We start from the raw sequence: 57120 nt of genomic DNA, 5'->3' as shown, positions 1-57120 counted from the left end.
GGTCCTGGTCCTGGTCGTGAGTCTGCCGTTCGTGCTTTGAACGCATGTGGATACAAAATCGCGAACATCACTGATGTGACGCCGATTCCACATAACGGCTGTCGTCCACCTAAGAAGCGTCGCGTATAAGGAGGCTTGAGAAATGGCACGTTATATTGGTCCTAAGTGTAAGCTAGCACGTCGTGAAGGAACTGATTTGTTCCTAAAAAGCGGTGTTCGCTCACTAGACACAAAATGTAAAATGGAAACCAAACCAGGTGTACACGGTGCTGGTCGCGGTCGTCTGTCAGACTACGGTCTACAGCTACGTGAAAAGCAAAAAGTACGTCGCCTGTACGGTATCCTAGAAAAGCAATTCCGCAGTTACTACAAAGAAGCCGCACGCCGTAAAGGCGCGACTGGTGAGAATTTGTTGCAATTGTTAGAAGGGCGTTTGGATAACGTCGTATATCGCATGGGCTTCGGCTCAACTCGTGCGGAAGCACGTCAGCTTGTCTCTCACAAATCTATCGTTGTGAACGGCCAAACTGTAAATATCCCGTCTTACCAAGTTAAGAGCGGTGATGTAGTAGCGATTCGCGAAAAATCCAAAACTCAGGATCGCATTAAAACTGCTCTTCAGTTGTCATCACAACGTGCCGATTGCGCATGGATTGATGTCAATGCGGGCAAGATGGAAGGAACTTATAAATCAGTTCCTGAGCGCGCTGATCTCTCTGCTGAGATCAACGAAAACCTGATCGTGGAACTTTACTCTAAATAATAGAGGAAATTAAGGGGCAGCTATGCAGCGTGCAGTTAATGAATTTTTGACACCTCGTCACATCCAGGTGGACGAAGTAAACAATACCCATGCCAAGGTAACACTTGAGCCGCTAGAGCGCGGTTTCGGTCACACTCTGGGCAACGCATTACGTCGTATCCTGCTGTCTTCTATGCCAGGCGCAGCGATCGTGGAATGTGAGATCGATGGCGTTTTGCATGAGTACAGCGCTATTGATGGTGTTCAGGAAGATGTGATTGAGATCCTACTGAACCTCAAAGGTGTTGCGGTCAAATTGCATGAACGTGACGAAGCTTCTCTAACCTTGACCAAAGTTGGTCCTGGTATAGTGACAGCTGCCGATATTCAACTGGATCACGGTGTTGAGATTGCAAACCCAGGTCATGTTCTAGCTCATTTGGGCGAAGGCACTGAACTGAAAATGAGCCTGAAGGTATCTTCTGGTCGCGGCTACGAAACTGTTGAAGCTCGTAACCAAAACGATGAAGAAACTAAGGCGATTGGTAAATTGCAGCTTGATGCTACCTACAGCCCAGTTAAGCGTGTTTCATACAGCGTCGATAGCGCTCGTGTAGAACAACGCACTGACTTGGATAAGCTGGTCATTGATCTTGAGACCAATGGCACAATTGATCCAGAAGAAGCGATCCGTCGTTCCGCGACTATCTTGCAACAGCAGTTAGCAATTTTCGTAAATCTAGAAAACGACGAAGTCGTAGAACAGATTCGCGAAGAAGAAGAGATCGATCCGATTCTACTTCGTCCAGTGGACGACTTAGAACTGACCGTTCGCTCTGCTAACTGTCTGAAAGCAGAAAATATTTACTACATCGGTGATCTGATTCAGCGCACTGAAGTTGAGCTGTTGAAGACTCCTAACTTAGGTAAAAAGTCTCTGACTGAAATTAAAGACGTTCTTGCGTCACGCGGCCTGTCGTTGGGTATGCATCTGGAAAACTGGCCACCTGCCAGTCTCCGGAACGACGACAAAGTGCTAGCGTAAGCGGTTCGTTCAGTTAGTTAAGGAATTAAACCATGCGTCATCGTAAAAGTGGTCGTCACTTCAATCGTACAAGCGCACACCGTCAAGCTATGTTCAAAAACATGGCGGTGAGCTTGTTCGAACATGAAATCATCAAGACTACTCTGCCAAAGGCAAAAGAGCTGCGTCGCGTAGCTGAGCCACTGATCACACTTGCAAAAGTGGATTCAGTTGCTAACCGCCGTTTGGCCTTTGCTCGTACTCGTAGCAAAGAAGTAGTTGGTAAGTTGTTCACTGACTTGGGTCCTCGTTACCAAGCTCGCCCAGGTGGCTACATTCGTATTTTGAAATGTGGCTTCCGTGCGGGTGATAACGCCCCAATGGCTTATGTTGAATTAGTAGATCGTCCAGTTGCTACTGCAGCTGACGACGTAGTTACTGAAGACTAAGTCGGTCAGTATCAGTTTACTGATGCGAAAAAACCCGCGATTTTTATCGCGGGTTTTTTTATGGGCGCTCATTAATATTTAGAGCGCGAGCATTCCCGGGGGGATGGCCTGCGAACTATTTATCGCCTTTTAAGAAATTTGCTATTGCTCTTATTGCTCCGCGTGATTCCGGCATATAGCTGCCGTGAATTTGAAATACATGCCACATGTCGGCAAATTCCTGTAAAACAACTTCATTCCCAGCCTGCTTGATTGCATAGGCAACTCGACGGGCGTCATCAAGTAGTATTTCATCTGTTCCTACTTGAATTAGTGTGCGCGGATAGTCCGTGAAATCGCTGAACAGCGGCGATATTTGCGGGTGGCTTAGTGATTCTTCACCGGCGTATATTTTCGCCGATGTATTTAACCACTCAGCGCTGAGCATCGGATCGATGGCCGCGCAACGCTCTATGCTGTCACCGCTGCAAGTTAAGTCTGCCCAAGGAGACAGCAAGACTAACGCCGCGGGTTCGGCGTATTCGCCAGCGCGAATCGCTTGCATAAGTGCGAGGGTCAGGCCGCCACCGGCCGAGTCGCCCATAACAACGATGTTTTGATGCTCTGCCAACAACGCTATATATGCTTCTAGGGCATCTTCCACTGCGGCTGGGAATAATGACTCAGGTGCTAAGCGATAATCGATTAAGTAGCCTTTATGTTCAGTCTGACGCGATATTCGAGCGACCATTTCCCGATGACTAACCGGTGAGCCAATAGTGTAGGCTCCGCCGTGTAAATATAGAATTGCGCCGCTGTCCATCGCAGGTGTGTAACTACGTGCTGGAATATTGCCTAAGTGGCACTCTTCTTCTTTAACACCGTTAGGCATTGGAATAACGCGCTGTAATGCATCTAAGCGTTTGCGTTGAGAGGCAATGGACACTTTAGGTCCTAATTGGCGTTTCACCACTTGGCTGACAAATAGGCGAGTCGCCCGTGCTAAAAAGGAGGGCATATAAGATTACCAAATAGGAAAAAAAGCGGGCCGTTGGGGGCCCGCAAAGTAGCAGGACTGGGCGCGCATCCTTGCGCAACGATCATGAAGATGGCCTGAGCCAATACCTGATAATCTACTCCCATACTGCGTAAGTTTGGGCACAGAGCTGTAAAGATTGGTCATGTACAGGTAAGCAATTACAGCGACCTCTCTGTTCATAGCAGAACCATACTCAGCCAAGGTACGTAGGTGATGATGATGACCGTGGCTAAAAGAATAAAGAAGAAGGGCAGCGTCGCTCGATAAAGCGTCATAACCGGCTTATTAAAGCGGAAGCTGGCAATAAACAAATTCATACCTACCGGAGGTGTGAAATAGCCCAACTGCATATTCGCCAAGAATAAAATTCCAAGATGGATCGGGTGGATACCATACTGCACAGCGATTGGCAGTATGATCGGAATCATAATGACGATGGCTGAAAAGATATCTAGCATCATACCTAAGATTAACAAGAACACCGTCAACAATAACAAAAAGGTAAAACCATCACTGACGTGCGCTTGGATATAACCAAAGATGGTCTCAGGTACTCCGGCATCAATCATGTAGTTAGTCGATGCGAGTGACACACCTAATATCAATAAGATAGCGCCAACGAGCTTCATCGAGTCGCGCATAACACCGGGTAAATTGCTAAAGCTGATTTCGCGACGAATCACGACAGTGACGATCAGTACGTATAACGCTGTAATGGCAGCGGCTTCAGATACTGCGAAGAAACCACCGTAAATACCACCAAGTACGACGAACGGTAGAGGAATTTCCCATGCGCTATCTTTAATAGCAGCCCAAGCTTCGGCACTATCAAAAGGTTCGGCTTCTTTCTTGATGTGACGACCCTGCCAAGCGCTGTAAAGCGATAGTGCGACTAGCATAAGCAAGCCGGGTAGGAGACCCGCTAGAAACAAATCATCAATACTGACTGGGGTGTCTAACGCCATTTGCTGGGCAATAACACCATACAGAATCAAAGGTAACGATGGCGCGAACAACAAGCCAAGACTCCCTGACGTCGTGACTAGGCCTAGATTGAATTGTTCTTTGTAGCCTGCTTTATTTAGAGCCGGTACCAACAATGCGCCCAGTGCCACAATGGTCACGCCTGAAGCGCCTGTAAATGCAGTAAACATAGCGCACGCTACAAGAGCAACGATAGCTAGGCCTCCAGGCATCCAACCAAGAAATGCATCGGTAATTCGTACGAGGCGTTTAGGCGCTTGGCTTTCACCGAGCATATACCCTGCAAAGGTAAATAGTGGAATGGCTATCAATACTGGCATTTCGGCAATGCGATAGATTTCCACAGCCATAACTTGCAGGTCGACATCACTCTGCCAAAAGCCCCACAAAGCACTTGCAGCAATCACAGTAAATAACGGTGCACCGGCGATGGCGAGCAAGAACAAAATGAGAGGAATAATAACGCTCATGCCTGCTCCTCCAAGCCATTAATCGCCGTATCTAGGCTCTGCGCGATAAAGCGCAGGCCCATCAAAGCAAAACTAAAAGGAATAATGGCTTGTAGCGGCCAAGCGGGAATTTGGGCAAACGCGATATCGCCAAAGTCACGTGATACTGCGAGGAATGCATAGCTATGCCAAGCAATAATGCCGCAAATAACTGCAGCAAAGCTGAGCGTCACTACCGTCATTAGACGTTTGGTTTTAGGTCCGGCTAAGCGATTAATAAGATCTATAGCAATGTGCTCACGCGTGCGAGTTGCCAACAGAGCTCCAAGCAGCCCCAGCCATAGCACTAAAACTCGTAACAAGGGCGGAATCCAGCTGACACCGCCGCCAAACAACGAGCGGGCGAGAATATCGAATCCCGCCAGTAAAATCATCGCGAGTAGGAGTAGCACTAGTAGGCTGTCTTCTGCTCGATGCACCCAAGTTACGAGTTTTTTCATTATTTGGCCTGACGCAATTCTATGAGGCGCTGTTGCAGCTTTTTGTACAAATCGACGGGGTAAACGTTCTTATCGGCAAGTGCGGCAACTGCGCCTTTGGCCAATGCTTGCCATGCAGTTTTGTCGGCTTCGGTCAGCTCTACGAATTCGATACCATTTTGTGCCAACGCTTGGCGTGCACCAGCTTCATCAATCTCGTTTTGCGCATCCATTTTAGCGAAGGTTGCAGCCATAACGCGTTTTACGGTTGCCTGATCGGCAGTGCTAATTTTCTTAAAGGCAGAGTCATCGACGACCATCATGCCGATCAAAAATACCAGAGGATAATCAGTGGCGTAATCGAGTTTGGTATGCCACTGCAAAGCAATCGAAGTCGAAGGATTAACGGCAACCGTATCAATTAAACCGGTTTGTAAGCTGGTATACACATCCGAAACAGGCAGCGCGATGGGGGATACGCCACCGTTTTCGAAGGTTGTTTGGCTGATCATATCGCCTTCCGGCACCCAAACTTTGCGATCTTGCACATCGCTTGACGTGCGGATGGCTTTATTTGACATCAGGTAAGCGAATCCGCCTTCCGATATGCCGAGTACCACATAACCATTTTTCGCTAGATCTTGAATAATGTACGGATCGAACTCTTCACGAATTGCACGTACTTCTTCTAAATTGCGGAAGGTGAATGGCAGGCTATAGAGCTGAGTAGACGAGGCGATTTGCGCGAATGCGCCAGAGGCAACAGCACCGCCTTGCAGTTGGCGGATCTGCATTTTACGCAGTACGCTCTTGTCGCTGCCTTGTACGCCGCCTGGGAAATATTTAACGTTTACACGACCTTCCGTTTCGGTCTTGATTTCAGCGGCGGCTTCACGGAATAGCTTCATCCAGCTAGTACCATCAGGCGCCAGTGTTGCAATTTTTAACGTTGCAGCTTGTGCGCTAGTGGCCAGTAAACTTAAGACTAATAGAACGGGTGTTAGTAATTTCATTGTGGTCTCACTCAAAGTAATCAGCGGATTCAGCCAGCAAAATATGCGCTTGGCGTTGTGCTAAACGATTGATCAAGGTTAGGCCTTCAAAATGGGGATCGGTACTGAGAGTTTCTTGCAGCAAACGATCATGCAGTTCTTGTTCGAACATCAAACGAGCGTATTGTTTCGCAAACAGTACCTTGGCCATCAAATTGTGACCATCGGTTAATTCAATCGCGCGTTCAAAGTGCGCTCGACCTGCTTCTGGTTTTCCACCTAATGATGGCGGGAGTTGGGTTTCTAATACGCCTAAATAGACTTGTACTGTGGCATTGTCATAGGCCGGATCATGGCTTGCGACCCAAGTCATCAAGGTAGTTACTTTTGATAACTGCGCAATGGCATTCCAGTCGTCGGTGTTTGCTTGAATCCAACCCGCCCAAGCGGACGCGAAGGCATAAAAAACGGCAATGTCGTCGCTATCGTAGTCTGAATACAAAGCGTTATTGAGCGCATCAGCAGGGCCGTCCACGAGGCGACAAGCGTCATCATCGTATTCGCAAAGAGCGCGACGAGCATAGGTCATAGCCTTCTCGGCCATTGATTTAGCTTGCTCTTCATCTTGGGCAAATACACCGGCATATGCACCATACAAACGTGAGGCGGCTAGCAAGAAGTCTTCATCATCGGGATAGGTCAGAACCAAGGCGTCGAGTAAAAGTAGGTAGGCGGGTGCGCCAGCGGCTACTACGGCAGGATCATCTTGGTTCATCATGGAACGAGAGAGATTATTCGGCAGTCTGCCGACAGAGCAGGCGGCCATTAATAGGCACAACCCTATGGTCAAAATCGATTTCATGTCAGGCACTATTGAGATTTGGAGCACGGATTGTACACCGGTTAGGGTGACGGTTTCACTAAACCCAGACACTTGTCGCTTAGGTGTCTGGGGATAGGTCGGGTCATTGATCGAATCAGGCATTAATTCCCTAAGGTTAAGCCAGATCTTGTAAAGCGATGTGATCGTCAGATGAGGCAATGCTGTAGTCGATTCCGATACCACGCAGAATCTCCCATACCGATTGATTTGGGCTGTATTCGGCGATGGTTTTTTTCGCCATAAATTGCGCGATTTCTTGGATCGATTTGATCAAAGCGTAGTCGGCAGAGCTGCTATTGAGGCCATCAATAAAGTTATGGTCGATCTTAACAAAGTCAACGGGCAAGGCTTTGAGATAACGGAATGATGATTGCCCAGTACCAAAATCGGCAAGCACGAATTTACAGCCGAGACTGCGCATTTCGTGCATGAAATCGGCGGCGTCGTCGAGATCTTTAATGGCTGATGTTTCATTCAGTTCAAAGCAGAGCTTATTAACGGGTACGTCTTTTTCTCGCGCTTGCTCAAAGATGTAAGCTAACAGACTTTCATCGTTGATCGCGTGGCCCGATAGGCGCAGAACGAAACGCTGAATCGTTGCCGCCGTTTCTGGGTTATCGGCCAGCCATTGCACCATCTGCTCAATAATCCAACGGTCTAGCATGTACATGCGGTTGTAGTTTTCTGCAGCTTGTAGATACTCTAGCGGCGGAATTTGAGCGCCATTTTCGTCTTCGATGCTGATAACCACTTCGTACTGAATATGTCCTTTATGGCGTTCTTGAATTGCTTTAATAGGAACGCACAGCACGGATAGTTGCTCGTTTTCGAGGGCTTGGTTGAGTTTATTGCCCCACTGCATGAAGGCATCTTGGCGTTGGCGCGAAGCATCATCAAATTCGTAGCGCACGATACGGCTACCGCCACGATCTTTGGCTAGCATGCAAGCCGATTCGGCCTGTTCAAATAGCAGTGCCGCTTCAGTCGTGTCGGCATTTAATTCGGCAAGGCCCATGCTGACGTGAACGCGGAAGGTACTTTCGCCTGTCGGTATATCGAACTGCTCAATCGTCTTACGCAAAAGTCGCGTGCTGGCTTCTGCCTGTTCAATATCATGGCGCGGGAACAATACCGCGAATTCATTACTGCCAATGCGCGCGCAAATGGCGTCGCCATCATGATCTTCAATAAGTGTGGCAATGGCTTGAAGACATATGTCACCGCCTTCCACTCCGTAGTTTTTATTAATCAACTTAAACTGATCAATATCAATCATGCACAAAGTCTGTGGCACGCCGCTATGCAGATGTTGTTGCAGTTGTTCTTGTAGTAGATACAAGAAATGCTGACGGTTTGTTAGGCCGGTAAGGGCATCAATATTGGCCTGTTCGGATAGATCTTTATAGATCTGCTGCACTAGGCTATCAACGCTTTGATCAACCGCTGATTCTTCAGCTTCGTATAAGCGCTTAATAGAACCGTCTTCGAGCGCTATCGCAAGTTCGTTGAAGGTGAAATCTACGATTTTCATACCACTATGATTAACGCAGGCGAAGCGCGACATATCGGCCGCAATCCAAGCAATTGATACAGTTTGATTGTTACTAATGATGAGCAGGCGATCGCCCATTTGCAGGTTTCGTGCGCGACGTGCGCCTTTACCTTGTAGCTGCTGATCTTCTTGTTCTTCAATGAATTCTGGCAGATCAACGGTTTCTCGTACTTCGCCGTGACTGAGATGCTCTTCTGCGGCTTCTAGTATCGCTTTATGCCATGTGTCATGGCGTGGCAGTGGACCGTTCAGTTGATCTAGCTCTTGGCGGGCGAGATCCATCATGGGGGCGAACTTGAGCATGAGCTCGCGACGCCCAGTGTTGTTGCTATTAAATAGTACTAAGGTTTGGCGATAGAGTTTCACCGCGCCTTTAAAGCGAACGCTATCTGGGCCCTCGCGCAGCAGCAGTAAGCACAGCATCTGTTGCCAGCCTTCACGCAGCCACTCAACGACACAATTGGGCAAAGTGCGGCCAGAGATATCACGACCAATCAAGGCGTCGATACGACGACGCGCCATGGCTAAGCGATACTCACCTTCGGCTGTTTGTGCGACGCGCTCGGCGTTCTTGCGGGCCTTACGTTCAGCACTGCCAACCATGGTTTGCAATGATTCTAATAACTCATCCAATTGTTGGGGGTTATTTTGAATATCGTCCGTCAGCGGGGTGATTAATTCTTCTAAGGTCGCCTGAATCTTGCCTTGGCCAGTGGTGGTCAAATGTCCTAAGCGTGCCAACAAGTTCAGCACTAAGCGCCCTGGGTGATCTTGATTGAACAATAAGGTGGCATCATTCAGCATCAGGTGCAGTAACGGCCAGCCCAATTGCGAGATCGACGGTTTAATAAAGTCTGCGATTTGCGGATTATCGAGCAAGTCTCGAGTGACGTGTTCAATCGTATCAATTGCGTGGCGCGTATCTTCGGGCAGGCTTACGTCTTGGCGAGCAAGTTCGTGCTCTAATTCTTCGAGTACGTGGCTGTCTGGCAAGGCATTAACTTGCGACATCACCGCAACCAAATCAGTAATTTGTTCTGGCGCAGCTTCGGGTAAGGCCGGAGCTTCGCTTTCTGGTTGTGAGCGTTGATAGCGCAATGATAATAAGTGTTGAATGTTTTCGTAGGCTTGGCGTGCTTCTTCGTGATGACGTTGGAAGTCGGCCATTGATGGCTTATTGCTGGCACTATCGGTGTTGCCTGCGCTGTACTGGTTTGTTGGCGCTTGTGGTTCTTTTACGAAATTTGCAGTGCCTGCAGTCGGCTGCTCCGTTTGAGCATAACTTGCCGTCGTTGCCGCCTGCGGACGTTCATCTTGCTTAGGTTTACGATAGCGGAATGTCAGTGGGATATTAATTTGGCGAATGACATTTTGATAAGTCGACGTCAGTAAGGTTAACGCCGCGTGCTCGAACGTATCGAACGCAAGCTCACGCGCTTCATGCGGTAAGCCAATGGTTTCAACGCTGTCGCGAAAGGCTTCGGTTACCGTATTTGGTCCGATGGGGTTAAAGCAGTTTTCGACAGGGGCGCTAGAAATTGTATCGAGTAGCTGTCTAAGCTCGAAGCTTTCTTTGTTTAAATGCGATTGCAGATGTGATGCGGTTACTTTTGCTAATAACCAATCTTCAAAATCGCTTTGGTGTACCAGTGATAATGCAATCGAACCTTCATAGTCTTCTGATTCGTCAGAAATTTTAGCTTCACCATCAATCCAGCGTTTTAATTGATGAGTTAAAATCTGTGAAAAACGCTGAAAGAATTTGTCACCTTGCGCTTTAACTTGTTTTTCTAGCTTCAGCCATTGTTGCTGCTCGGCCGTATTGCGAGCTTGATTGGCCTGATCGAAGGTGCCTTCTAAAAATTCTGGGAGCCACTGGCGCGGTAATCTTTCGATGAGGCGAGATGCTTCGCTGACAAATAGCTTTTTAAATGTTTCGCGCTGTTCGTTAGTGATACCGCCGCCGGCACGACTGGATTGATTAACTTCTTGTAGCTGCAAGAAGAGTTGGTCGTCGGGCTCGTGCAATTTAATGCCAACGACTTGATTGCGTTGAAATACCCACTCCACAGCAATATTGACTGGGTTTGCCAGTGAAAGTTGTAATTGATGCACACCCGCGGTGCCTTTCAGGCTGCCGTGCTGCCAATTAAGTTTCATGCCGCTGTGCGAAAAATCCGTCACGATACAGTCGAACTTGCGTCCATCGCTAAGCGTTAATAGTGCATTTAGCTGGCTGGTGAATCTTGGGTGTTCACGTAAATCCGCGGCCATTGTACTGTCCATAGGTTCTTTAACCGTCTGCTAAACGGTTGTGGTGAGTTGCTCAGGGGCTGCTACGATTGTTTGGTGTCTCGGAGCTATTGCCTTGTTTTGTATAACCTCTCGTCACATTGGTGACCAAGCTTTTTATTTTTGTCATTCCTGAGCGTAAGCTACCTTCGAATATACCACTGCGATAGCTGCACGCCTAGGGAGTGGCGGTATCAATGGCTATGTTCGCGTGTGGCGAAATGATGAGTTGAAAACTTTATGCTTCTATAGTTATATAGCAGTCTGTTTCAATAGTTGCACACCTAGCTGCGGCGTCATGTCGCATACCCAGCCTGCGTCGGTTTGAGATACTGGCGCTCGTGGTTTCGGAGGTTGATCTATGTCGATATTTAAAACGTCTTCTAACAAAGCCTCTATGTGGTCCTCCGCGCTAATTCGCGAGTTAGCTTTGTTGCTCCTTATCAAGTTAGCCCTTATCTGGGGCATTTATACTCTGTATTTTTCCGACGCGGTTGAGCAAGGCCGTGTTGATGAGGTTATGGCTGAACAGTGGGGATTGCCTGTCAGCCCAGCCGCTACCGATTCTAATATGAAGGAGAAACACCCATGATCAGTGAAAGTTTGGTGGATTTGTCGCGGCTGCAATTCGCGATAACCGCGCTATACCACTTTCTGTTTGTTCCATTAACGCTGGGGTTAGCTTTTATTCTGGCGATTATGGAATCTGTGTATGTCATGACAGGCAAACAGATTTATCAGGATATGGTGAAATTCTGGGGCAAGTTATTCGGTATTAACTTTGCGCTTGGGGTGACCACTGGCTTGACGATGGAGTTTCAGTTCGGGACCAACTGGGCCTACTACTCGCATTACGTTGGCGATATCTTTGGCGCGCCATTGGCAATCGAAGGGCTTATGGCCTTTTTCTTAGAATCGACATTTATCGGTTTATTCTTCTTTGGTTGGGATAGGTTAACCAAGGTGCAGCATTTAGCGGTGACTTGGTTGGTGGCTATCGGTTCGAATATGTCAGCTTTGTGGATCTTGATCGCCAATGGCTGGATGCAGAACCCTGTTGGTGCAGAATTCAATTATGAAACCATGCGCATGGAAATGATGAGCTTTTCAGAGGTTATTTTTAATCCCGTAGCGCAGGTTAAATTTGTGCATACCGTGTCTGCAGGTTATGTCACGGGTTCTATGTTTGTACTGGCAATATCCGCATTTTACATGCTGAAAAAACGCGACTTACCCTTTGCTCGTCGATCATTTGCAATCGCGTCAAGTTTCGGCTTGGCGTCTATTTTTTCGGTCATTATTTTAGGTGACGAGTCAGGTTACGAAATTGGTGATGTGCAGAAAACCAAACTTGCAGCCATTGAAGCCGAATGGGAAACCCAGGAGCCCCCAGCCGCGTTTACCTTGATTGGTTTACCAAATCAAGAAACCCAAGAAACCGACTACGCCATTAAAATTCCTGCCATGCTTGGTTTAATTGCCACTCGCTCAGTGACTGAAGAAATTACCGGCATTAAAGACTTGATGGTTGAGCACGAAGAGCGCATTCGTAATGGCATAATGGCCTACGCATTACTGTTGAAATTAAAGGCAGGGGATGTTTCGGCGACCACCAGAGCGGAATTTGAAGCTGTAAAAGATGATTTAGGTTATGGCTTGCTTTTGAAGAAATACACCAATGATGTCGTCGATGCGACAGAAGAACAAATTAAGCAAGCAGCCGCAGATACGATCCCAGGTGTTGCACCTATGTTCTTTACCTTCCGCATCATGGTGGGTTTAGGTTTCTTGATGCTCACTTTGATCGGCTTATCCTTTTATTTCAGCGCCCGTCATACCGCCGAAAAGCAAAAGTGGTTACTGCGTGCTCTCATTGTTTGCTTACCAGCCCCTTGGATTGCTAGTGAAATGGGATGGTTTGTTGCCGAGTTTGGTCGTCAACCTTGGTCCATTGGTGAAATATTACCAACGCACTTATCTGTATCGACCCGCAGCGTGACGGATCTTTATATGAGCATTGGCGCATTTATTGGTTTCTACTCACTGCTGCTCGTAGCAGAAATGTACTTAATGATTCGCTTTGCGCGTTTAGGACCTTCGAGTTTACATACTGGTCGCTATCATTTTGAACAGCCAAATAATCACACTACTACTCACGCACCAGCGTAAGGATATTCACCATGGATTATGAAACATTAAAACTCGCTTGGTGGGTGTTGATCGGTGTTCTGCTGATTGGCTTTGCGGTAACTGATGGCTTTGATATGGGCGTGGGTGCCTTATTACGCATTATTGGTAAAACCGACAATGAACGCCGCGTTATGATGAATACCATTGGCCCGCACTGGGATGGTAATCAGGTGTGGTTTATTACGGCTGGTGGTGCCATTTTTGCGGCATGGCCAATTGTATATGCCACGGCATTTTCAGGTTTTTATTGGGCGTTACTTTTGGTGCTATTTGCCTTATTTTTTCGTCCGGTAGGGTTTGAATATCGCTCTAAAATTGATGATCCACGCTGGCGTGGAGCTTGGGATTGGGGCTTAACCGTTGGTGGAGCCGTTCCTGCTTTAGTCTTTGGCGTCGCATTTGGTAATTTACTGGTGGGCGTTCCTTTTGGTTTGGATGAGTTTATGCGCTCCACCTACACCGGATCGTTTTGGGCATTATTGAATCCATTTGCCTTGTTGACGGGTGTCATCAGTTTATTGATGTTGGCGATGCATGGCGGGACTTATTTGCAAATGCGTACCGATGGCGCTTTGCACGAGCGTGCGCGGAAAACCTCTTTGTATTTAGCTGTTGTGGTTGCTGTAGCATTTGCCGTTGCTGGTTTTTGGGTCGCTAATCTTGATGGTTATGTCATTAGCGCTATTAACGATGTGACCAAGGCAGTAACGCCGTTGCAAAAAGAAGTGATGCTGCAGTCGGGTGGGTGGTTGGAAAATTATGGTCGTTATCCTTGGATGATGAGTGCGCCCGCGATGGGGTTTATTGGTTTATTGTTTACGGCCTTATTTTCAATTGCCAATCGAGGGGCACTAGCCTTTGTTTCTAGCTCTTTTGCTCTAACCGGAATTATTTGCACTGCCGGTTTTAGCTTGTTCCCATTTATTATGCCGTCGAGCACATTCCCCGCTCAAAGCTTGACCGTGTGGGATGTTGTTTCGAGTGAATTAACGCTGAATATTATGTTCTGGGTGGCTATGTTTTTCGTCCCTATTATTTTGAGTTACACCGCATGGGGTTACTACAAAATGCGTGGTCGTTTAACTACCGATTTTATTGAAAGCAATAAATACAGTACTTACTAGTATTTGGGTGTTGTTAATTTAAGGAATTATTTATGTGGTATTTCGCTTGGATTTTAGGCGTATTGTTGGCTTGTTCATTCGGCATTATTAATGCGCTGTGGTTAGAAGTGAGTGAAAACTTAGATCGTGATGCTGATGTCCCAGAGTGAAAAAGTAGAGGCGGCGGTAAGCGCGGATGGCGATCACAAAACGCCGATTAATTACCGCGCTTATGGTCCTCTTTATAACGTTTGGGCGAGAGCGCTGTCATTAGTGACCGCGCTTGGATTGTCTGGTGCATTGCTGGTTATGCCTCATTTAGTGGCTGTCGATACCATGAGTTTAAAACATGGTCCGCTATCTTTGGCTATGTGGGGCATTAGTGCCGGTTTTGTGCATGGCATTGGTTATATTCCTGAAATGCGTATATGGCGTTTTACATTAGGCCCTGTGATTGCTTGGCCGATTATGATGTGGACAGCCTACAGCTGGTTTTCTGGCTACTTAAACTGAATATATGATAAGTGAGATTGCGTAATGACGATGAAAAAAGAAGATTTTTTAGCCGCCGCTCAAGCATCGATTTCACCGATTACCGCGAATGATGCTGAAGCCTTATTAGCATCTGGTGCTATTGTTTTAGATGTGCGTGAACCGGCGGAATATGATGTTGGACATTTACCGACAGCAGTTAATGTTCCGCGTGGCGTATTAGAATTTCGCGTCGGTGACCATCCCGCTTTAACTGATACTTCAGCGACAATTTTGTTGTACTGCAAAAATGGCGGTCGTAGCGCTTTGGCGGCACATACGCTCAAACAGATGGGATTCGATAACGTACGTATGCTGGTTGGCGGTTTTGATGGATGGACAGGTACTGTTCATAAAATTGAAGTTGACCCTAGTGTTTATCAGTAGCATTTGTCTATGAGGTTCCATGTGCGCAAGTTAGTGATTATGTACTTATGTTTTTTCGGTGTATCCCTGCATGCCGGAGATATTGAATCGTTAACATTAGAGGCTCGTTCTCAAAGTAAAATGCTAGGGCAGTCGTTAATGGCCGTTTTGAAAACGAGCCTGCAAAACGATGGTCCTGAAGCGGCAATTACCGTATGTAATTTGAATGCGCCAGACATTGCCGGAAGTTTAAGTCAAGGTGATTGGCGTGTTGGCCGTACCTCATTAAAAATACGCAATAGTGATAATGCTCCCGATGCCTGGGAAAAGCAGACGCTAAACGAATTCAATGATCGAATTCAGGCGGGTGAAAACCCTATGATGGTTGAAGCCAGTACGGTTATTGACGGCGAATTTCGTTATATGAAAGCTATCCCTACTGCGGAAATGTGTGTCACTTGTCACGGCTCTAATGTGGCAGCCTCAGTGGCTAGCAAAATACACGAACTGTATCCTGCCGATCAGGCCGTTGGCTTCAATGTCGGCGATCTTCGTGGAGCCTTTACTTTGCGAAAAACCTTACAGGAATAATCTGATGGCTGATCACGTAATTAAAATCGAATGGCAAGCGCAGGGCGAGTTCTCGCACGAAGGCTTTGAACGTCGCCACAGTATTCAATTTCAATCCGATGTCAGCATTGCTGCTGGTGGCGCAGGTAACGAATACGGTGCCGATCCAGAGCAAATGTTGGCGGCGGCGATGGCCAGTTGTCATATGCAAACATTTCTAGCTTTGGCTGCTAAAAAACGTTTAAAGGTAGAGAGCTATAGCGACACTGCAGAGGCTGAATTAAGCCAACGCGATGACGGTAAATTTTGGGTTAGTCGTATTACGCTAAATCCCAAAGCTACGTTTAGCGGCGATAAAATTCCGGACACTGAGGCTATCCGTGCTATGCACGATAAGGCGCATGAACATTGTTTTATTGCTAATTCGACCTCGAGTGAAGTGGTCGTGAATATCGCCTAATCTGCACACATCATGCATTGATGCGCGGTTGGAATCGCTTCTAGTCGCGCAGGGTTGATGCTTTCTCCACAGGTATCGCATTCACCGTAGGTACCGTTTTCTAGTTTATCGAGTGCATGATCAATATCTTGTAGTTCGTGGTGCCACTCATCACCTAGCGCCAACAACACATCGTCATTTTCACGCTCGGTAGCTTGCTCAGCAAAATCTGCGGACAAGGGGGCATCTCGGTGGCTAGCATCGCGCTCGACCTTATTCGCACGTTCAAGCAACACTTTTTGGCGTGCCACTAAACGGTCGCGGATTGCTTCAGTATTCATACTCTCTCCTTTTTATTGCTTCTCTCAGCATAGCTGAGGGCTTAACTATCACCTTGATCTGAATCACTGCGTGGAACTAGTCTTATATTTTGTGCATCCGAAAAGTGCAGTCTATCGTATATCTATTACCGGTAGAAAAAACGCGTATTCCCGTAACGGAAACCTACCAAAGGTAGAGCACCATCCATGGATTTAGAAATTGAATTGCGACTCTTAACTGAGACGGCGCAAGGGCGAGAAGACGCTTTTGCCAAATTATATGAGCGTACTAACAGGCGTTTGTACGCGGTAGCACTTAACTTACTGCGTCAGCCTGATAGGGCAGAAGAGGCCGTACAAGAAGCTTATGTGCGCATTTGGTACAACGCTGGTGAATATCACCAAGAGCGTGGCTCGGTACTTACTTGGATGAGCAGTATCGTCAGATATCGCTGCTTAGACATGCTGCGTAGCCGCAAGTTACGGGAAGATAAGCAGGATGAATTTGAGGGTGACGAGTCGTTACCAGAGACTGAGCAAACCAATTTATTGGATGATTTAGTGTTAAAGGAAGATGCACCGCAGTTGGGTGCCTGTATGCAGACGTTGGACGAGGGAGAGCAGCACGCCATTCACTTGGCCTATTTCCGCGGACTAACGCATAGTGAGATTACTGAGCAGCTGGGATCGCCGCTGGGTTCGGTTAAAAGCTGGATTCGTCGAGGTTTGCAGCGCCTAAAGAGGTGTCTGGAATCATGAACTACCTGACTGAAGAACGGAAGGATGCGCTAGCGGCAGAGTATGTGCTGGGTACGTTACATGGCGCTGCGAGATCACGCTTTCAACGCTTGATGCGAGAGCACGCTGAAATTCGTGAACGCGTTTATTACTGGGAGCGCACCTTAGCACCAATGACCGAGAGGTTATTAGATGCCGTTCCGTCACCACAATTGCTGCGTAAAATACAATTACGCCTTGGGCATTTGCCTGAAGCAGCAAATGATACGGAAGATGCTATTGAGCATGCGGCAGAAGAAGCCGCAGCAAATACCAACTGGGGTTGGTTAGCGGCGTTATCAACGGCTGCTATGCTAGTGCTCGCGGTGCTTTTGGTGATGCCTGGCAAGCAGGGTGCCGTACCTTTAGCACAGCAGATTGCGATTATCCAAAATGCTCAACAGCAGCCGTTATGGTTGCTGGAATTAAGTGATGATGTGCTGCATGTGCAAGCGACTGCAGCGGTTGAGCAAAGTGCCGATCATGACTATGAGTTATGGATAGTGGCGGCAGACGGACGTGCGCCTATCTCATTGGGTGTTGTTCCTGAATCTGGGGTGCTCGATGTGCCGCGTCACGATGCTTTCGATAATCTACAGATTGCCGCGTTAGCAATTAGCTTGGAGCAACCGGGTGGTTCTGTCACCGGCCTGCCGGGGCAGGTTCTGTACACCGCGACGCTGACAACCTTGTGACGCAATTATAAGGGCACAAAAAAGCCGGCACTAAGCCGGCTTTTTTGTGCCTACAATGCTGTCTTACTGACGAACACCTTCGATATACAGATCAATTTCAACCTGAGTTGATGCTGGGCCTAAATTATAGTCGATACCATAGTCTTTTAGAGTCAGCGTGGTTGAGCCTTCAAAGCCGGCACGATATCCGCCCCATGGATCACTACCTTCGCCGATGCGAGTGACCGGAAAGCTAATGCTTTTGGTGACGCCATGCAGGGTGAAGTCGCCGGTAATGATACCAGTGCCTTCGCCGGTTGTTTTAAAGCCAGTGCTTTTAAATGAGGCTTGTGGGAATTTACCGGTATCTAAAAAATCACTGCCGCGAAGATGCTTGTCGCGCTCGGCATGGTTTGAATCAATGCTGGTAGTATCAATGGTCACATTAATAGCAGATTTTTCTGGCGCAGCTGCATCATATTCAAACGTGCCTTCGAAGGTGTTGAAACGGCCGACCAACCAGCTGTATCCAAGATGTTTGATCTTAAAATTGACCGAAGCATGTGCGCCTTGGTGATCGACAGTATAAGTGGCTGCTTGGGTTAATGGAGCCGCTAATGTCGCCGCGCTGAATGCCAACGTTAATAGTAGTTTTTTCATGTTTTATCCTCTTGCAGTTAAATGCTTTTCGTTAGTTTTTTAATTAATTTGAGCCTGATTCGGGTCTAACCATGCGCACCAATGTTTTATCTTTGTCGATAAAGTGATGTTTTAAAGCAGCTAAGCCATGCAGCGTCGCTAAGGCAATGAGCGACCAAGCCAGCCATTCGTGAATCTCACCCGCTAAATCCGCTTGCTCATTGCCCGTGAGTGTTGCGGGAACATCGAACAAGCCAAACACGCTGATGGCTAGGCCATCCGCCGTGGAGATTAAATAGCCGCTGATGAACAAGGCTACCATCAAGGTATATAAACCTAAGTGCGCAATGTGGGCCGCTTTATTTTCTAACGGTTTTTCCGACAAAGGTTTTGGTGTTGGGTTCAGTAAACGCCAGCACACACGAGTAAGCCACAGCAATGCGATTAATATACCGGCACTCTTATGTAGGTCGAGGGAGCCTTTGTACCAAGCGTCGTAATAGGTTAGTTCAACCATGTAGAGGCCTAATCCAAACATAGCAAAGATGGCTAGAGCCATAGTCCAATGGAGTAGGATGGCTATCCAGCCATAACCAAGCGGGGTGTTCTTTAAATTGCCTGACATTCGAAATCGCCTCCGCGGCTGGTCAGTTGCTTATAAGTCCTCACATTAGACCTTTCTGCCTGTGATAAATAGGTACAAAAACAGACAACTATTGTGCAAATATGCACAATGTGTCTTCTGAACTGGTTGGATGCGGAGATAAGTATGGATTCAGGGTATCGCTGGGATGACTTGAGAGTGGCCTACCAAGTTGCAGAATCAGGTAGTTTGAGCCGAGCGGGTAAGCAGTTGGGTATTAATCATACAACGGTGTTACGAGCGGTTAATCGCTTAGAACAGCAACTCAATTTGCGCCTCTTTATTCGCCATCAGCGCGGTTATCAGTTAACGGATGCAGGACATTTGATGCTAGAGAAAATGCGCCCGATCGTCGCGGATATGCAGTTGCTGTTTAATACGCTGTCGTCGATTGAAAGTTCGCCCTCAGGGACGTTACGTATTTCGACCGTATCGGATTTTTCCGCTTTCTTTGCGCCGCTGCTTCATGGTTTTCGGCAGCAATATCCGCAAATTCGTGTGCAAATTGTTGCCACTGATGATGTCTTGTCTCTTGCCAGTGGAGATATTCATGTTGCCATTCGTATTGGTCAAGAACCGCGTGAGCCAGACATTATTGCCAAGCGTTTAATATCCGTAAAGTTGCAATATTATGCAGCCCAAAGCTATATCGATAACTATGGTGTACCTCGATCATTGGCAGACGTAAATCGTCATTTGTGGGTCATGCCTAGCGGCGAGAAAATGCGTCTCGCGGGTATTGATCAGGTATTTGAGCGGTTGGATTTTCAACAAGTGGCATATCAGAGTAATAGTTTTAACGATATAGAGTCAGCTATTCGCGAAGGTATGGGGATAGGCCCATTAAGCATGGTGCGTAAGCCACTAGGCTCAGAAGATGGATTGCAGGTAGTTGATTTTGGTTTGCGCACAGGCTCGGCTGATATGTGGTTCGTATATCATAAGGACTTACGTCAAAGCACACGTATTCGAGCTTTGCAGGATTTCCTGATAGCGCATTTACCTGCGGTTTAGAGAGTAATATTAGGGTTTTGAGCCTTCAATATGACTACTGCATGAAGGCTCAAAGTAAAACGAATTACAGCAGTGGGCTGGCAAATCCCATTTGGCTTGATAAGCAAGACCAGCGCTGGCCAATTTGAAATAAATTACTGCTGCCTAAGCGTTTCATAAAGGAATCGAAGGTTGGATTTTCATAGGCTTGTGGTTGTTCTAACAGTCGCTCGACAGCCGCTTCTACGAGCTCATCTAAGTCGTTAGCAAATGGCTCGCCAATCAAGGTATGAATAATCACGTTGGATAGCGCCATATCTAAAGGAATTAAAGGCTGGCCAATGCGATGAATACAGGCTTCGTTTACTTCTTCTAATAAGCGATGAGCTAAGTAGGCTTCATCCATTAGCGCAGCTAAACCGACTTCACTATTGATTGCTTGCGGTGGTGTTGTGAAAAACTCTGCGGCAATACGAATCACAGGTTCAACGGCATGGCTCAATCCCGTTAGCTGAGCGGCATCACGTAGGTCGGTCAGCATGGCCGGTACGTTACTGATATAGCGCACGACAAATTCACATAAACGCTGTGCCGCATCATTTTCCGGTAGCTGTACAACACGCGCTACCTGATCCAATCGTTGACCTAATACTTGTTGTAAATGATGGCTGGTTTTTTCTTCGGCTATGGCGTTGTGAATCAGTACTTCGATACGTTCCATGGTCACAATTCGACCCTCTTCGGTGGCTAATCATTACGACATTGAATTCTAGTGACTGACAACTGACGGTGTAAAAATCTAATAAAATCAAATGTTTACAAGTCAGTTTCTGCCTCTTGGAAAAAAGTATAGTAAAGATTGACGCCTACGCTAGGTGATTTACATAAATTTTTTCGGGTGCCGCCAGAGTGTCAAAAAACCGTGCAGCATAAACAGAGCGCGAGCGGCTAAAAAGCCGTAAAAAGCGAGCCATAACCCGTAATTAGATAAGGGTAATAGAAGCCACCATAAAGGTAAGAACACCAGCAATGCTGCGGCTAGCATGGCGTTACGCATCAATGCTGTTTGTGCGGCGCCAATAAAAATACCATCGAGCCAATAACTGGCAACACCGACCAAGGGCAATAGAAATAAGAAATCTTGATACGCCTCTAAACGCGGAACTAGGTCGGGGTTGTTGGTGAGAGCGGTTAATAGCGTTGGGCCAAAACTGAAAAAGCCAATCGACAGCAAAGCAGCCATCGTCATCATATTCGTGCCGGACAACCATAAAATGCGTTTTACTAAGTCTGCGCGAGCACGGCCTAGGGCTTGTCCAACTAAGCTTTCTGTAGCATGGGCAAAGCCATCGAGAGCATTGGAAATGAGGAGTAACAAGGTGATAAACACCGCATTCACGGCGAGAATTTCTTCTCCTTGTCGGGCTCCTTGGGCGGTAAAAAAAGCGAACACACTGAGTAAGCAAAGAGTACGGATAAATAGTTGATGATTAATGTGTATAAAGGGAGCAATCACTCGCCAGTGAGGACGTTTTAGCCAGAAGACAGGGGAGCTGAGCGACAGGGAATTATTCTTATTACTATTCTGATAGTAATGCCAAACACAGATTGCGCCAATGATACTGGCGCTGTAATCACCAATCACGCTACCCCATGCGACGCCATCGCTGGTCATATTGAGGTGATAAACAAAGAAGTAGTCGAGTAGCGCATTCACTACGTTGGCACTGGTTAGCATAAGTAGTGGAATACGAGTTTTCCCGAGGCCAATAAACCAGCCAACTAAGGTGTACTGCAGTAATACCGCGGGTACGCTAAGTAAGCGGATTTCAATGTATTGTTGGGCGTGTGTTTGCAGTGGTGAGTTGTACGATTGTTGTGCATCGCCAAATAGCGGCAATAACCAAGGAATCATGAATTGAGCAATAACGGTGATTAATAGCGCCAGAGGGAATGCGAGCCAGAGTGCATTTTTGAGCACACTGAAAATCCCGTTTACTGCTTGAGTTCTCGTATCTCGACCATAGGCTTGTGCGGTTAACGCCGTTGTTCCCATGCACGCACACTCAGGTTTGTTTTTTTGACAAATTAGCTATAAATGCCATAAACACGGCTTTCTAGGGCATTTGTCTAACGTGCTTCTTTGACACTGATAGAACTTCAGAATGTTGACAAAAAAGCCGTTCCAGGGAGAGCATTTGTCAAATTTCTTAAGATCTCTAACGCTTGTAGAAGGTATTGATCAGAGCCCCTGACATAATGATCAAGCCTCCAACTGCAGCCCAAAAACTGGGAATCTCAGTGAAGAATAGCCACCCTAGTATCACAGAAAAAATAACCTGAACGTAAGCATAAGCTGCAACTTTTCCAGCCTTCGCCATGGCCATTGCTTTCGTAAGCCCTATTTGGCCAACTTGAGTAAAAATACCAACCAACAATAGCAGCCCTAGCTGTTCGATATTGGGCGAGACAAATATGTCGGCTGACAGGAGGGCTGCGGAGGCAATTGGAAAGGCAACTAAAGGGAAGTAAAAGATGATGACGCTGGAGTCTTCCGTTTGACTCAGATGGCGCACCATGACATAGGCTACTGCGCTACCTAAAGCGCCAACCAAGGCTGCAGTTATGCTGAGCATGGATGTACTGGCGAGCACTCCTTCATGAAAGTTGGGCTGCATCATCACGATGACGCCCGCGATACTCATACCAATGCAAATCATGGTTGAGAATTGGACGCTCTCTCTTAGAAACCACAAGGCGATTAGCGCCGTAAACGCAGGATATGTGTACTGCAGCACAGTAGCTTGAGCTAGCGGTAAAGTGGAGACTGCGTAAAACACGCATATGAGCGCCAGGGCCCCGATGGAACCGCGTGCAACAAGCAACGGTTTATTGTTACCCCATACAGACAGTCGTTTACGTTTTATGTCTAGGTAGCTTAGGAGTATGGAAACGATCGCTCGGGCGGCAACAATCTCTAGCACGGGAATGCCGCTATTTGCGGCCCCTTTAACGCACGCGGCCATTAGCGCAAAACCGAGCGCTGAAAGTAGCATATATTGAACACTGGATCTTGGACGGTCGAACATGGATTCCTTGGGACTAAGGTTTGGTGTCGGTGAATGTTAAATGTCCCTCATGTGACTTGCTATTGGATTGGCCAGGCCGAAGGAGAGTCCATCAGCAATTTCACGTGCTCGGATGCTAAACAACCTCAGAGACCAAGCGCTTCAGAAAAAAGCTAGTAACTTCTCGCGAAAGGCGCCTAATAAGATCATCTGCCCAAGCTGCTCGGCAGGGGAAGCCGCACCTCCTGGCTCCTTAGTTCTCGCTGATGGTTTCAGGCTGGTAAAATCAAAACCCGGCGATTGAGAGGTATGGAATCCATCTTCTGCTCTCCAGGCTTCGTCGACCACCTCTACACGAACCAGGTGCTCACACACCGCCAAGTGCTCCGGCAAGTCATCCATCAGTCGCTCGGCACTGGCTGACAGTTCAGGTTCGGCCAGCATATACATCCAGGCCTGATTATCCGTTTTGCTGCGCTGGCGCAGCACTCTGCCCAGCACCTGACGGAAGTACATTTCTGTTCGAATACGACTCAGATAACAACAGACCTGTAATCGAGGAATATCTGTACCTTCTGACACCATTCCCACTGCGACAATCCAGCGAGACAGGCCTGATCTAAAGTCATCAATCACCTGATTGGCATCATTTCGATGAGTGGTAACCACGACAACCTGTTCATCCATTTGCTGAAGCAGCTCTGAGACTTTATAGGCGTGGTCAATATTCGATGCTACGACTAGGGCCGCAGCATCCGGCATCGATATCCGTATTTCGTTCAAACGCTTCTGTGCCAATAAAAGTAACTGCCGGTTGATTCCAACATGAGTAACCAGACTTTCAAATGTCGCTTTAGAGCTGTTCAGTAGAGAGCTGAATCCATCGTAGTTATCGACGATGTTATCGATTCTTTTCAATGTGATCTCAGAGTTATCCACTAACGTAACGCGCGGCGCCCTGCAGACTCCCTCCTGGATGGCATCTTTCAAGGAATACTGATAATCGACGACCAGTCGTCCCTCGGGAGTTGAATAGCGAGCCAAGGCGATAGACCGTTCGTCTGAACGCCAAGGAGTGCCGGACATCGCCAAGGTGTAAGTGGCCGAATCCTGTATCCGTTGAATGATTCTTTGACCCCATATATTTGGGCTCTGGACTTCATCACCTCCTGAGCAGTGGTGTATTTCATCGAACACCGTGAATACTCTCAGCTCCTCAAACAGCCGCCAGAATGATTCCTCCTGATGTTCGATGGATTGATAGGTGATTGCCGTCCCTGCTGCATTCATGCGGCCGTCAAATGCTCTGCCTAGTACCTTCGTAAAGGTACGGCGAAATCCATCAACGATCTGACAGGCGGGAGCAAAACAGATAACAGCATCAATTTTTCCTTCAGCAAACAGAAGCTTGGCCAGTTCTGCTGCCATGCGTGTCTTCCCCGCGGCGGGCGTTGCCTGACAGAAAAAATGTTGCTGATTGCGGTAATGCCTAAGTGCCTGACCAATGCACTCTGACTGCCAGCGCCGAAGTGTCATCCCATGGTCCCAATTTTCTGCAAGGCTGATTCAAGAGCGTTGATGTGCCCGAGTAGACGAGAGCTGTTGTCTCGGGACGCCACTAAGTCTGACTCTAAGGTGGTTTTCAGTTCTGGTAGGTCTTGAATCATTTGGGCGTATCGCTCTGTTTCACCGTAGGACGTGAGCAAGTCCAGCCTGGTCTCTTTGAGCATTTGTTGCAGTACTTCAGTGGCGCTCTTTTTCTCCACTGGCTTTTCGTATTTGCTGATGTCTGGATGCATATCTATCGCTTGTTGCTGCGGCTTTGCGAGAGTTTCACGTACTTGCATCCCTTTACCGGGCTGAGTCGGTTTTGGTGATATCCCAGCGGGCTGTTGCAAGACGACGAAGCGTTGGCCACGAGCTTTTCTTTCGGAGTGATGTTCTACCCATCCACAATTGATCATTTTTCGAATCTGATCATAGAGATACATTCTAAGATCGGGCAGCGAAACTCCATTTGGATTAACGCGCTTCAGATATCGATCACGCAGCTCCATGATGGTGAAACAGCCAACTTCCTCTTCCATGAGAATGTGGTAAAGAACTTCATCGATGGTCACAGAGGAATATTTCACTCTCTTACGCCCTAAAAAATACGGATTATAATCCGTGGTTATATAAGCCGCAAAATTAAACATTACTGCTCTTTAGGAGAGCGGTAATGAATGATTTGGCAAAAGCCCTTGGGGCGAACATCAGAGCGAAAAGAAAGGAGAATGGCATTTCTCAGGATGCTCTGGCGCTGGAATGTGGGCTGGACAGAAGTTACATGGGACGAATTGAGAGGGGAGAAGTGAATATCACGATTGAGAAACTGTATAAAATTGCCGCTCGTCTCAACTGTCCGGCGGGGTCACTTCTCCCTTGAAGGGTCTACTTATTGACCTTTATAACGGTATCGTAGTGGCGCTTCAGGAACTGTCGTGTCAGGTTTGTGACAACAATGGAGCGGGCACTCTCTCCCAGACTCATGTCCGTTTTTTTCAAATACTGATTTGTGTTCGGTCTCGACCTAGATCTTGTCTTCACGTACCTTCCCGCGCGCAGTTGCCTGCCAACCCCGGATTTTCTGGTTGAGAAGCAGGGACAGTTCAATTGCTAGAATTCTGTGATTTTTTAGAATTCGGTATCCGGAGTGGCTGGCGCGGCACCGTTCCCACGAAGCTCTGTGTGGGAACGGCGTTCAGATATAGGCGCACTCTCAGAACGGATATACCTTGGATACGTCAGAAATGTCGCCGTTTTCCAGCACCTTGACGTATACCTTTTCTTCAGAGCCGACTTTAGTGATTTCGACAACGTAGAATCCAGGTCCGCTTTCTTTCAGAACGACTTGGTCTTTGCTGATACTCTGCCAACTGCTATCCAGTTGTCCTGCTGTAAATCCATAATCGCGTATTGTCATTTTCTGCACTACGCGGGCTGCCAGACCCATGGCGCCTCGCTCATCAAGCATGCCGTGGTCGCCGTGGGCTTGCGCAGTTCCGCTGAATGCAGACAACGTCAGAAGGGCGGATAGTAATAATGCTTTCATAGAGTGACTCCTGTTACTTGTTAGCGATTTACATCGCATGAGGATTTTCGTACTGGCCTTCAAAAAATAGCTGAATGGTGATGTCCTGCTGACTATCGTTGCGGAAATACCAGCCATGGGTTCCCGCAAACGGCGCCGTAAAACTGCCTTTCATTTCACCGGTTGTGGCAATGACATAACTTTTAAAGTAGCCACTGGGATCGTTAAAGGGTTCGCCGTGAGTATCAACATAAATACTGGCACCATCGGTGATCCATTCAAAATCAACCTGACCGCCTTCTGTCACTTCCAGTTTGAACTCTTTACCGCTGCCAGCCGGGATAATCAGGGTGGTCAAACCATCCATATTCGCTGAGTTACTCTGGGCTGACGGTGCTTCATTCAGTTTCTCCGGTGACAGCGCGGTTAAGCCCAGCTGAGTACCGATGCCGGTTGGGTCTATATTGTATTCCGCTGGCATAATGACGATAACCAGCGTAAGCAGCCCAGTCGCAAATGCGGCCAGTGTGGCCAGCCAGAGCTGTTTGGCCGGAATCTGTGCGTTAGTCATTTCCTTCTCCTCAGGAATTAAAATAGCCAGTCAACTGGTAGCCGGTGAGCATGATGCCCGATGCCATCAGCAGCGTATTGGTCAGTACGGCGAAACGGCTGAAGGTTGCTGAATGGCGCCATGCCGAGATCAGTATCAGGATGATGCCCAGTGCAGCAAACTGTCCGATCTCGACGCCGATATTAAAGGCAATCAGATTGGTCAGCAGGCCGTCTGCGGGAATGTGAAACTCCTGTAATTTGGTCGCCAGACCAAAACCATGAAACAAGCCAAAAATCAGCACGGCGTAGCGTGTGTCTGGCTGAAACCCCAATACCCGCTTAAAACCACCAAGGTTATCGAAACCTTTGTACACCACTGAAAGGCCGATGATGGCATCAATCAGGTAAGCGTTGAGCTGAATATTGGCCAGAACGCCCGACATCAGAGTAATGCTGTGCCCCAGAGTAAACAGACTGACGTAGAGAAGCACTTCCCGGCTGCGGAACAGAAAGAAGATTACCCCCAGCAGGAACAGCAGGTGATCGTATCCTGTGATCATGTGCTTGGCGCCGATATACAGGAAAGGGACGAACTGCACGCCGGTATTCTGTTGCAGAAACGTCCGGGTATTGTCATCAACGCCATGAGCCGCGGCGAAGGACGCTGTGGTTAACATGACGAGTAAAAGTACAAGGCGTGTTACGGAAAATTTCATGCATTCCCTCATTTTTCACTACGATGCACCAGACGGTACAGTGCCGGAATCACAAATAAGGTCAGAATCGTAGAAGAAATAACACCACCAATCACCACGGTTGCCAGTGGTCGTTGTACTTCTGAGCCGATACCTGAGTTCAGTGCCATCGGGACAAAACCCAGTGACGCTACCAGCGCGGTGGTAATCACCGGACGCAGACGTGTCAGTGCACCTTCAACAATAGCCTGCTCAATGCTTCGGCCAGAGCGCTGCAATTCCCGGATAAACGACACCATCACTAATGCGTTCAGAATGGCGATCCCCGACAGGGCAATAAACCCAACGGCGGCAGAAATCGAAAAGGGAATATCACGCACGGTCAGAGCCAGTACGCCGCCGGTTAAGGCCAGTGGAACACCGGTAAAAATGACCAGTGCATCGCGCACAGAATTCAGTGCCAGCACCAGCAAACCTACAATCAGCACGAGTGTCAGTGGCACAACAATCATCAATCTTTGCGAGGCTGACTGCAGCTTCTGATAGGTACCGCCATATTCCACCCAGTAGCCCGAGGGAATATCCAGTTCATTACCAACGGCATTACGCACGTCATCCACAAAACTGCCAAGGTCTCGACCGCGAACGTTGGCGGTGACCACCAGGCGGCGTTTACCATTTTCGCGGTTTACCTGATTAACACCGATGTTTTCACTGAGTGTGACCAGCTCCTGCAGTGGAACAACCTGCCCGTTTGCAACGGTCACCGGTAAATAGTTCAGGCCGTCGATATCAGCGCGTACGGTTTCGGGCAGGCGCACAGTAATATCTGCTCTGCGATCACCTTCAAACAATGTACCCGCGACCTCTCCGCCCAGGGCGGTGGCCAGCTGATCCTGCAGCTGTTGGCGGCTGATACCGTGACGGCGTAATGCGTCAGCATCCGGAATAAATTCCAGCAGTGGCAAGCCGGTCACCTGCTCAGTCTGAATGTCCACCGCTCCATCGACACCAGCAACAATTTTCTCAAGCGATGCGCCAAGGCCAGCTAACACATCGAGATCGTCACCGAAAATCTTGATGGCAACTTCGGCCCGTACACCAGCGAGTAATTCGTTAAAGCGCATCTGAATGGGCTGTAAAAATTCATAACGGTTGCCAGGAATTTCACTGACTAAGGCTTCCAGTTCGGCGACCACCTGCTGCTTGGGTTTATCCGGATCTGGCCACTGGTCACGTGGTTTCAGAATAATAAAGTTATCGGCCACACTCGGGGGCACGGCATCGGTGGCGACGTCAGCGGTACCGATTTTGGCAAATACCCGCTCAACTTCCGGCAAGGCTTTGATGCGCTCTTCCAGTGTTTCCTGCAGGGCAATGGCCTGACTGAGTGATGTACCAGGGATGCGCAGCGCATGCATGGCAATATCACCTTCGTCCAGATTCGGAGCAAATTCGCTGCCTAAGCGGGTAGCCTGCCAGATGCTCAGTAAAACCAGTACTGCCGCCAGCCCAATGATGGGCGCCCTAGCTTGCAGGGCCAGCGCCAATAATGGCTGATACATGCGCGTAAGTGCCGACACCAGAGGGTTGTGTTTTTCAGTCACCGGACCCTTGAACATCAAGGCCACTGCTGCTGGAACAAAAGTGACTGACAGCAGAATCGCACTCAGCAGAGCAATCACAACGGTGATGGCCATCGGGTGGAACATTTTGCCTTCGACCCCTTCGAGGGCGAAAATCGGTGCGTACACGGCGGTGATAATAAATACACCAAATAATGCCGGGCGGATGACTTCCCGAGTGGCTTCAAACACCAGTTGCAGACGTTCTTTTAATGCAAGCGGACCTGTCTGCTGGCTCAGACGACGCAGGCAGTTTTCGACAATGATGATGGCACCATCGACCAGCAGGCCAAAATCGAGCGCGCCCAGACTCATCAGGTTGGCGCTGACACGGGTCTGTACCATACCGGTAAAGGTCATCAGCATTGCCAGAGGAATAACCAGCGCGGTGAGAATGGCCGCGCGGATATTGCCCAGCATCAGGAACAAAATAACAATCACCAGCAAAGCACCTTCCACCAGATTCGTGGTGACGGTACTTAAGGTTTTTTCTACCAGGCCGGTACGATCGTAGGCGGCGGTTGCAATAATGCCCTCAGGCAGAGATGCATTAATCTCGGCCAGTTTTTTACCGACATTACTTGCCACTGTGCGGCTGTTTTCACCAACCAGCATAAACACGGTGCTCATCACCACTTCCCGGCCATTCTGGGTCGCGGCACCAGTGCGCAAGCCGTGGCCAATGGTCACCTCGGCCACATCGCTGATATGCACCGTTTTTCCATTTTCAGCGGTAATGGTAATTGCCGCTATATCGTCGGCCTGCATTGCCTGTCCCGGAATCCGCATCAGCCATTGCGCACCATTACGCTCAACAAATCCGGCGCCACGGTTTTCATTGTTAGCGCGGATAGCGGCCACAATATCGGCACTGCTGATACCAGCAGCCAGCATGCGTTGCGGTTGCATCTGCACCACGACTTCCCGCTCGTAGCCACCGATGGGGTTTACTTCCACCACGCCCGGCACCTGCATCAGCTGCGGGCGGATAATCCAGTCGTGCACACTGCGCAGATCCATAGGTGTGATGGCAGACCCATCGGCATTTACCGCGCCCGGCTCGGCATCCACGGTGAACATAAAGATTTCACCCAGACCAGTAGCGATAGGGCCCATTTCTGGCTGTAAGCCACCAGGCAGACGACCGCTGGCAGATGCCATGCGTTCGCCGACCAACTGGCGGGCGAAATAAATATCGGTGTCATCGCTGAAAATAGCGATCACCTGCGACAGGCCGTAGCGCGATACCGAACGGGTGTATTCCAGCCCCGGTAATCCGGCCAGCGCGGTTTCCAGCGGATAGGTAATGCGCTGCTCTACTTCCAGCGGAGTAAAGCCAGGCGCTTCGGTATTGATCATCACCTGCACATTGGTGATGTCGGGCACGGCATCAATCGGCAGCCGGTTAAAATTCCACAGACCCAGAAGGGCAACGATGGCGACAACGACCATCACCAGATTCCGCCGGGCAATGGCCAGTTTAATCAGTAAATCCAACATGACGATATCCTGTATCAGTGGTCGTGTGACGCGCCGGACTTCTCGATGTCGGCTTTGATGATGTAACTGTTTTCGGTCACGTATTCTGTGCCCGGCTCAAGACCACCGAGCACTTCAACCCATTCGCCGGCGGCCTGACCCAGTTCCAGCATTCGCACTTCGTATTCGTCCCCGACTTTGGCGTAGACCACGGTGAAGTCTCGGAAGGCTTGCAAGCCAGAGCGTTTGACGGCCAGGGCTGCTTCACGGGTATCGGTTTCAATGCGGCCATTGATTTTCATACCAGCCGTCAGCAACCCCTCGGTGTTATCAATGGTGGCCAGCCAGAGGCGTGACTGATCGGACTGAACGGAGGGGTAAGCATGCTTAAGCACAGCCTGAGCCTGTAATTCTGTGCCGGGTACCGTGATGGTGACGGGGGCACCGGCTTTTACACGACTCCAGTCTTTCGGGTACACGGCAAGTTCAGCCTGCAATGTACGGTTGTCTTGCAGTGTCAGCAGAGTACGTCCTGCACTTTGTTCTCCGGCAGCGGCATAAATCCGGCTGACAATGCCTGAGGCTGGTGCGCGTACGCTGTAGCTTTTCAGACTCTCGTTGCTGTCGATGGTAAGCAATTCGCTGCCTGCCTCAATCACCTGTCCTTCGCGTACGTGTACCTTGCGGATTTCTCCATCAAAACGCGCGCTGACGTTGCGCTCAGTGCCTGGTACTGATGTCAGATTGCCCCATACGGGGGTCTGAATATGCAGAGTGGCTGGCCCTGCGACTTCAGTGGTGATTCCCATGGCGTCGGCAACCGGAGCGGCAATTTGCGTACGTCCCTCAAAATTGTCGTAACGCCACTGGTATTGCTGGCCAGCATGCTGAACCTGAATATCGACAATAAAAGAATGGGGCTCGTAAATTTCCATATCGCCACGCAGATAGTCCCCTTCAGCACGGAAGCCGATATTATCGACGACGTTGCCAAGGCGAATAAGGCGTACACTCAGTTGCAGATCCTGTGGTGCAATCGGCTGACCGGATAATGTGCTCCAGACCCGGAACTCCGGCGGTACACCGGTTTCGAAAATGGCCAGCTCCAGAGCAAAATCACCATCGCGCAGCATGCGTCCGCGGTGAGGTCCTTTTTCTGGTTCTGCTTCGGCTGTTTCCGCCGACTGGGCATAAACCATTTGTGTTGGCAGAGCGCTGCCTGCGAATAACGGCAAAGCCAGTAACAGGTGCGAAAATATTTTACGGGGTGTCATAACTGAGCCTCAGAAATAAATGGTCTGGCCGGTCAGGCGTTGTAATTCAATCCACTGCTGATGCAGTGCTTCCGCTTCGTCGAGTAAACGCTTGCGGGCATTCAGCCATTGCTGGCGGGTGTTATCCCACTGCACATAATCCAGCTGCCCGTTTTCATAGGCTTTAAGCGCCTGCTGACGACCGTTATTGAGAGTCGGCAGAATGGTTTCTGTCAGGGTATTGATAACGTGCTGGCTGTGTTCCAGTTCCATCAGCAGTGTGCGGGTTTGGATGGTCAGTTGTTGCAAATGCGCCTGTGCTGAAAGTGTCTTCTGTTGTTCACGGACATTGACCGAGCGCTGAAGAGCGGCGTGGCGCTGATTCGCGCCCAGCGGAATGCTGAACTGGGCGACCAGGGCATAGTCATCCGTATTTTCGAAACGGCGCACGCCTGCGCCAACCGACCACGGGGTTACCGCTTCTTCACTCGCAAGTTTTCCTTCCGCACTGAACAGTTCTGCTTCCGCTTTTATCTGGCTCAGTGACGGGGTTTCCTGCAATTTGTTCATGGCAGCTTCAGCTTTTGCCAACGGCAGAAATGGCAGCAGGTTTCCCGCGGCATAAAGCTGGGTTTCTGCCGCTCCCCACTGCGCAGACAATCGCAGTGACGCCGACTGCAGCCGGTGCCCGAATTCTTCCACTGCCAACTCCTGCTCTGTTAAACGGGTACGTGCCAGTATCAGGTCGGTATTGGGGGCGCGACCGGCATTCACACGGCGCTGAATGATCGCCAGAATTTCTTTTTCGTCGGCTAACGCTTCCTGTGCCAGTTGCAGCCGCTCCTGATCGGCGAGTAACGAAATAAAGAGTGTTGATGTGTGTGCGGTTACATCGGCTAGCTGCACTCGCTGTTTTGCTGTCAGCAAGCGCTGCTGAGCCGCTGCTTGTTCTGTTCTGGCGCTGATCTGATCACCTTCTAACAGCCAGCGGGCACTCAAGGTCGTCTGCATGGCATCGGTACCTTCGTACTGGTCAGTACCGAATGCATCTTCGACGCTCAGCTCCAGCTGAGCAGGTTGCCGGCTGCCTGCCGCTTCTATTTCGGCCTGTATGCCCTGCTGGCGATAAGACCAGATGGCAATCTGTGGATGCCCCTTTAACGCCCGCTCGACGGCGTCAGACAGCCTCACTGTATTTTCGGCGTAAGCGCTTTCGTAGCAGGGTATGAACAGGGTCAAGCATATTAAAAACCGATTGATGATCGGTTTTTTTGGCGCAGAAATAACGTGGTTAACAAGCTTCATTTCAGCTCCGTTAATGGACGAGGAAAATATCAAAAAAGTGGTGTAGAGCATCAGTGGCAGAAAGCACCGCCGTGGCTGTAAGCAGAATAGCCAGTGGTAACAGGCCCAGCTTCAGAGCGGACGGACGAGATGGGGTCAGCAGCTCGCAGACCCGTTCGCGCAGCTGTTCTGCAGCGACAAACGCCGCCTGACCAGGCTTGTTGATGCGATGGCGTAAGCGCGCGATTTTCACCAGTGTTTCTGCGATGTCGGCGGCTTCGGCGTTGCGGGTAACCCGGCGATCGGCGAGCTGCTCGGTCACTAATGTGAAGCAGTTCAGAATGGGGGTTCGCACAAAGCCTGGCAGTGGGCAAATAAACAGCATCAGTAACCAGCGACTCAGGTTATCGAACTGGCGGATATGCGCCTGCTCATGAGCAATGATGATTGCCTGCTGGTCTGGCGTTGTTTGATTGAGCAAACCTTGCGACAGGTAAATATCAGGGCGGAAATATCCGGCTGCCATGGCCACAACGTCGCGGGTCGGCAGAGTGCGGAAAGCGGAATTCGATGTGGTCTGTGCCTGCTCACGCAGAAGTTTCAGTTGCTGCCTTACACGCCATTGCTGATACGCAAATTGCCCCATACGCAACGTCAGCCATAAACCGACCGCACTCAGAAACCAGCTGTGCCAGGCGCTGATCACAAACTCATCGGCATGGTGCCAGTGAATAAGTCCCAGAGCGCCATGCACTGTGTTGTGGTCGTCTGGTAAGGCGATTCCGCCCTCAACAAACAGCAACAGAGTCATTGTCCAGGGTAAAACGGCCCAGCTTAAAATGAGCCATTTTTGCTCCAACGGGTCAACACGGTTTTTTGCCCGGATAATCAGAGGAGCCGTTAATAACTGAAAGACAGCTGAGGCCAGTCCGAGCAATGCCGCCATGCTCAGCAGGTTCAGAATGAAACCCCAGCTTCCGGTAATCATGGATGTGCTTTACCTTTGCGACGATGATTCCGGATCATAGCCTCCAGGCGATCGAGCTCATCGTCGCCCAGATCGGCAGACAAGGAAACAAATGCCGCCATCAGCGACTGGCTGTCATGGCTGACAAGGTCGCTGGTGATATTACGGATCAGCTGAGCGATCAGGTCTTCCCGATCAACCCGGGTGCGGTAGACAAAGGCATGTCCTTGTTTGCTGCGGCTGAGCAGCTGCTTTTTGTACAAACGGTCCAGAGTGCTCTGAATGGTGTTCAGGGAGCTGCTGCGCCCGGCACTGAAGGCGGCATGGATCTGCTTGGCATCGGCTTCACCCGCTGACCAGAGATGGTTCAGAACCTGCTTTTCTAACTCACCGAGAATCATAGTCTTTCCAACGTTCAGGATGAGGCATACACTGCCACAGTAAAAACCGACCAGCAATCGGTTTTTTGTCAGTCAACGTCAATCGCTGAGGTTTCCATGCTGAGCATTCTCCGTCACCGGGTGTACCGCCATTTGTTTGCTGCGCAGGTTATTTCGTTGTTGGGCACAGGCCTGGCGACGGTTGCCCTGAGTCTGATGGCGTTTGAGCTGGCGGGAGACAATGCAGGCACTGTGCTGGCAACGGCACTGACCATCAAAATGCTGGCCTATGTGTTTGTGTCACCGCTATTGGCGGCCTTGTTTCAGGGGCGCCCACGCAAACCTGTGCTAGTGCTGCTGGATATTATCCGCGCACTGACGGCGCTTTCGCTGCCGTTCCTCACCGAGGTCTGGCACATCTATGTGGTTATTTTTGTTCTGCAAAGCAGTTCCGCCGGATTTACGCCGTTATTTCAGGCGACGATTCCTGATGTACTGCCGGACGAGCGTGAATACACCAGAGCGCTGTCACTTTCCCGCATGGCATACGACATGGAAAGTCTGATCAGCCCCATGCTGGCGGCGACATTGCTGCTGATTACCTCGTGGCATGGATTATTTTTCGGCACCATGCTGGGGTTCGTGGCGTCAGCGTTGCTGGTGCTATCCGTTACCCTCCCAAAAGCCCAGGCTTCTGCGGTGAATACCTGGACAGACAGACTTACGAAAGGTGGACGCATTTACCTGCTGACTCCACGACTGAGAGGTCTGCTGTTGTTGAGTTTTACCACCGCCCTGGGGGGCGCTATGGTGTTCGTTAACACCGTGGTTCTGGTGCAGGGGAATTTTGCCCTGAGTGGCCAGCAAACGGCATTCGCTCTGGCTGCTTTCGGCTTTGGCTCCATGCTCACAGCGCTGACACTGCCAACGCTTCTGGAAAAAATCACTGAGCGCAGAGTGATGCTGGCAGGCCTCGGCTTGATGATTGTTGCACAACTATCCGGCACTCTTATCACAGACTATGTCACTTTGCTGATGATCTGGTTCGTGCTGGGAGCGGGTTACTCCCTGGTGCAGACCCCAACCAGTAAAGTTCTGGTTCGTTCAGCCAGTAACGCGGACAGGCCAGCGCTCTTTGCTGCACACTTTTCACTCTCCCACGCAGGCTGGATGATGGCCTATCCGTTCGCTGGCTGGTTATTAACCGTGCTGGATGTGAATTCGGCGTTTTTAGTATTGGCCGGGCTTTCTGTTATCGGTCTGATGCTGGCGTATAAACTTTGGCCAGAGGACGAAAATAATGCGCTATTTCACCGGCACGATGATCTTGAAGCTGGTCATGAGCATCTGGAGGCATTTGGCTATGGAAAGGAGCACAGCCATCTGTATGTTATAGATTCACTGCACTTGAAGTGGCCGAGGTAAATTTTGCATCGGCTTTAACGGCGTAGCTGAATCGCGACTAGTTCACTAGAGGTTTTTAAGCCTAATATAATTCTGCTTTTCATACCTACTGGTAACTGCATATATTGTGCCTTCTGTGGCTTGTATTATAAGCCGTCCAAATTTACCCAATATATTCCAGATTCATCAATTTAGTAAATGAGTTTGATGGTGTCTAGCAAACTGGTGGCGATTCACTTCGCGATGAACTGCCCGTTAATAAAATGACCTACTTCGATATACCCGTCAGGATGGCAGGCTTCCAAATAACCTAGCTTTGACAGTGAGGCTTGGTAGCGGACAGAGCCTGAGGCGATCGCTTCACTTAGTGCTCCTGACTTGCACTCTCGCTCATGGATCTTGAAAACTTCGTCTGGATCTACAGGTGCACATACTGCATCCTCTACACGAAGAACCGCCAGTCCTGCCTGTACGGCCAGTAGGATTTCGGGGTCAACGTTCCTCGCAACCTTACGGCCAATATCTGCCCAGTATTCAATTTGCTCGGCTGCAGTGCGTTGCAAAGGAATACCAGCGACTGTCGCCGCATTCATAAGGCTGCTTTTCAGTCTTACCGGGGACGTGGCTTTGACCATAACTAGTCACCTATATTACGGTTCCCTTAGTTTTTCAGGGCTGCTGACATTGGGATTTTTGTACTCTCGATCTAACCACGTACTGCTCGGGTCATGCTTACCTTATCTGACACCAATCTCTACAACATGCTTGGCTATCAGACCACACTGTGTGGTGTCTGCTCAGAATGCCATGCGGTTGGTCACTTTTTCTTGAAATGACCAAGGCACTGCTTCACTAAGAAAACGATTGGAACGCCGATAATAAGTGAATCGCCACCAGTTCATTAGAAACCAGCGTTATTTCGATACTACATGTCCTTTGTCATAGGGTCATCAAAAGTGGGCCTTACCGCATTATCTTTTTCGTTTAGATCGATTACTTGGGCGGAGGGCTGTTCAACTGAGTAAAGTCCATTTTCAAGTAGTAGATTCATCGCGGCTAGGTATTTCGCATGAGAGATGTCCAGCATGTCCTGTAACTCTCTGTTTCGTATTGCGAGCGTATCTGCTTTGTCAACTCTGGCTTTTCTTGGAGGCTTGGCTTTAGCTGATGCGGCATCTATTGCTGCGATTAGATCATCGAAGTCGCGTCCTTTCCTGATACTACTGGCATTTTTCTTGCCAGCCTCTAATGCCACATTTCTCTTATTGATTTTTGAACCTTTCTTAACAACTGATGGCTCATTGTTTATCAGTCTCTGGAGAGCCTTGTAGTACTCCTGGTGCTTAATCATCGATGGCCTCCATCTCTATTAATTTCTGGTGGATCAGTGTGATCTCTTTGCGCGCCAAGTGGGCGGAGGGGTGTTCAGGTTCGAGGTATTCTAATTCCGTCTCCAACGTTTCTTTATATTTCTTGAGCTTGGCCCCGCGTTTAAGTCCAAGTCCATCATCGCCTCCCAAAATCGCGTCATCACAACCAGCTAGGCACGGGATAATCTCGTCTAGGCTGAATTTGTCACACATCTCGCGGGATGAGCACCCTCCAATAGCTGTTTCCCGATAGGAGATGCGCCCATCTTTGACGCGTTTTTCGATCTCTTCGATGCTGTTTAACCATGAAGGGTTATTATATTTTTCCTGTTCGAATCTGCTGCCTGATCCACCGAAAAGCTTGTCAGTGCTTTTTACGACATGGGCTTCGAATTCCTGAGCTTCCAAGAGCATCAGTTCATTTCGATAGTCTCGTATTACGTCATGTGAATCGCCGGTTTTAACTATGTTGAGAATGTTTTCAGCGAAGCTTGCATTTTCTCGGTAAAGCATTGTCATTACTTCAGATAAGTGTTTGAACTGGAACTTCAGCGAAGGCAAGGAAACCTTTCCGCTTCGTGCTGCATAGATGGCCGTCGAGCGCCGAAACTGATGATTTGAAATATGAAAGTACTCGCCTACTTTTAGATTCAGATTCGGGTCGTTTCGCCAATCGCGGAATGCATCGAAGTTCTCTAACTCCACGATGTCGCTCTCCCTGACTCGAAGTTCATCTGATCCTCTTGAAATATATTTTAGAATGGTTTGACGATGATCATCGGTATTAATAAACGTCCTGATCTTCATTGGAAAATCGAAGCGTGCAAACAGAAAGTCGCTAGGGCTATTCATCATTTTTCCGATAGACTCACATGCCTCTACGGCGGGTATTACCTGTGAACATGTCGCCCAGGGTAATGCCGACTCACTATAGTTGCTGTTCGTCATTTTTGAGGTGTTACTGAGCAGAATGGGGAGTTCGCCAAGGCCTGGTATATGAATGCTGTTCAGGCAGTTTTTTTTCAGTGCATCGACTTCATGTTTGCGCATTCCTGAATAACAATATATTAGAAACCTCGCAGCATCCAATACATAGCCTAAGTAGTACTTAAGACCTTTCAACGTATATTTTAAATATTTGTAGTTTTTATAGTTTGAACCAATTGTCCACTTGTCGAATAATTCTGTTAGGCCATACTCGGCGACGGAGTCCTCCTGGCTTAATAATGGCATATCAGTTCGTCTTGCAGATGGATAATGTTTTCTATATTCATTAAAAGCATTTTGAAGTTTTGCGTTGGTAGTTGATCCAGGTCTTTGATTGTCTTTCAGCATGGAGGGAGTGGCAAAGAATAGAGGATCGGCCTTAATTCGCTTCATAAAACCATCTAATTGCTCTTTATGCTCGTTGAAGTCGGTCACAACTTCCGTAGATAGTGTTATCAGCGCAGAATAAATTCGTGATGGTATGAGAGGGGTTCGTTGTGCGGACGGGTCGTTTACATAGCTCGAACGCAATTGAGACCTTACGGAAAGTATTTTTTTGAGCTGCTCATTAGGGATCAATGTTGGTAGCTCGGTTTTGAAATGCTCGTTTATATATTCGATCAGTGCTATTAAATCTCTGAGAGCTTCGGCTTTACGAAATGCTGTCTTGGAGGCGTAAAGACTTGCTGTGATTTTAGGCCCGACGAGAGGGCTTTCATGTAGTTGAGCGAGAGTCTTGTTTTCGTTCAGCGCAATGATGGATAGCCCTCTGAGAACTTCTAAAATTTTTCGGTAGGTCTGTGGTTTATTGCGTTGTCCTCCCGAATGCGTCGGCTCGTAGAGTACTGCAAACATGATACGCTTCATCTCCCCAATAATTGTATGTGCTGTCTTGCTAAGCTTGCCCTCTGGTTTTCCAAACTGGCTGGTAAAGTTATACTTGGTGCCCTTACTCATTAGTGAATAGGGTGATAGATCCCAGACGTTATCGCTGTAGATAGAAAGGGTTTCACCTGACAGGTTACGGCTAATGACAAAGCTGTCTGGTGGTGTTTTCGCTAGACCATCATCAGAGAATTGATCGGGCTGGGCCTCCAGTATTTCGGTGCCATCCAGGAATCGTGCTACCCACATATTACTGTTCTCCTCTACTGGATGTGATTTCTTTCAAAGCCGCTATTTTCATATCCCAGTACGGATGTAAGTTGCCAATCTCGGCCAACCTTCTGGCTCGCTTAACAATATTTTCGTACTGCTCACCTTTATTTGAGAGATCAGCGATTATGTCGTCTATGCGCTCTATGACTGGCTGGAACTTTAGAAGGTGCTCATCCATATTCAGGCTATTCTCACGGCTGTGCAAAGGTAGCCATTTCTGGATCGATAGCAGCATGAGAACATCCTCCTCTCTTGCTCTGAGCGCATAAGACTTACAAAAGAAGCAGCTTAGCATTGCCGAGCATCGGGGGCTGGGAGCTTCATCGGAAAAGCCTCCCTCTTTGGCCTCACCTTGAGATATGCAAATGCCTGTCAGGCCCTGAGTGCCGACATTTTCACCAACGATATTTACAGCGACCCGCTTTGATTTGTAGAGATTGACAGCGCTAGCCAGGCCGCTGAAGAAGCCGTTTAGCTCTTTAACTGCAACCCGGTTTTCAACTGCAATGTAGTGCTTTCTTGATGTTTCAACAGTGTGTTGATGCTGGTTTGCAGAGTAGTGAATGTCACCGGTTACAGTAAGGGCTAAATTCACCGAGTAATCCCGCCAATCCTTTGTACTAACCCAAAGGTTGACTGAATTCCAAAACTTGGTAGGGATGATGAGCTGCTTACTGCTAATTGTGTGAGAGAGAGATTGTCTTTGTTTGAAATGTTGGGGCCCTTTTAGGGGAGAGTCTGACGGAATAAACTTTTGGCATAATGCAACATAACGGCTCCAATATTTTTTTGCGAGAGGGCTTAGACGAAGAGAATATTGCTTATCACCTTTGCTTTTGAAGGAGAGAATTCTGAACTTGCCTTCTCGTTCGAGATTGGTGGGCTCGATCATAGGGGCTGTTAGCAAGACGGCTAGGTTTGTACCGCTGTCCGCAAGTATCAGATGGGAAAAGTGAACGCTTGCAATGTTAAAAAGATCACGATGATATGACTCATGTTCGATGGCGCCTGAATTATCAGATGAAATTATGGCGTGGTAATGTTCTCGTAATCTGTAATGAAATTTTTTGTCGGAAAATGGACCATTTTTCTTAATTTCGGCATCTTTCGACTCCATTAATTCATTTATGCTTCTGCTTATTTTTCCGCTACGATCATAAAGCAACTCATGAATTCGGCTACGGCCCAGGGTTCCCGACCTATAAAAGTACGATGCAGGATTATTGTTGATTCCGTGTAGGTTCCAATGGCTTGAGCTTAGGTAGATCTGACCAGTGATACCAAGTTTCGGTTCTGGTTTGAGAATAAATGGTTTGGGATGATCATCCTGAAGCAAATATTCAGAGATTTTATTGAATAAATAACGATGTGCATCTCGGCTGAGTGCTGCGCGTTGTGTGCTTTCAAGGACTTTGAATCCTTTTTCGCCTCTTCTCTGTTGAATTCTCAGTGCCCAACTCTGCAATTTATCATATTCTAGATCGTGATGTGTCAGTAGAATCGCTTGGGCTGCTCCTTCTTGGCACATACGTGCTGTGCTTCTACTGAATGGCGAGGATAGATTGCTCTGAGATACTCGATCCCAAAGTAGATTTGAGTATTCACTATATGCTCGCTTCATCTGCTCTTTGTCGAAGAAAAGCTTGTCACGTTCGTAGCGATTATCTGCCCAGTCGATAAAGTTTAATTGATATGTAATAGATCCTCGTTTTGCGGTTCCATCGAGGAAGGAATCAATAAGTCTAATTAAGTAGATTTTCCGATGATTTATATAGCTCGAAAAGTCGATGTCCCAGCTATCCAGTGAAGTGGGGGAGCATTTGGTTCTGGTCTTGATAGAAGCAATGTTGCGCACGTTAAACAGCACTCGTCCAGCATAAATCTGCTTGTAATTTTGGCTGCTGCTTTTGAAATTGAATCTAATTCTGCCCAGTTCAGAGAGTGAGAGCGATGCCGCTTCAAACTGACTGTATTGCTCGGGCCGGTCGTTAAACAAGTCGAAGAACTCATTCATCAAAGTTGTCCCAAGGGAAGTTTTCGCCGTACATGGCTTTGTGAACGGCTTCGTTCTTTTTCTTTTGTTCTTGAACGAATTCGTCATACTTCAGATAGATCATCGTTGTTGACTCATGCTTATGGCCGAGAAGACCTTTAACGTGAGTGATGATCTCTGTGTCTGACATGCCTCCCAATGCTTTGGCTTTTCGTACGAATCGCATACCTCGCGTGGCTCTAAGGTCATGGAATTTAAACCCTTTGTATTGTGGGTCTTTATTCTGTTTGATCCATGGAATTAGCTTTTGGTTTACGAAGTCGTTTATCGAGCCTCCTACATGGTGGCCTGCCTTTCCCCGCTCGCTCCTCTTTAGCGTCATTGAATAGTTAGGGTTGGCAGCGTCCTGTACGTGTCGATTCGCGGTGTAAAATGGACTGCCAAACTTTGTCAAAAAAACATAGTTCGAAGATGAGTCGCCGTAGAAGCTTTGTGATTTCCTTGCTTTGTATATCTCTGAGTACTTTACCCATTCGTAGACCTGTGCAACCAACGAGCTCGGTGCTTTAAGAACGTACTGAACGCCGTGCTTCGTATCAACGCCAGTCGTTGGCCCAACGGGGATTCTCGCTTCTTTGGTTTCTCTTGATGACTCGTAAGCCTTCTTTATCGCTTCAACGCTCATCGTGCAGATGGTTTGTTTTCTGGCCCCGGTGTATAAAGCCAACCAGACCATCAGTTGCATCTGACGGTTACCTATGGCTTCAATGCCCTCAAGAACCCACTCCACCTCTGTTTCTGATAGTGGGCGCACACCGCCTTCTTCGCCCAGTATGAGATCGAACTGTTCCTCTTCAACAGAGGCCTTTGTTATATGGATATCCGAATAGGTCACAGGGAACTGTCTGCCACCCTTAATCATTACCTTGTGCTGTTTGAGTGTGTAAAAGCGATCTTGTATCTCTTCACCTGGAGGGGTTAGTTTGTTGTCGTTCAGAAACATATAGAACGCTGCGACCTCTGCGGCTTTTTGCTTAACCGTCTTAAGAGTGTTCTGTTTCTGCTCGAACAGCCCCGTGAGATATGACTTGTAGATATACGTGACTCGTTGGTTCTTCCTGCTGAGAGGTGGGGCGTAAAAAATATCGAGTGGCAGATCGTCAGTCTTATGTTCGTCAATGAAGTGCAAGTATGAGAGTAGGTTCTTTGCTTTTCGATCTAGCGTTACGATTGAGCGAGGGCTGGATTCTGCGAACTTCAACCACCAACGGTAGAGGTAAAGGTTGCCGAGATCCCATGGCTCACCATTCCTGTAGATGATTGGGAATCGCTCAATCATCAAATCGTTAGTCTCTTCAAATTTTTGCTGATCGCTATTCCAGTGAAGAACTCTGTTCGTCCACTCGATTGTAGGAACCCCTCCGGGGCTGGCAACGAGCTTGCCGTCGAGTCTGTAAAGGCGTTGGATGTATATTATTTTGGGTCGATTCATGTCGACGGGCACCATTATATTGGACACGCATGTCAACACTCTTGTGGACATTAGTGTGTCAGTCAATGTTTTCTACCTTAGTGTGTGCGTAAAAAGCCAAAACTCCACAGCATAAAGGTAAACAACTGGCTACCGATGGCGACCGCACCGAGGTAAGTAACATCCTCAAGATGCCCCAGTATTGCGGTATCTACTAAGCCGAGTAGTGGCACTGTAATGTTGCTGAGCATAATTGGCCAAGCCAGTGCGAGGATGCGACCTTGTGTCGCAGTTAGCGGCTCAATTGCGGGGTTATTAGCAGAGTGGGCAGACGTCATGGCTGGTACAATAACAGCAATACGAACATTGGTAATCTCAATCTCGCATCTCAATCCCACATCTCAATCAGAGGCATCCAGATGTTGAACGCAACACAGCGTATTTTCGCTTCAATACTCTTTTTATTGTTAGTGTCTGCAATGATTACTGGTGGGGCGTTAGCGCGGCTGAATGGTCCTTCAGCCGTTGGTATTGATGGCGTGCGTATTTTTAGCCGCGGAATTCCTATTTCTGACGGCCAGTTTATTGCTCAAACCGGTAACTCATTTCATCTTAGCGAATTGTCAGGAAGCTGGAGTTTGCTCTTCTTTGGCTACACCTACTGTCCAGATGTTTGCCCAATGACCTTGGCAAATTTAAGTAGAACTTGGAAGCGCTTACCGTTGGATGTGCAGGCACAACTGAACGTGGTGTTGGTGAGTGTTGACCCCGAGCGTGATACACCGGCGTCGATGGCACCTTACATGGGGTATTTTAATCCCAGCTTTATGGCATTAACGGGCAACCCTGCGGCGCTTAAAACGTTAGCAACGGAAGTGAATGCATTTTTTGCGCGTGTCGAACGTGATGGTGACTTAGCGTATTTGATGGATCATTCGGCCAATATCGTATTGATAGATCCCGCAGGGCAGTATCGAGGGTATATCGAACCACCGTTAGATCCGCAAAGACTAACGAGCATTATACAACAGCTCGTTAGTATGCCGCGTTAGATATTAGCGCGCTGCTTGTAAGCGGCCTACAGGAATACTCGCTAAGAATAAGAGCATCGCGGCAACCACGATACTGGGGCCTGCGGGGGTATCCCAACGAAAAGATGCCCACATACCGAGTAGCACTGAAATTACGCCAGCAACACTCGATAAGCCCACCATTTGCTCCGGTGTGCGAGCAAAGCTACGCGCGGCGGCTGCCGGAATAATGAGTAGCGCACTAATCAGTAAAATACCGACGATTTTCATTGCTAGGGCAACAACGATTGCCAGCATCAATACCAACAGTAAATTCAAACGCTGCACTGGATGACCATCAATGCTGGCCAATTCAGGGCTAACCGTGACAGCCAATAGTGCGCGCCATTGCCAGAGCAATAACAGCCCAGTACTGATGGCGGCCAGCAAGAGCCATAGGGTATGTTGGCTTTCGACCGCGAGTAAATCACCGAACAAATAACCCATTAAATCGACTCGAATACCATCTGTTAGACTAAGCGCAACCAGGCCGACTGCTAGGGTGCCGTGGGAAACTATCCCCAGCAAAGTATCAGACGATAAGCGCGAGCCGCGCTGCAGTGGCAGCAGTACTAAGGCTAATGATACCGAGCCAATAATCAACGCCAAGGTTAGATTAATATCGGTGAGAACGCCTAGGGTGATACCTAATAATGCACCGTGGGCGAGAGTATCGCCAAAAAATGCCATGCGTCGCCAAACCACAAAGCTACCGAGCGGCCCAGTGGTGGCAGCCAATAAAATCCCGGCCAGTAACGGCATCGTCCACCAAGGTGTGGTGAAGTCCATCATGAGTTAGATCCTGAGTGATGATTGCAGTGCTGGTGGTGTTCATGATCAACCGATAAGGTATTCGCCGGTTCGACATGACCATCAATGCAATGCGCATGATCGTGATGATGAGTGTAATGGGCGATTGGCGCTTCGCGCCTACCAAACAGCTGCAAGTAAGCAGGGTCGAGCGAGACACTATCAGGATGGCCAGAACAACAAACATGGCCATTCAGGCAAATCACCTCATCGGTAGCAGCCATCACCAAATGCAAATCGTGAGACACCATTAACACTGCGCAACCTAACTCATCGCGTAAAGTAGGAATCAGTTGGTATAACTCTAACTGGCCTTGCACATCGACACCTTGTACCGGCTCGTCGAGTACCAGTAGTTGCGGTTTCAGCAATAGAGCACGTGCCAATAATACCCGTTGCCATTCACCACCAGAGAGATTGTGAACGGATTGCTGTTCCAGAGCTTTGATACCTAAACGTTCTTGCCAATAGCGGATTTGGTCTTTTTTAGCGCCACGCGCTAGACGTAAAAAACCACCGACGGTTAGAGGCATGCGCTCATCTAGTGCCAAGCGTTGCGGCATATACCCTATGCGTAAATCAGGGCGTTGTAATACGCGTCCACTATCGGCTTTCGTTAAGCCTAGTAATACGCGAATTAAAGTAGATTTACCGCAGCCATTGGGGCCGATTAAGGTAATGATTTTACCGGGCTCAATTTTTAGCGATATATCATCAAGCACGACTTTTTGGCGTAAGGCTAAGCGCAGGTTTTGCGCTTCAATTAAGGGCGCTGAGATGACCCCCGCAGACGTGTTCACAGCAGCTGATGAGGCGCTCATGCAATGTCCTCTTTCGCGGTCGTAGCGGCAAGTTGGCAGCTAGGGCAGAGACCGGAGAGTTCGATTGTTTGTTCTTCTATAACAATTCCTAATTCTTCTGCGAGGCGAGTGTTAACGTCTTGCATGCGCTCGGGTGATAGTTCCAGTGCATTGCCACACAAACGGCAGATAAAGAACCCCGTGGTGTGTTCCTGACCCGGATGAGCACAGCCAATAAAAGCGTTGAGCGAACTAATGCGATGAATCAGCCCAAGCTCTAATAGAAAATCTAACGCACGATAGACTGTTGGTGGTGCCGAATTAAAGCCGTCTTGGGCTAATTGTGGCAACAGCTCGTAAGCGCCTGTAGGTTTGTGGTTTTGCCAGACTAACTCTAATACGCGTCGACGCACTGGTGTGAGACGTGCGCCACGTGACTCACACAAGGTCTTCGCATTAGCCAAGGCTGCAGTTATACAGGTGTGATGATCATGCGGTGCGTAGACAGTAGAAGTCATGACGTAAACCTTAGGTTATAATGTAGCAATTCTACGATACCTAGGCTGCGAGACAATGAAGAATTTGCGTTATTTGTTGGGTTTAGTTGTTTTATCTACCCTAACATTTCCCGCCATGAGTGCGCCCAAACCATTAAATGTGCTGGCAACACTGCATCCGTTAGCCTTAATTGCGGCATCGACGGTTCCTCTAGAGCAGCTTGAAGTGCTAGTGCCAGCGGGTATGACGCCGCACGACTTTAGCTTGCGCCCGTCCGATATCGACCGATTGCAAAATGCCGATATTATTTTTTGGGCCGGTCCAGAGGCTGAACCCTATTTGCGTGGTTTTGCTAAACGTTGGCCCGACAAACATTGGATTAACTTAGCCACTTATCGCCAAGAGGGGCAAAGTGACGATCCTCATGTTTGGTTTTCGACGGCGATTGCTTTGGGAGCTCAAGCGGATCTGGCGGCATTGTTAGGGCATGACAACTCTGAGTTCGCGCAGAGTGTGGCTGCCTCCGTACAATTCAGTGAGGAGCAATTACAGGGCTTACAACAGCGAGGCTTTTTCGTATTTCACCGCGCTTACGACCACTGGGTTAGTGAGCGAGGTCTATTGCAATTGGGGGCCTTTACCTTGTCGCCTGAACAAAAACCGGGCATTCGGACCCTGCAAGCTATGCGTGACCAGCTAGCTAATGGCGAAGTCGTATGTGTGTTCAGTGAACCTGAATATACACCCGCTCTGGTGGATTCTGTCGTCGGTGATTTGCCAGTGAATCGAGCAGAACTTGATCCGTTAGGTAGTCATATTTCTGTGACAAAAGATGGCTACGCTCGGTTCTTAGATGACATGGCGATGCGTGCGCGCGCTTGTCTTGAACCTAGAGAAAATTAACCGACTAAGACTTGCACTGTGTGCTCTCAGAGGTCAGGGTTAATAACGACCGATTGACCAGAGAGCATCATGAACGATCCATCGCATACCTATCACGCAATTAGGCAGACAACATTGGCGTTATGTGCGCCGTTGGAGCCTGCCGATCATGAGTTGCAAGCGGCGGCTTTTACAAGCCCCGCGAAGTGGCATCTAGCCCACACTTCTTGGTTCTTTGAGACCTTCATTCTACTGCCCAATCTGAAAGGTTATCGTCCTTTCAATCCCCTGTTTGAACAGCTTTTTAATAGCTATTACAACGGCATAGGCAAACCATTCCCTCGCGATAAGCGCGGCTTGCTGTCGCGTCCTTCGCTAGGTGAAGTACTGCGCTATCGTCTCTGGGTTGATGAAGCGATGCAGGCTCTATTGGCGGATACTAGCCTCTGGCCCTTAATTGAACTGGGTCTTAATCACGAGCAACAACACCAAGAATTGTTACTTACTGATCTTCAGTATTGTTGGTCTGTGAACCCGCTTGCGCCAGCCTATGCAGCGCCAATGAATGAGACCAAATTTACCCACCAAAAAATAAGCTGGCACGAATTTGGAGGTGGTATTCACAGTATTGGTTATCAAGGTAATGCTTTCTCGTTTGATAACGAAGGGCCGCGACATTCGGTTTTAGTCAGTGATGGAGCGATCGCTAATCGCTTAATTACGACCCGTGAGTATCTAGAGTTTATGGCAGATGATGGCTATCAACGTCCGGATTTATGGTTAGCGGATGGCTGGGCTTGGGTGCAACAAAATGCTATTGAAGCGCCTTTATATTGGCGTGAGACACATGATGGCTGGCGTCGTTTTAGTTTGCATGGCGACCAGCCACTGGCATTAGATAATCCGGTGACGCACGTGAGCTTTTATGAAGCAGATGCCTACGCGCGTTGGGCGGGTGCTCGTTTACCTACAGAAGCTGAGTGGGAGTTAGTGGCGTCGAAGCAAGCGGTTGTTGGTGGGTTTCAAGAGTCGGCTTATTGGTATCCCCAAGGTGCTGTGAACGATCAATCTCTACAACAGCTCTTTGGTGAAACTTGGCAGTGGACCAGTAGTACTTATCAAGCTTATCCCAAGTACAAACCTGCCGCCGGTGCTGTTGGCGAGTACAACGGCAAGTTTATGTGCAATCAAATGGTGTTGCGCGGGGCATCTTGCCTGACACCTGTTGCTCATGCTCGAGCTTCGTATCGCAATTTCTTTTATCCCCATGAGCGCTGGCAATTTACCGGCATTCGTTTAGCGCGTTTTTAGTTAACGCAGCAATTATTACGGACCTTCAATAAAAGAGGATGACCATGGAACGTCAGGCATTACAAATTTTTGATGATTTACCTGCTCCGGCTGATATTCGTTCAGAGGTATTAGCTGGCTTAAATTCTAGTCAGAAAACCTTACCGGCAAAATATTTCTATGACGAACGTGGTTCACGTTTATTCGAAGAAATTACGCATCTTCCTGAGTATTACCTGACTCGGACCGAAATCGGTTTATTACGTGAATACGCTGATGAAATTGCCGAAATTATCGGACGCGGCTCGGTTTTGTTGGAATATGGCAGTGGTGCGAGTATTAAAATTCGCTTACTGCTCGAAGCCTTGCGTCCACAGTGTTATGTACCTATGGATATTAGTCGCGAGTTTTTAATCGCATCTGCTTCACGCCTCCTCGACGACTACGAATGGCTCAATATTTACGCGGCTTGTGTCGACTATTCTCAAGACATCGCATTGCCGGATCAGCTGTTAAATGCCGGTACTAAAATGGCCTTTTTCCCCGGGTCGAGTATGGGCAACTTCACCCCAGAACAAGCCAGTGATTTTTTATGTCGTGTACGTTCGACCTTAGATGACGGCGGCTATTTTCTATTGGGTGTCGATTTACTAAAAGATGAATCGATTTTGCAAGCCGCTTACGATGACTCTCAAGGTGTTACTGCCGCATTTAATAAGAATGTCTTACGTCACCTAAATCGCACCTTAGATGGTCAATTTAACGAAGATCGTTTCGAACACAAAATTGTTGTCAATCATCTTCTCTCTCGTGTTGAAATGCACCTCGTGAGCTCCATCGATCAGATGGTTAATATTGCCGGTAACACTATCGCTTTACGCAGTGGTGAAACAATTCACACCGAAAACTCTTACAAATATCGGTTAGAGCACTTGATTGATATGGCAGGGTCTTGTGGGTTTGAGTGTACGAATATTTGGACCGATAGTAATGAATATTACGCGCTGATTATGCTGAAATGTGGCAGTTGAGCCATTAACGGCATGAATTATCCTTGTGCTTTTGCGACGTGCTGAGACAATTACCATTAATTGGTAAGTGCAGTTTCAGCATAGTGATCGACGATAGCCTAAAAGGATAAGTATTATAATGGCCTACAAGCGATACCCTTTCTACGATTTACATCTTTTGAATCGTGTCATTATGGGGGTAATGGCAATACCAGGAATACTGTGTGTTGCCGGTTTTATTCATGGTTTTATGACCTTGCAACAACTTCATGGGCTGACTGCGACTGACATAATCACGCAATTAGATACTGAGTTGCAAAGTCGTATTGCCCTAGATAGCCTGATTCGTATTACGCAAATCAGCCTGACCGGAGTGCTCGGTATATTCTTTGGCTACTGGCTCTTCTATGCGGTGCGCAATTTAGTCTGCCTATACGACGAGAAGCCGCATACCCTAAAAAATACTCTTATTATTTTTATGCGCATGCTGAGCTGTATCTTTTTAGCATTGCGCACCCTTGCGTCTATGCGCCATAGATCGGCTCCTGAGCATCACAACTTTGTCCCAGATTCTTGGTTGCTGCCGTTGTGGTGGTTGGCTTTGGTTGGGGCTAACGTGAGTAAAATCGTTGCCGTCTATGTGTTACTTAACGTCGATGCTGTCGCCCGCTTGATTGAGGGGATGATATGGATGAGCGCTGCTTATGTCTTGTATTTAGCCATGTATATATTAACGGCTATTTTGATTAACGAAATTGGTTACTGGCAGCGGGTTAATTGGCAGTCGCAGCAAGACTTGCCCGTAGAAGAATAATTGCTTAAAGCAAAAATGGGGTGGATAAATATTTAATAAGGCCGCGTAGGAGATTTTTGCATTCTCTCATACGCGGCCTTTTTAGTTTTAAAGGTTTCGTGCGTCGTTTAAGCCAGCTTCCCAGCTAGAGCTAAGAACGTCATCTTTATACGGACATACCGCCTTACGAGCATTTCGAGTACCTTGTTCAAAACCGCGTTGGTAAGCCGCTTCAACGGGATCTTCAGAGCTACCTTTCGGTGTTTGTTTAAACAGACGTAACAGGGTTGTTTGCCATTCAACCATCATTAAGTAAGTTGCTGGCACTAACAGCAAACTAATGAGGGTGGCGAATACCACACCAAAAGCTAACGACACCGCCATTGGAATTAAAAACTGTGCCTGCACACTGGTTTCAGATATCAGCGGGGCCAAGCCAACGAAGGTGGTAAGTGATGTCAACATAATGGGGCGGAAACGAACACGACCGGCTTCGCACACCGAGACAAACACATTCTCACCTTTAGCGCGCTGGGTGTTGATGTAATCAATCAGTACCAAGTTATCGTTTACCACCACCCCGCTAACGGCCACCATTCCTACGAATGACCATAGGGTTAAGTCTAAGTCGAGCAGGATATGACCGGTAACCGAACCAAGAAGTCCAAATGGGATCGCATACAAGACCAGTAGCGGCTGACTATATGAGGAAAACAAAACTGCCATCATTAAATACATAGCTAAAATGGCGAACAGGTAGTACTTCATTAATATATCTAAAAACAATGTGACTGCACGCTGGTAGCCGCCAACATCCCACTTAATACCGGGCATGTTTTTCACTAAGCCATCGAGGTAATTGGTCGCCAAATCAGTTTGAATGTTTTTCACTGAATTCTGCGCTGGGTTAACGAATGCACTTACCGAAATAACGCGTTTACGGTCATAGCGTTTAATGTGAGTTTTAGACGGACGATACTCAATAGCAGCAATGGTCGACAAGCTAACATATTGTCCCGGTGCATATTCGATATGCATGTTTTCTAAATACCAAGGCGAAGAACGTTCATTTTTCGGCAAGCCAACCCAGACTTCCACTTCGTCATCTTGGGTTTGAATACGTTGTACGACATTGCCTTGGAAGGCGCGGTTGATCTGGCGGATCACGCTCTCAAGAGTTAACCCAAGTGCAACGGCGTTGTCTTTGAGTTTAATTTCAGCTTCCTGCTTCTCTTCTTCTTGCGAGGTATGAATATCGAAAGTACCGTCGTATTCGCGAAGTTTTTCAGCCAGCTGATTCGCCGCACTCATCAAGTCATCGATGTCGTAACCAGAGAATTCAATTTGAATATCAGGATTGGTCGGATTTAAGCTCGCGCTGTACTGCAAACTGGTGGTGTCTTGAATATCGCCAGCGAGTTCGCGCCAGCGGGCCAATACATCCTGACCACTATAGGTTCGAGTCTCTGAAGAGGGCAGTTCAATAATGACCTGACCTTTATGATCCATACTTTTATCTACGCTGTAAGAGGTAAAAGTATTCTTTGGTGCAACAACTGAGTAAATATGTTCAATTGCGCTGGCGTCTTTAGCTTCGTATTCAGCTTGAACTTGATCCGCTGCAGCAATTAAGTGTCTTAACGCTTTTTCGGTTTTTTCACGCGGCGATCCTTCAGGAAAGGCAACATTAGCAACTACGACGTCGCCTTCAATGGCGGCAAATAAAGCGGTTTTAATCCAGCCTTGGCTTAGCAACACCATGAACAATGCGAAAACGACGGTAAAGGTCAGCACTACGAGCCCTTTATTGCGCAAGCATACAGTCAATACTGGGGTGTAAACCCATTTTATTAATGTATCTAGAAAAACCGAGAAAACATTTTGAATCGCTGTTAATACCTTATTGCCCGGCTTCTCATTCTTGTGCGTGCCGGATAAGTGCGCCGGAAGAATGTACAAAGATTCTATTAACGAGAATATGAGCGTGCCGATCACAACGATAGGGATGGCTCGCATTAGCTTCCCTTCAGGTCCGGGTAAACTCACTAATGGCAAAAAGGCGACAACGGTCGTGGCAACTGCGAAAAAGATCGGCTTATAGACTTCGAACACGCCCTGTAGTGCGCCTTCAGTGCCATACAAGCCTTTTTGATTTTGTAGATGGATAGATTCGCCGACAACCACTGCATCGTCGACAACAATACCGAGTACAAGGATAAATGCGAACAACGATACAATGTTAATCGATACATCGAACACCGGAAGAATAAAGATAGTCCCAAGGAAGGCGATTGGAATACCTAGACTCACCCAAAAAGATAAGCGCGCGCTTAAAAATAATAATAAAACGATAAAGAGCAGTACAAGACCACTAAATGCGTTGCTTACTAATAGGTCTACGCGGCTTTGGAAATTTTTCGATTCATCTTGCCATACATATACTTTTACGTTTTGCGGTAAATTACTGTCGGCTAAGTGGTTGTGAATTACATCAGAAATGTCGGTAATGTTTTGGTTGCCAACACGGAATACATCGATGGACACAGCTGGTTGACGATCAAAGGAAGCTTGGGGCTGATTGCTAAAACGGTTGTCGATAATGTCGGCGATATCGCCAAGGCGAACTTCGCCGCCATCTGGGTCGGCGGCTATGACAATATTGGCATAGCTTTCACTAGAATCTCGATAGGCGTCACTGGTTATGAGTACGTCGCCTTCGCTTGTTTGTAGCATGCCTCCGGGTAAAAAACCCGACTGCTTTTGAATCATTGCGCTGATTTCATCAAAGCTGATTTGATATTTCTGCAAATTAAAAGCGGGAATGCTGATGCGGATTTCCGACTTTTTCATATCTTCGAGTTCGACAATACTAACCGCACTAAACTCAAGTAAGTCGGTGCGTAATTGCCGCGCGGAAGCCGTTAACACGGAATAACTAACAGGGCCGCTAAGGATTAATTTAGCAACGCGGTTTCTTACCGTTAGCTCGACAACGTCAGGTGTTGTTGCTTCTTTTGGTAATAGATCTTTTGCTTCTAGGCGACTCTTTACTTCATCGACGATTTCTTTAGTAACAAAGCCTTCGTCAACATCAAGGGTGATTGAGCAAATTCCCTCGTAAGCATAAGAGGTAAGGTCAATAGTCCCTTGAATGTCATAAATACGATTTTCAATAGGACGGCAGATACTCGACTCAACGGTTTCAACTGAAGCGCCAGGTAGCTTGCTTTGGATGCTAATACGCTCTAAGGAGACGTTAGGCAGCAACTCTTTGCGTGTTTCAGGTATCGACAAGAAACCTAAAACCAAAATACAAATCATGCATAGGTTGGCTGCAACTGGGTTGTTGGCAAACCAGCTAATTGAGGATTTCATACGATAGATCTACCTCAGTTATTTTTATTGCTGGATTGGCTAATAGGGATAACGCGCGTGCCTTCGGCCAAGCGATGGAAACCACCAGATACAACACGAGTACCTTTGGGTAGTAGAGTATCGATATAGACTTGATCGCGACCACGATATATCACAGCCACTTCTTGTGAATGGAGGCGATTATCGTCATCCAGCAACCAAATGATGTTACCTGGTTGCAGAACTTCGCGAGGCAAAATGCGCAGATCGTCGATCACTCTTCCTTTAATTTCGGCTTCAACAAACGATCCAGGTAGTAACGACTTACCAGAGGCATTAATCATAGAGTCAGCATTGACCTGAGCGACAACATACATTAATTGGTTTTGACCGCGCTCTCCGTCTTTACGGACGATATACCCAGTCCATTCGCCATCATCTTGGTAGCTGCCTAATTTTACTTCAGGAGTGAAACGTGGACCCTGCTCCGAACTGAGCTGATCTTTAAAGCCGATAATGTCGAGTTGTTGGTCGTTGATCGGCAAACGAATTTCCGCTTGGTTCATGCTGTAGATAACAGCAACCGGAGCAGATGCTTGTAGTAAATCTCCTTGATGCACATAGGATTCGATCACTTTGCCATCAATTGGCGCGCGAATTTTTGTTTCTTCTAATTGCTTATAGGCATAATCCAATGCCGCTTGTGCTGCAGCAACTTGGCTATTGGCATAACGCAATTGCGGAACAAAGCGAGCGTATTCCGACGCGTTCTTACCTGTTTGGCGTTTTGCTACTCGCGCATTGGCTTCAACTTCTTCGAGTTTTAGTTTCACTTGATCTAAAGTCGCTTGCTGTTGCGCAATATCGAGGATGATATGGGACTCATCAAGTTCAACTAAGATATCGCCTTTGTTAACGAAAGCGCCCTTTACTAATGAGTCGCTAACATTCACAACTAAAGCCGACACAGAGCTAGCCACTTTGTGTACCTTTGCGGCCGTCACTCTTCCTCGGGTGTATACCGGAATCGACTGGCTAGCAATCTCCACTTCGATATAGGGCACTTGCGGTACAATGACCGATTTTTCGGTGACTACTGGTTTGGGTGCATTGGTGTAAAAGTAGTAACCAGCGCCGCCGCCGATAAGTAATACGATAATCACCAACGTAAGAGTTCGTAATATTTTCATGCTTAGTTACTGTCCGTTAAATTCTTTTGCCATTGCTCGAGGCAATGTTTAGTTAAACCGGGCTTTTTGCCGATATACGGATGTAGCTTGAGGGCTATGGACATCTTTCCATACCATTCAGTAACACCCGTCGAAATCGGATAATTTTTTGATCCTGTACCACAGCATGCCAATACGTCGTCTTTTCGTTCTCCAGAATTTCTTTCATCGGGAATTGGCCAGCTCCCCAGATAACTGAGTGACCCAGCGAAAAAATTCTTTTTGCTCGAACTTATATAAATACGTTTAACGCCGGCGTGTCCAATCCATTTACCAATATGCGCAAGCTTCCACAGCATCCAATGGCTCTGTGATTTTAGTTTGTCTCGCACAATATCTTGGATTTCCTTGGCGGTAGACTTAGTGTTAAGTGCTAAGTTAAAGCCAGATGAATGGTTCATCGTTTCATCTTCTAGCTTTACAGCACCACGCATATTGACAGGATATAACCAATAGTACTCTTGTTCTCCGTCAAGAAGTTCAGAGGCAACCATTTTGTTCAATGAGTAGAATATAATGGTTGCTACGGAAACATTCTGTGCCGCTGCTTTTTCTTTCAATTTTAAGGTTGCAGCTTCATCAAGAATAATACACTCCAGCTCTCCGCGATCGCTGTTAGAATATTCGAAGGTTTCCTTCCAACGAATTTTCTTTGGAGCAGTATCTTGGTATTTTGCTTGACGCTGTTTCTTCAATACATCAAAAAATTTAGGTTCGCTGGTATCGCGATTGGTTGGTAGTGGCGTGCAAGGATAGCCATATTTTCTTAATTCGTGAGCATATAATCCCATACCATCCATTTTTGCATGTTCGTAGCTCGTCCATTGCATAGTTTTAGTATTGTGATCGTACCAACCCGCATGTATTTCATCGCTAATACCTAACTCTTTGCGAACATTGAACCACATGGCTACGTAATCTTTCTTCTTCTGCACACTACTGCTCCTACAGACGAGATGTTTCTAAATACATGATGCGGTCGGAATCTAACTCGCTCGCGGGATCCTCTCCATAGGATGTAAGAAAGTGGCGACTAAACAATTCAACCTTTTTGTATTTGTCCGCGACGGCGTGTAAAGGATCATTAACATCGAATCCAAAGACTAAAGCATCGTAGCGCGTGTTTTTTAATTCGCGACGCGCAAAGGCGACGAGGTCGGCAAAGGTCTCGGGTTCGTTATTGGCGATTACAGTACTATGCAAGTATAGGTAACTCGTTAATGCGCCGGCAGGTGGCAAGCTTAACCCGCCAAATATCTTGGTATAGAGATTATAAAACGGTCGAATGTACTGCATGCCATTAGCGTAGCCTGCAATGCGTGTTTGCTTGAAGTTTTTTTGATCCCATAAACCCGTCATTCCAATGAGATTTTGGCGATCGCCATTACTCTCGAAGGCAAGGAAGAAATCGCTTAAGCGAATATCTCGATAATAGTCATTATCTGTACCTATTAATGAAAAGTCATAGCAAGGATAAAATTGCTTTTTGCGGGCTTCCTTATCGAAGAAGGCTTGCATGATGACAACGTCATCGGCAGTCGCACGACGAACATAATGCTTTATTTTGCGCTTTTCCGTGCGGCGCAAATCAATCATATTGGTGCGATATCGCCCCGCGGGATAATAAGTAGGGAGGACTGTTCGACCACTACTCACGGTATCCATGGATGCTTTATTTTCTTCGAGAATAACCGTTTGCATCCATTCATCTTTCGTTTGCTCTTTATAATGCTTGAACATCCGATAAAGAGCGCGTCCGCCTTGCTGGCTACGATGAATACGTAAATCGCTGGCGTAGCGCACTGCTTGCGGGACACCATTAATAAATACATTTCGCTTACCGATACTGAAAGCACCGACAATGATTTTTTCTTGAGTATCTTCCATGACCCAAAGATCAGGATCACTCGTGCCTATATAAGTGGCATAAAAATAATTAGGCTGGCGTTCAAAGTTTAACTGAATGCTACCTTCTTGCGGTGTATCGCTAAGTAAATCCAGTAGCGCCTGAGAATCTTCAGGCACTGTTGGGCGTATAACATAGCGCTGACTCATGCACTGCGCTCCGCGTGTTCGTTTAACGACACTTTTAACGCCTCAGGTAACTGTTCGCTTTGCCACAACACTAATGGCTCGACTTTAATGTTACCGGCGACCATGCCGCCAGCAATTTTATGGCTGGTATATACATCCATTGCGTCATCTACGATTAACAGTTCGGCCTTGGCGAGCTGGCCTAGCTCCCGCGCAAGCTTGTAATGGAAGTGCTGACAAAGGCTATTTTCTAATTGCGCACTGAGTTCAGCTCCGTGAGCTTTAGCCTTGTCGTCGCCACTGCATAACAGTGCATAGGTTGGTTTGGCGCGGAATTCGTTGGATGGCAGTGCTAATAAGGTGACGGGTGCTATGCCATGTTTGCCGTCAAATTCGTTAATCAAATTAACGGCAACATCAGGAGCGAGTTTTTCGCCAACCATGTCGACGCCGTCGATACGGCTGATGAACTGCAAGCATGG

At 47.9% G+C, this 57120-nt stretch carries 57 protein-coding genes and 1 pseudogene (2 of these 58 cut by a window edge); 22 read left to right on the top strand and 36 right to left on the bottom strand.

Features of this window, described 5'->3' with window-relative positions; translation table 11 throughout:
- The 4 genes in view from rpsK to rplQ are tightly spaced (at most 32 nt apart) and all read left to right on the top strand, a layout consistent with a single transcriptional unit that may run on beyond the window.
- A protein-coding gene (rpsK, locus tag TOL_RS16550; RefSeq protein WP_015488520.1) for a 30S ribosomal protein S11 crosses the window boundary here: on the top strand, positions 1-129 show its 3' end. It extends 261 nt beyond the left edge of the window; only the last 129 of its 390 coding nucleotides appear in the window; the start codon falls outside the window, past its left edge; its stop codon occupies positions 127-129.
- 13 nt (positions 130-142) lie between these two features.
- Positions 143-763, top strand: coding sequence for a 30S ribosomal protein S4 (gene rpsD / locus TOL_RS16545; RefSeq protein WP_015488519.1), 621 nt, complete (start codon positions 143-145; stop codon positions 761-763).
- Positions 764-785: 22 nt separating this feature from the next.
- On the top strand, positions 786-1787 hold the full coding sequence (locus tag TOL_RS16540; protein WP_015488518.1) for a DNA-directed RNA polymerase subunit alpha: 1002 nt from the start codon (positions 786-788) through the stop codon (positions 1785-1787).
- A 32-nt stretch (positions 1788-1819) separates the two neighbouring features.
- Positions 1820-2215, top strand: coding sequence for a 50S ribosomal protein L17 (gene rplQ / locus TOL_RS16535; RefSeq protein ID WP_015488517.1), 396 nt, complete (start codon positions 1820-1822; stop codon positions 2213-2215).
- A 115-nt stretch (positions 2216-2330) separates the two neighbouring features.
- On the opposite strand, the gene TOL_RS16530 is transcribed toward rplQ, so the two are convergent.
- The 6 genes from TOL_RS16530 to TOL_RS16505 form a co-directional block, all read right to left on the bottom strand.
- Positions 2331-3212, bottom strand: a complete 882-nt coding sequence (locus TOL_RS16530; RefSeq protein ID WP_015488516.1) for an alpha/beta hydrolase — start codon at positions 3210-3212, stop codon at positions 2331-2333.
- Between the two features lie 197 nt (positions 3213-3409).
- Positions 3410-4687 (bottom strand): TRAP transporter large permease, encoded by a 1278-nt coding sequence (locus tag TOL_RS16525; protein ID WP_015488514.1) that lies wholly within the window; start codon positions 4685-4687, stop codon positions 3410-3412.
- Complete coding sequence (locus tag TOL_RS16520; RefSeq protein WP_015488513.1) at positions 4684-5166, bottom strand: TRAP transporter small permease; 483 nt, start codon at positions 5164-5166, stop codon at positions 4684-4686. The genes TOL_RS16525 and TOL_RS16520 overlap by 4 nt, the downstream gene beginning before the upstream one ends.
- Positions 5166-6158, bottom strand: coding sequence for a TRAP transporter substrate-binding protein (locus tag TOL_RS16515; RefSeq protein WP_015488512.1), 993 nt, complete (start codon positions 6156-6158; stop codon positions 5166-5168). The genes TOL_RS16520 and TOL_RS16515 overlap by 1 nt, the downstream gene beginning before the upstream one ends.
- A 7-nt stretch (positions 6159-6165) precedes the next feature.
- A complete protein-coding gene (locus TOL_RS16510) occupies positions 6166-7122 on the bottom strand; it encodes a TRAP transporter TatT component family protein (RefSeq protein ID WP_144055395.1) in 957 nt (318 codons plus the stop codon).
- Positions 7123-7135: 13 nt separating this feature from the next.
- Complete coding sequence (locus TOL_RS16505; protein WP_015488509.1) at positions 7136-10846, bottom strand: DUF1631 family protein; 3711 nt, start codon at positions 10844-10846, stop codon at positions 7136-7138.
- A gap of 379 nt (positions 10847-11225) precedes the next feature.
- Between TOL_RS16505 and TOL_RS16500 the strand changes: the two genes are divergently transcribed.
- From TOL_RS16500 to TOL_RS16465, 8 genes are read left to right on the top strand one after another with little or no spacing between them, the layout of a single operon-like run.
- A complete protein-coding gene (locus TOL_RS16500) occupies positions 11226-11456 on the top strand; it encodes a hypothetical protein (protein ID WP_015488508.1) in 231 nt (76 codons plus the stop codon).
- Entirely contained in the window at positions 11453-13033 is a 1581-nt protein-coding gene (locus TOL_RS16495; protein WP_015488507.1) for a cytochrome ubiquinol oxidase subunit I, read from the top strand. Before TOL_RS16500 ends, TOL_RS16495 begins: the two co-directional genes overlap by 4 nt.
- An 11-nt stretch (positions 13034-13044) precedes the next feature.
- Complete coding sequence (gene cydB / locus TOL_RS16490; RefSeq protein ID WP_015488506.1) at positions 13045-14178, top strand: cytochrome d ubiquinol oxidase subunit II; 1134 nt, start codon at positions 13045-13047, stop codon at positions 14176-14178.
- 32 nt (positions 14179-14210) lie between these two features.
- Positions 14211-14327, top strand: a complete 117-nt coding sequence (cydX, locus tag TOL_RS18845) for a cytochrome bd-I oxidase subunit CydX (protein WP_015488505.1) — start codon at positions 14211-14213, stop codon at positions 14325-14327.
- Entirely contained in the window at positions 14314-14670 is a 357-nt protein-coding gene (locus TOL_RS16480; RefSeq protein WP_015488504.1) for a cyd operon YbgE family protein, read from the top strand. The genes cydX and TOL_RS16480 overlap by 14 nt, the downstream gene beginning before the upstream one ends.
- A gap of 24 nt (positions 14671-14694) precedes the next feature.
- Positions 14695-15075: a rhodanese-like domain-containing protein gene (locus TOL_RS16475; RefSeq protein WP_015488503.1), complete on the top strand. Its 381-nt coding sequence runs from the start codon at positions 14695-14697 to the stop codon at positions 15073-15075.
- 21 nt (positions 15076-15096) lie between these two features.
- Entirely contained in the window at positions 15097-15645 is a 549-nt protein-coding gene (locus TOL_RS16470) for a Tll0287-like domain-containing protein (RefSeq protein ID WP_015488502.1), read from the top strand.
- A gap of 4 nt (positions 15646-15649) precedes the next feature.
- The gene (locus TOL_RS16465) at positions 15650-16084 is read left to right on the top strand and encodes an OsmC family protein (RefSeq protein WP_015488501.1); all 435 of its coding nucleotides are present in this window, start codon (positions 15650-15652) and stop codon (positions 16082-16084) included.
- On the opposite strand, the gene TOL_RS16460 is transcribed toward TOL_RS16465, so the two are convergent.
- Positions 16081-16404 (bottom strand): TraR/DksA family transcriptional regulator, encoded by a 324-nt coding sequence (locus TOL_RS16460; RefSeq protein WP_015488500.1) that lies wholly within the window; start codon positions 16402-16404, stop codon positions 16081-16083. The genes TOL_RS16465 and TOL_RS16460 overlap by 4 nt on opposite strands.
- Positions 16405-16590: 186 nt before the next feature.
- On the opposite strand from TOL_RS16460, the gene TOL_RS16455 reads away from it, so the two are divergent.
- Both TOL_RS16455 and TOL_RS16450 read left to right on the top strand, forming a co-directional pair.
- Positions 16591-17142: an RNA polymerase sigma factor gene (locus TOL_RS16455; protein ID WP_015488499.1), complete on the top strand. Its 552-nt coding sequence runs from the start codon at positions 16591-16593 to the stop codon at positions 17140-17142.
- Positions 17139-17855, top strand: coding sequence for an anti-sigma factor (locus TOL_RS16450; RefSeq protein ID WP_015488498.1), 717 nt, complete (start codon positions 17139-17141; stop codon positions 17853-17855). The genes TOL_RS16455 and TOL_RS16450 overlap by 4 nt, the downstream gene beginning before the upstream one ends.
- Before the next feature lie 63 nt (positions 17856-17918).
- Here the strand turns inward: TOL_RS16450 and TOL_RS16445 are convergent, their stop codons facing one another.
- Both TOL_RS16445 and TOL_RS16440 read right to left on the bottom strand, forming a co-directional pair.
- Positions 17919-18494, bottom strand: a complete 576-nt coding sequence (locus TOL_RS16445; RefSeq protein WP_015488497.1) for a YceI family protein — start codon at positions 18492-18494, stop codon at positions 17919-17921.
- Between the two features lie 43 nt (positions 18495-18537).
- Complete coding sequence (locus TOL_RS16440; protein ID WP_015488496.1) at positions 18538-19098, bottom strand: cytochrome b; 561 nt, start codon at positions 19096-19098, stop codon at positions 18538-18540.
- Positions 19099-19242: 144 nt separating this feature from the next.
- Here TOL_RS16440 and TOL_RS16435 point away from each other — a divergent pair, with 144 nt between their 5' ends.
- Positions 19243-20130, top strand: a complete 888-nt coding sequence (locus TOL_RS16435) for a LysR family transcriptional regulator (protein ID WP_015488495.1) — start codon at positions 19243-19245, stop codon at positions 20128-20130.
- A gap of 64 nt (positions 20131-20194) precedes the next feature.
- Here TOL_RS16435 and TOL_RS16430 read toward each other — a convergent pair whose 3' ends face one another.
- The 5 genes from TOL_RS16430 to TOL_RS16410 all read right to left on the bottom strand — a co-directional run bounded on the left by TOL_RS16430 (position 20195) and on the right by TOL_RS16410 (position 25375).
- A complete protein-coding gene (locus TOL_RS16430; RefSeq protein ID WP_051482493.1) occupies positions 20195-20836 on the bottom strand; it encodes a hypothetical protein in 642 nt (213 codons plus the stop codon).
- A 153-nt stretch (positions 20837-20989) separates the two neighbouring features.
- Complete coding sequence (locus TOL_RS16425; protein ID WP_015488493.1) at positions 20990-22165, bottom strand: MATE family efflux transporter; 1176 nt, start codon at positions 22163-22165, stop codon at positions 20990-20992.
- Between the two features lie 163 nt (positions 22166-22328).
- Positions 22329-23198: a DMT family transporter gene (locus TOL_RS16420; RefSeq protein ID WP_015488492.1), complete on the bottom strand. Its 870-nt coding sequence runs from the start codon at positions 23196-23198 to the stop codon at positions 22329-22331.
- Positions 23199-23339: 141 nt separating this feature from the next.
- Positions 23340-24713 (bottom strand): DEAD/DEAH box helicase, encoded by a 1374-nt coding sequence (locus TOL_RS16415; protein WP_025266455.1) that lies wholly within the window; start codon positions 24711-24713, stop codon positions 23340-23342.
- Positions 24710-25375, bottom strand: a complete 666-nt coding sequence (locus TOL_RS16410) for a hypothetical protein (protein ID WP_015488490.1) — start codon at positions 25373-25375, stop codon at positions 24710-24712. The genes TOL_RS16415 and TOL_RS16410 overlap by 4 nt, the downstream gene beginning before the upstream one ends.
- Before the next feature lie 23 nt (positions 25376-25398).
- Between TOL_RS16410 and TOL_RS16405 the strand changes: the two genes are divergently transcribed.
- Positions 25399-25605: a helix-turn-helix domain-containing protein gene (locus TOL_RS16405; protein ID WP_015488489.1), complete on the top strand. Its 207-nt coding sequence runs from the start codon at positions 25399-25401 to the stop codon at positions 25603-25605.
- 333 nt (positions 25606-25938) lie between these two features.
- On the opposite strand, the gene TOL_RS16400 is transcribed toward TOL_RS16405, so the two are convergent.
- Genes TOL_RS16400 through TOL_RS16365 form a run of 8 tightly spaced genes read right to left on the bottom strand, consistent with a single transcriptional unit; the run spans position 25939 to position 34506 of the window.
- Complete coding sequence (locus tag TOL_RS16400) at positions 25939-26271, bottom strand: DUF6488 family protein (protein WP_015488488.1); 333 nt, start codon at positions 26269-26271, stop codon at positions 25939-25941.
- Between the two features lie 28 nt (positions 26272-26299).
- Positions 26300-26821: a hypothetical protein gene (locus TOL_RS16395; RefSeq protein ID WP_015488487.1), complete on the bottom strand. Its 522-nt coding sequence runs from the start codon at positions 26819-26821 to the stop codon at positions 26300-26302.
- 10 nt (positions 26822-26831) lie between these two features.
- Entirely contained in the window at positions 26832-27518 is a 687-nt protein-coding gene (locus TOL_RS16390; protein ID WP_015488486.1) for a HupE/UreJ family protein, read from the bottom strand.
- Between the two features lie 8 nt (positions 27519-27526).
- The gene (locus TOL_RS16385) at positions 27527-30622 is read right to left on the bottom strand and encodes an efflux RND transporter permease subunit (protein WP_015488485.1); all 3096 of its coding nucleotides are present in this window, start codon (positions 30620-30622) and stop codon (positions 27527-27529) included.
- Between the two features lie 14 nt (positions 30623-30636).
- On the bottom strand, positions 30637-31875 hold the full coding sequence (locus TOL_RS16380; RefSeq protein WP_015488484.1) for an efflux RND transporter periplasmic adaptor subunit: 1239 nt from the start codon (positions 31873-31875) through the stop codon (positions 30637-30639).
- Positions 31876-31884: 9 nt separating this feature from the next.
- The gene (locus TOL_RS16375) at positions 31885-33159 is read right to left on the bottom strand and encodes a TolC family protein (protein ID WP_015488483.1); all 1275 of its coding nucleotides are present in this window, start codon (positions 33157-33159) and stop codon (positions 31885-31887) included.
- Positions 33160-33169: 10 nt separating this feature from the next.
- Positions 33170-34126, bottom strand: a complete 957-nt coding sequence (locus TOL_RS16370; protein WP_015488482.1) for a M56 family metallopeptidase — start codon at positions 34124-34126, stop codon at positions 33170-33172.
- On the bottom strand, positions 34123-34506 hold the full coding sequence (locus tag TOL_RS16365) for a BlaI/MecI/CopY family transcriptional regulator (protein WP_015488481.1): 384 nt from the start codon (positions 34504-34506) through the stop codon (positions 34123-34125). The genes TOL_RS16370 and TOL_RS16365 overlap by 4 nt, the downstream gene beginning before the upstream one ends.
- Positions 34507-34602: 96 nt before the next feature.
- On the opposite strand from TOL_RS16365, the gene TOL_RS16360 reads away from it, so the two are divergent.
- A complete protein-coding gene (locus TOL_RS16360) occupies positions 34603-35910 on the top strand; it encodes an MFS transporter (protein ID WP_015488480.1) in 1308 nt (435 codons plus the stop codon).
- A gap of 212 nt (positions 35911-36122) precedes the next feature.
- Here TOL_RS16360 and TOL_RS16355 read toward each other — a convergent pair whose 3' ends face one another.
- The 6 genes and pseudogenes from TOL_RS16355 to TOL_RS16330 form a co-directional block, all read right to left on the bottom strand.
- Complete coding sequence (locus tag TOL_RS16355) at positions 36123-36524, bottom strand: TA system antitoxin ParD family protein (RefSeq protein WP_015488479.1); 402 nt, start codon at positions 36522-36524, stop codon at positions 36123-36125.
- A gap of 290 nt (positions 36525-36814) precedes the next feature.
- Positions 36815-37240, bottom strand: a complete 426-nt coding sequence (locus tag TOL_RS18555) for a hypothetical protein (protein ID WP_015488478.1) — start codon at positions 37238-37240, stop codon at positions 36815-36817.
- On the bottom strand, positions 37233-39380 hold the full coding sequence (locus TOL_RS16345; RefSeq protein ID WP_015488477.1) for a hypothetical protein: 2148 nt from the start codon (positions 39378-39380) through the stop codon (positions 37233-37235). The genes TOL_RS18555 and TOL_RS16345 overlap by 8 nt, the downstream gene beginning before the upstream one ends.
- A 1-nt stretch (position 39381) precedes the next feature.
- A complete protein-coding gene (locus TOL_RS16340; RefSeq protein ID WP_015488476.1) occupies positions 39382-41418 on the bottom strand; it encodes a hypothetical protein in 2037 nt (678 codons plus the stop codon).
- Positions 41411-42889 (bottom strand): site-specific integrase, encoded by a 1479-nt coding sequence (locus TOL_RS16335; protein WP_044019398.1) that lies wholly within the window; start codon positions 42887-42889, stop codon positions 41411-41413. Before TOL_RS16335 ends, TOL_RS16340 begins: the two co-directional genes overlap by 8 nt.
- A gap of 86 nt (positions 42890-42975) precedes the next feature.
- Positions 42976-43206, bottom strand: a pseudogene (locus TOL_RS16330) (MATE family efflux transporter); the annotation flags it as partial.
- Positions 43207-43287: 81 nt separating this feature from the next.
- On the opposite strand from TOL_RS16330, the gene TOL_RS16325 reads away from it, so the two are divergent.
- The gene (locus TOL_RS16325) at positions 43288-43920 is read left to right on the top strand and encodes an SCO family protein (protein ID WP_015488473.1); all 633 of its coding nucleotides are present in this window, start codon (positions 43288-43290) and stop codon (positions 43918-43920) included.
- Positions 43921-43923: 3 nt separating this feature from the next.
- Here the strand turns inward: TOL_RS16325 and TOL_RS16320 are convergent, their stop codons facing one another.
- Genes TOL_RS16320 through TOL_RS16310 form a run of 3 tightly spaced genes read right to left on the bottom strand, consistent with a single transcriptional unit; the run spans position 43924 to position 46066 of the window.
- Positions 43924-44730: an iron chelate uptake ABC transporter family permease subunit gene (locus TOL_RS16320; protein ID WP_015488472.1), complete on the bottom strand. Its 807-nt coding sequence runs from the start codon at positions 44728-44730 to the stop codon at positions 43924-43926.
- Positions 44727-45569: a zinc ABC transporter ATP-binding protein ZnuC gene (gene znuC, locus TOL_RS16315; RefSeq protein ID WP_015488471.1), complete on the bottom strand. Its 843-nt coding sequence runs from the start codon at positions 45567-45569 to the stop codon at positions 44727-44729. The genes TOL_RS16320 and znuC overlap by 4 nt, the downstream gene beginning before the upstream one ends.
- On the bottom strand, positions 45566-46066 hold the full coding sequence (locus TOL_RS16310) for a Fur family transcriptional regulator (protein WP_015488470.1): 501 nt from the start codon (positions 46064-46066) through the stop codon (positions 45566-45568). The genes znuC and TOL_RS16310 overlap by 4 nt, the downstream gene beginning before the upstream one ends.
- Before the next feature lie 55 nt (positions 46067-46121).
- Here TOL_RS16310 and TOL_RS16305 point away from each other — a divergent pair, with 55 nt between their 5' ends.
- The 4 genes from TOL_RS16305 (at position 46122) to TOL_RS16290 (ending at position 50042) form a co-directional block, all read left to right on the top strand.
- A complete protein-coding gene (locus TOL_RS16305; RefSeq protein ID WP_015488469.1) occupies positions 46122-46949 on the top strand; it encodes a metal ABC transporter solute-binding protein, Zn/Mn family in 828 nt (275 codons plus the stop codon).
- A 69-nt stretch (positions 46950-47018) separates the two neighbouring features.
- On the top strand, positions 47019-48239 hold the full coding sequence (gene egtB / locus TOL_RS16300; RefSeq protein WP_041588542.1) for an ergothioneine biosynthesis protein EgtB: 1221 nt from the start codon (positions 47019-47021) through the stop codon (positions 48237-48239).
- Between the two features lie 44 nt (positions 48240-48283).
- Positions 48284-49249, top strand: a complete 966-nt coding sequence (egtD, locus tag TOL_RS16295) for an L-histidine N(alpha)-methyltransferase (RefSeq protein WP_015488467.1) — start codon at positions 48284-48286, stop codon at positions 49247-49249.
- A 118-nt stretch (positions 49250-49367) separates the two neighbouring features.
- Positions 49368-50042 (top strand): DUF4328 domain-containing protein, encoded by a 675-nt coding sequence (locus tag TOL_RS16290; RefSeq protein ID WP_015488466.1) that lies wholly within the window; start codon positions 49368-49370, stop codon positions 50040-50042.
- Positions 50043-50129: 87 nt separating this feature from the next.
- Here the strand turns inward: TOL_RS16290 and TOL_RS16285 are convergent, their stop codons facing one another.
- The 5 genes in view from TOL_RS16285 to TOL_RS16265 are tightly spaced (at most 14 nt apart) and all read right to left on the bottom strand, a layout consistent with a single transcriptional unit that may run on beyond the window.
- Positions 50130-53396: a ribosome modulation factor gene (locus TOL_RS16285; protein WP_015488465.1), complete on the bottom strand. Its 3267-nt coding sequence runs from the start codon at positions 53394-53396 to the stop codon at positions 50130-50132.
- A gap of 14 nt (positions 53397-53410) precedes the next feature.
- A complete protein-coding gene (locus TOL_RS16280) occupies positions 53411-54565 on the bottom strand; it encodes an efflux RND transporter periplasmic adaptor subunit (RefSeq protein WP_015488464.1) in 1155 nt (384 codons plus the stop codon).
- 2 nt (positions 54566-54567) lie between these two features.
- Positions 54568-55539, bottom strand: coding sequence for a hypothetical protein (locus TOL_RS16275; protein ID WP_015488463.1), 972 nt, complete (start codon positions 55537-55539; stop codon positions 54568-54570).
- A gap of 10 nt (positions 55540-55549) precedes the next feature.
- Complete coding sequence (locus TOL_RS16270; protein ID WP_015488462.1) at positions 55550-56659, bottom strand: hypothetical protein; 1110 nt, start codon at positions 56657-56659, stop codon at positions 55550-55552.
- Positions 56656-57120: the final stretch of a GH3 auxin-responsive promoter family protein gene (locus TOL_RS16265; protein WP_015488461.1), read on the bottom strand. It continues 1194 nt past the right edge of the window; 465 of the gene's 1659 nt are visible here — the last part of the coding sequence; its start codon lies beyond the right edge, outside the window — the gene reads right to left on this strand; it ends in the stop codon at positions 56656-56658. The genes TOL_RS16270 and TOL_RS16265 overlap by 4 nt, the downstream gene beginning before the upstream one ends.

The organism is Thalassolituus oleivorans MIL-1, from assembly GCF_000355675.1.
Lineage (GTDB): Bacteria > Pseudomonadota > Gammaproteobacteria > Pseudomonadales > Oceanobacteraceae > Thalassolituus > Thalassolituus oleivorans.
Note: the sequence above shows the minus strand (reverse complement) of the source record. Positions and strands in the feature narration are given on the sequence as shown.

Bases quoted from the DNA above. Each gene is read 5' to 3' on its own strand.
- TOL_RS16500 (WP_015488508.1), top strand. From the start codon at position 11,226: ATGTCGATATTTAAAACGTCTTCTAACAAAGCCTCTATGTGGTCCTCC.
- TOL_RS16465 (WP_015488501.1), top strand. From the start codon at position 15,650: ATGGCTGATCACGTAATTAAAATCGAATGGCAAGCGCAGGGCGAGTTC.
- TOL_RS16495 (WP_015488507.1), top strand. From the start codon at position 11,453: ATGATCAGTGAAAGTTTGGTGGATTTGTCGCGGCTGCAATTCGCGATA.
- TOL_RS16370 (WP_015488482.1), bottom strand. From the start codon at position 34,126: ATGATTACCGGAAGCTGGGGTTTCATTCTGAACCTGCTGAGCATGGCG.
- TOL_RS16400 (WP_015488488.1), bottom strand. From the start codon at position 26,271: ATGAAAGCATTATTACTATCCGCCCTTCTGACGTTGTCTGCATTCAGC.
- TOL_RS16475 (WP_015488503.1), top strand. From the start codon at position 14,695: ATGACGATGAAAAAAGAAGATTTTTTAGCCGCCGCTCAAGCATCGATT.
- TOL_RS16415 (WP_025266455.1), bottom strand. From the start codon at position 24,713: ATGACACTTCGGCGCTGGCAGTCAGAGTGCATTGGTCAGGCACTTAGG.
- TOL_RS16355 (WP_015488479.1), bottom strand. From the start codon at position 36,524: ATGGTCAAAGCCACGTCCCCGGTAAGACTGAAAAGCAGCCTTATGAAT.
- TOL_RS16385 (WP_015488485.1), bottom strand. From the start codon at position 30,622: ATGTTGGATTTACTGATTAAACTGGCCATTGCCCGGCGGAATCTGGTG.
- TOL_RS16325 (WP_015488473.1), top strand. From the start codon at position 43,288: ATGTTGAACGCAACACAGCGTATTTTCGCTTCAATACTCTTTTTATTG.
- TOL_RS16305 (WP_015488469.1), top strand. From the start codon at position 46,122: ATGAAGAATTTGCGTTATTTGTTGGGTTTAGTTGTTTTATCTACCCTA.
- TOL_RS16420 (WP_015488492.1), bottom strand. From the start codon at position 23,198: ATGTTCGACCGTCCAAGATCCAGTGTTCAATATATGCTACTTTCAGCG.
- TOL_RS16505 (WP_015488509.1), bottom strand. From the start codon at position 10,846: ATGGCCGCGGATTTACGTGAACACCCAAGATTCACCAGCCAGCTAAAT.
- TOL_RS16520 (WP_015488513.1), bottom strand. From the start codon at position 5,166: ATGAAAAAACTCGTAACTTGGGTGCATCGAGCAGAAGACAGCCTACTA.
- TOL_RS16285 (WP_015488465.1), bottom strand. From the start codon at position 53,396: ATGAAATCCTCAATTAGCTGGTTTGCCAACAACCCAGTTGCAGCCAAC.
- TOL_RS16460 (WP_015488500.1), bottom strand. From the start codon at position 16,404: ATGAATACTGAAGCAATCCGCGACCGTTTAGTGGCACGCCAAAAAGTG.
- TOL_RS16435 (WP_015488495.1), top strand. From the start codon at position 19,243: ATGGATTCAGGGTATCGCTGGGATGACTTGAGAGTGGCCTACCAAGTT.
- TOL_RS16510 (WP_144055395.1), bottom strand. From the start codon at position 7,122: ATGCCTGATTCGATCAATGACCCGACCTATCCCCAGACACCTAAGCGA.
- TOL_RS16450 (WP_015488498.1), top strand. From the start codon at position 17,139: ATGAACTACCTGACTGAAGAACGGAAGGATGCGCTAGCGGCAGAGTAT.
- TOL_RS16375 (WP_015488483.1), bottom strand. From the start codon at position 33,159: ATGAAGCTTGTTAACCACGTTATTTCTGCGCCAAAAAAACCGATCATC.
- egtB (WP_041588542.1), top strand. From the start codon at position 47,019: ATGAACGATCCATCGCATACCTATCACGCAATTAGGCAGACAACATTG.
- TOL_RS16405 (WP_015488489.1), top strand. From the start codon at position 25,399: ATGAATGATTTGGCAAAAGCCCTTGGGGCGAACATCAGAGCGAAAAGA.
- TOL_RS16320 (WP_015488472.1), bottom strand. From the start codon at position 44,730: ATGATGGACTTCACCACACCTTGGTGGACGATGCCGTTACTGGCCGGG.
- TOL_RS16410 (WP_015488490.1), bottom strand. From the start codon at position 25,375: ATGTTTAATTTTGCGGCTTATATAACCACGGATTATAATCCGTATTTT.
- TOL_RS16515 (WP_015488512.1), bottom strand. From the start codon at position 6,158: ATGAAATTACTAACACCCGTTCTATTAGTCTTAAGTTTACTGGCCACT.
- TOL_RS16360 (WP_015488480.1), top strand. From the start codon at position 34,603: ATGCTGAGCATTCTCCGTCACCGGGTGTACCGCCATTTGTTTGCTGCG.
- TOL_RS16345 (WP_015488477.1), bottom strand. From the start codon at position 39,380: ATGTGGGTAGCACGATTCCTGGATGGCACCGAAATACTGGAGGCCCAG.
- TOL_RS16340 (WP_015488476.1), bottom strand. From the start codon at position 41,418: ATGAATGAGTTCTTCGACTTGTTTAACGACCGGCCCGAGCAATACAGT.
- TOL_RS16425 (WP_015488493.1), bottom strand. From the start codon at position 22,165: ATGGGAACAACGGCGTTAACCGCACAAGCCTATGGTCGAGATACGAGA.
- TOL_RS16395 (WP_015488487.1), bottom strand. From the start codon at position 26,821: ATGACTAACGCACAGATTCCGGCCAAACAGCTCTGGCTGGCCACACTG.
- TOL_RS16440 (WP_015488496.1), bottom strand. From the start codon at position 19,098: ATGTCAGGCAATTTAAAGAACACCCCGCTTGGTTATGGCTGGATAGCC.
- TOL_RS16280 (WP_015488464.1), bottom strand. From the start codon at position 54,565: ATGAAAATATTACGAACTCTTACGTTGGTGATTATCGTATTACTTATC.
- TOL_RS16365 (WP_015488481.1), bottom strand. From the start codon at position 34,506: ATGATTCTCGGTGAGTTAGAAAAGCAGGTTCTGAACCATCTCTGGTCA.
- cydB (WP_015488506.1), top strand. From the start codon at position 13,045: ATGGATTATGAAACATTAAAACTCGCTTGGTGGGTGTTGATCGGTGTT.
- rpsD (WP_015488519.1), top strand. From the start codon at position 143: ATGGCACGTTATATTGGTCCTAAGTGTAAGCTAGCACGTCGTGAAGGA.
- TOL_RS16270 (WP_015488462.1), bottom strand. From the start codon at position 56,659: ATGAGTCAGCGCTATGTTATACGCCCAACAGTGCCTGAAGATTCTCAG.
- TOL_RS16530 (WP_015488516.1), bottom strand. From the start codon at position 3,212: ATGCCCTCCTTTTTAGCACGGGCGACTCGCCTATTTGTCAGCCAAGTG.
- egtD (WP_015488467.1), top strand. From the start codon at position 48,284: ATGGAACGTCAGGCATTACAAATTTTTGATGATTTACCTGCTCCGGCT.
- TOL_RS16390 (WP_015488486.1), bottom strand. From the start codon at position 27,518: ATGAAATTTTCCGTAACACGCCTTGTACTTTTACTCGTCATGTTAACC.
- TOL_RS16380 (WP_015488484.1), bottom strand. From the start codon at position 31,875: ATGACACCCCGTAAAATATTTTCGCACCTGTTACTGGCTTTGCCGTTA.
- TOL_RS16290 (WP_015488466.1), top strand. From the start codon at position 49,368: ATGGCCTACAAGCGATACCCTTTCTACGATTTACATCTTTTGAATCGT.
- TOL_RS16310 (WP_015488470.1), bottom strand. From the start codon at position 46,066: ATGACTTCTACTGTCTACGCACCGCATGATCATCACACCTGTATAACT.
- rplQ (WP_015488517.1), top strand. From the start codon at position 1,820: ATGCGTCATCGTAAAAGTGGTCGTCACTTCAATCGTACAAGCGCACAC.
- TOL_RS16445 (WP_015488497.1), bottom strand. From the start codon at position 18,494: ATGAAAAAACTACTATTAACGTTGGCATTCAGCGCGGCGACATTAGCG.
- cydX (WP_015488505.1), top strand. From the start codon at position 14,211: ATGTGGTATTTCGCTTGGATTTTAGGCGTATTGTTGGCTTGTTCATTC.
- TOL_RS16455 (WP_015488499.1), top strand. From the start codon at position 16,591: ATGGATTTAGAAATTGAATTGCGACTCTTAACTGAGACGGCGCAAGGG.
- TOL_RS16480 (WP_015488504.1), top strand. From the start codon at position 14,314: ATGTCCCAGAGTGAAAAAGTAGAGGCGGCGGTAAGCGCGGATGGCGAT.
- TOL_RS16540 (WP_015488518.1), top strand. From the start codon at position 786: ATGCAGCGTGCAGTTAATGAATTTTTGACACCTCGTCACATCCAGGTG.
- znuC (WP_015488471.1), bottom strand. From the start codon at position 45,569: ATGAGCGCCTCATCAGCTGCTGTGAACACGTCTGCGGGGGTCATCTCA.
- TOL_RS18555 (WP_015488478.1), bottom strand. From the start codon at position 37,240: ATGATTAAGCACCAGGAGTACTACAAGGCTCTCCAGAGACTGATAAAC.
- TOL_RS16525 (WP_015488514.1), bottom strand. From the start codon at position 4,687: ATGAGCGTTATTATTCCTCTCATTTTGTTCTTGCTCGCCATCGCCGGT.
- TOL_RS16335 (WP_044019398.1), bottom strand. From the start codon at position 42,889: ATGAATCGACCCAAAATAATATACATCCAACGCCTTTACAGACTCGAC.